Origin of the sequence: Chitinophaga polysaccharea, from assembly GCF_902150045.1 — a bacterium.
Taxonomy (GTDB): domain Bacteria; phylum Bacteroidota; class Bacteroidia; order Chitinophagales; family Chitinophagaceae; genus Chitinophaga; species Chitinophaga polysaccharea_A.
In genome coordinates this window covers 807401-863744 of sequence record NZ_CABFVU010000004.1, presented here as the reverse complement: position 1 = coordinate 863744, position 56344 = coordinate 807401, and the positions used below count along the sequence as shown (strand labels likewise).

The following is a 56344-nucleotide window of genomic DNA, read 5'->3' as shown; positions in this document are numbered from 1 at the left end:
CATTTTTAAACAGCTGACCGGCAGCATATATGCGTCCGGACACGCTGGTGGGAATAACAGCCCCGGCTGTAAATTCCCAGATCCGCACTGAATCTGCTACGGTATTTATAAGGTATTTATTTTCTACAGGGTGATTCCCTCCCCTTTCTACTGTAGAAGGATCATTCTTTGCCCAGCTGTTACCCGGGGCATAGGTTTTCAACACCCGGTTCAATGGGGATGCTTCATAATCAGTCCGGGAGTAGTAAACGCTTTCCCCTGCCGCTCCGGGCGCAAGAGTTGTATTCTGGTAAAAAGCTCTCTGTGCATTAAATGGATCAGTTTTAAACTTTCCATCTTTTACGTTTTGAGGAACATAGGGAAGATACTTAGTTTGCTCCCGTCCAAACTGGTCATATACAACAGGAGATACGATATCATTACCTCCAAAGCTCATCGCTTTGGCAACGGTTTGTAGTGGTCTTCCGAGGCCATCTACATAAGTGGTTGTTTGCCTGACTTCCGCTACCGTCCGGCTGGCTGAGGCTACATAAGCGGTATCGGTAGTTGGTAATGCCGGTTCCCAGGTGCGGACATAGTTGATTAACGGGTTAACGTAAGCGGAGGGCAATGCAATAGGTACTGCCGTAGGTCTCACGGAAGCATTTGGAGTCTGCGCGTTTGCAGTTAACATACCTAAAAATAAACCGCCGATAGCACCAGTCAATGTGAAGTAACGAGAAATTCTATATTGCTTTACAACAGGTATCGAGGATAAAATCATTGGTTAATAGCTTTTTGGTATTGATAGTCAAACTGTTTCAAGATTTTGCCATTCTGATCTTTAATCAACCTGAGTCTTCCTAAACCATCATATTCATAATATGTAGTCCTATTAGCTGGATTAGTTTCACTTGTAACACCAATGGATGGAATATAGGTATAAGTTGTGATTAGTGCATTTGGCAGACTGGTTCTTAGCTTATTTAATTCGTCTCTTAATTGTTGATCACTGACAGGATTATCAAGAACATTTTGCGTTACGTAATTCTTTACAGTGTTATAATCTGCACCGTCTACTCTGGCCACTGGGTACAATCCCTTATATCCCCACAGATAAGCTGTAGCCATCCCCCCGGATTGGGACATTCCCAATAAATTCCCTTTACTGTCATAGCCTTCAAAATTCATACGTTGTTCTGTTGTAAACCCAGCTGTCTGGGTTTCCGAAGACACTGGCATGAAAATGTTATTTCCCCAATCTTTATAGTTTGCCTTTAAAGATTTCAGAAAAACACTATTCTTATAATCAGACGTAGTTATGATAGTATTTACTAAATGCCGCTGCGTCATATTGGAGTAAGGGGGGAGGATTCCAAAGTCCACAGCATACTGTATTTTTTGTTTCAGTGTATCTTTCTTACTATTTACTATAGCTGTTTGTGTCAACTGATAGTGGAGTGGCGTTTTCTCATAGTAATATGCTTCACTTTCCTGAATACTATTACCTGCATCATCGAAAGTAATAACAGTTTTTGTTCTTGGCTTATTAAAGCCCGTATTATGAGTAAAATACGGAACCTTCACGTAAACAGAAGGTTGACATGACAGAAGGAGATATGGCCAGGCGAAATCAGTTGTTTTCGGGATAGCACCAAAGTTAAACTTTACGCAATGCACTCCTCCTGCGGCCCTGTTAAAATTGGGATAGTCATCGTAATTAATACTTTGAGGAGCATCATCGTAAAAATCCTCAGGTAATGCAGTATTATTTTGATAAAAATTGAGATACTGGAAGCTGACCAGATTTGTATTAATCTCCTGTACATAGTCTTCCTCTGAGATATCGTTTAAATGCGGAGACCAATCGTAGTAGCTTATTGAATCTTTTTTTACGAGTTTGTCTCCTTTATAATATTTTGTTTCAAGCAGTTTCCCCCTTGTCCATTCTTGGGGTTCTATAATTCCATGATAGTTATATTGGTAATATTGGCTAAAATAAGGCATAGCAAAAGAAAATTTATAACCAATTCGCTGACTATTAGCCGGAGTGGTATTATCAACTGTGTATTCATCTACATACTCATATCCGCAATAGGAACCAGAAGTCGTTTCCAGAGGCAGTACAGAATTAGAATAAAAATCTATTCCCCACTGCATTTGTGGTTGCATTCCTCCCGCACCACCTGTGGGTCGGGGATAATATTTAAAATTATATTGGAAGTATTGAGGAAAAGATACCACTCTGCCTGAGGTGAAATTAGGATTCGTTGGGTAGGCATATGGGTTTAAATAAGTATAACTTTTCTTCTTTGCCAATTTACCGTTATTATCATAATAATTAATATCTTTTATACGTAATCCTCCTACATTCACCATATTGGATCCGGTATTAACCTCCCTCCATTTTACTGTAAATGAGAGATTGTATGGCTGATTATCAGCTGGAGAGCCAGGCTGATTAGCATAAGATAATGTCACCGTAATTTTATAGCTCCCTGGTGCTAGTGATATAGGTTGTTTATCTTCTCCCTTGCGAACAACCTCTGATCCCTGATAGGAAGCAGTATTAAATTCCCGTACGGAAACATATCGTCCTGCCTCAAGTTTTTCCAGCAGGAAGTTCACATTATTAACATTAGGAGGCATATCTTTCTCCAAGTCAGAAATACCAAAATTGGTACTACACTCCCAACCGTATCCTATCGCTGGCTGCACATCATTCCCAATGGTAAAAGTTTTTGTAAAACAACGTCCTCCCATTCCATTGACATAATCAGGTGATGGATATGATGTACTCCTGCTATAGCTACTGATTCCAATAGCTGCAGATTTTTCTGCAATATTATTATTGTCATCCTGATAGGTTTCAACAGGCATATTCCAAATACCTGCTGTATTACCTTCATATACAAATTCACTTTTCCCTCCTTCCGGATAAGTTATACTCTTGATAGAAAAAACGCTGGCTTTTAGAGAATGTACACTTCTATCTCCACCAGCAAATACGTTCGGAGCAATATTCGGTATAAAGGAATACTGGGTAGTATTGGCTGCTCCATTATAAAAGCCCCAATGATCCTGAGAATAAGTAAACTTGGATGGCATATCCTGGGCAACATAATAATCAAACTTGTATTTTATTGGCTCGGTATTGTCAGTTCCGCTTATAGCAATGCTGTCAAGCCGCAATCGCTGAAAACGATATTCGGAAGGAAATATTCTCTCCTCATTGATATATCTGTCAAAGGCATTCGCGTAAAAGTAACTATAGTAAAAACGTATTTTCCTGATCAGTTTACCTTGCTGGTTTACCACACTTATTTCATTCAAAGCTTTGGAAGGTGCATCATTTCTACTTGTAGTTAGGAAATCGACTCTCCCTTCCGGATAAGTAATTGCACTTGGTCTCGCATCATAATACCGGACTCCAGCTAAATAAGCACTATTGGATAAGTTATCATAAAGGCCATCTTTCCCGCCATTCCCACTTGATACGTTGGATTGAAAAAGACTTACCTTAAGACCTGATAAACGATAATTGATATAGTTAAATTTCTCGTAAGTATAATTAATGCTGTCATTAAATATATTTCGGATGGTTTTTATATTCCATGCACTTTTAAAAGCACCGGCAGGGGTAACACTTAAAGGATCATCGGTAATAGTACCATCCTTTCCCAGGTCTACACTGGTGCCGTCTGGTAATTTCAGATTCCAATAATTGAATGGGTTGATGGCTCCATTAAGTGTATTATTGTTATCATACTGTGTAACAAGAATGTCTTCCTTTGGAAACAGAATGAATTTATTTTGCTTCTGGCTATACATAAAACGTCCACCCATTCCCAATACGTTATAGTAGAACTCATCAGGCATATAATCCTTCCTGTTATATTTAGCTGTAAGAATATTATCCAGTCTTACCTGAGCCTGGCTTTCCACGTCGACAGCCAAATTATTAAACTCATCTATAGTAAGTCCTCTATTATTAATTCCACCAGTGTAATAATAATTTTCATCCGCAGCTCCTTTGATTTTCCTGGAGATTTCTCCCCCATAGCTCAGGCTCCAACCAAGCCCTACCCATGTGGCCTCCTGATCCACTCTTATGCCACCAGCGTGGTAATCAAGCGTTATTGGAACAATGACCCCTTTAATCTTAATTTCATACAACGGGATACTGATATTAGGAACACCTGTATAATAAGAAACCGGTGTTTCAATAAACCGGTTAAAAGCGGCTACCTCAGGAGTTTTAAAAGTAACGGTGGGGAGGGTTTGAGCCTCAGCTCCAGTTAACAGAATAACTAAACAAAAAACTAGATAATTAATGCATTTCATGGTTTCAAATAACCTTTTGTACATCGATCAAAAATATATTTATTTCCTTTCATGGCTGTTTATAGAATAAAAGGTGGAAGTTTATTGGCTTGTTTGTATACTATGTTTTACACGATTACTTATCTCTTTCTTGTCCTTGTCCTTCAACCCCTCCAACTCCTTCCTCTGCTCCACACTCTCCTTTTTAAGCTCAATAATATACAGCGTCAGCTCTTCAATCTTCTGCAACAACTTCTTATTCATCTCCCCTACATCCAGCCCATCTTTTTCCACTTCCTTCTCCGAAGGAATTTCCGGCAGGTGCTTATTGATTTTAATAAAGCGCTCCACTTCCTGTAGTGACGGCAACTGATATGCAGGATGAAATACAAAATCCGCCCAGCCACTTTGCGTAACCTTCACTTTCTGGGCAAAAATATCTCCCTTTACGGCCAACTTTGCCTGGGGGATACTGGTACCTATCCCCACATTACCATCACCCCTGACGTATAATAGCGGTTTGGCACCACCGGTGGCGGCAGAACCATCCTGGTTGGCATTATTTAAAACGGCAAATGAGTACCCAGTTACCGGAGCATTCAACGTGCCTATAGCTACGCCATAGTTTTCCCCCCACAAATAAGCAGCCGCCGTGTTAGTATTCCCCGTTGAAACGGTATGTAACTTATATCCTGGCACTGTTCCAATTCCCATTTTGCCCATATTAGTGGTGTTTCCCTGTACATCTTCATATGATAACTGATAATACTTATTATTATCAAAATCACATTTCAAACCGTAAGTGCTGGTACTGGTTGCAAAGCCAACCGGTGCAGTGGTAGTCTGATCGAAAGGGGCTGTATTAATAGGGCTGGCAGGCAAATAGTCGACAGTCCGATAATAAATTCCTCCCCATAGATAATTGGATTTTACCCATAAAGCATCATTAAATACATAAAAAGTAGCTGCTGATGGATTACCGGAAATACAACGGATCTCTAATCCGTCAAATCTTCCGGTAGTGGTGTTCTCGTATTTGTCTATCCTGATACGGTAGGTACCCTGCATGTTATAGTAATTCGCATCTCCCTGGATGTCCAGTTCAATAGTGGTGGCGTACCGGTGTGCGTCACTATTAATTTTAGCTATTTTGTAATAATAAAAAGGGTACGGGGATACGCCCGCATTAGTGGCGCCTATAGAGAGCCAATCGCCCGGCCCGCCTGCACGGGCAGCAGATACATTCACGCTGATACTGGTAAAAAGGATAATGATTAACAAACGGTACAGGTTAATAAATAAACGCATATATAGTAATTTTTGTGACTAATTAAATCTCTAAAAATTATACCCCAGCCTCACCTTCACCGGGTCAGTTCTCGGCACATGCTGGTTATATAAAAAGTCGAACAACACCATCATGTTCCCTTTCAGCTTACTGTTGATCTTGTACTTCTTACTGATCCCGATCAACCCACTTTGGGTCCACTTCTGCCCTACTCCTTCAGGCACGCCGGCGTAGTCCGGCTGATAGTTCTGCTCATAGCCGCCGTTCAGGAAAAAGGTGCCTTTCAGCTTCCAGTCGATGAAAGAGCGGATGCCCATACCCTGGCTGGAGAAACGGATGTTATCAAAGCCGGTGCCCATGCCTAGTTTGTAAGAAAGACCAACACCGGCGCTTCCGTTTTTGTGGAACTTATAGGCGGCTTGTCCTGCAAGGTCGCCGGTAGAAGGAAAGAATTTATTACTACGCTGGAACTGGATGTTGCTGCCAAATTCAAGTCTCTGCAGGAAGCTTTTTGTTTTCATTTCCTTTGGCTTGAAGTCCGGCATTTCTCCGGCGTTGTCAAGATCAGGGAACTTGCTTTTCAATTCATCGAACTTACTGCGGGCTTCCGCCATTTGCTGGCTTACGGCGGCGCTGGCATTGGGGCCGCTGCCCAGGCGTTGCTGGATCAGCTGTTCTACCTGGTTACGCGTTTGCAAACCTTCCAGGTTTGGAGCCGATGCAGTGGCGCCTTGTATATTGAACAGGCTGGCGAGCTGGGAATGTTTCTGCATGAAGTCATTAAAAGCGGGGATCTTCTTAATCACTTCCATCGCCTTCTGTTCTGCTTTCTTTTTATCTTTAAAAACTTCTTTATACTCTTTCAGTTGCTGCGCATAATAATAAGCTTCCTTGTTCATTTTCTGCAGGTCTTTAGTAAAGCCGGTATACTGGCTTAGCTGTTCCTTCAGCAGTTGCTTACGCTCACGGATATACGCTTTGATCTGTTCTGCCTGGGCGAGTTTATCTTTCAGGTTATCAACAGATTTCAGGGAACCGTTCAACTTATCAGTAATGCCTTTGGATTGTTCCAGTAATCCTTTGGAATCTTTCAGAAAAGACAGTGAATTACTGAGACTATCAAGATAAGGACCGCCCTGGGTTAATGCGCCGGAGTATTTTCCAAGCTTGCCTTTCATGCGGGATTTCAGGCTGCCGAGGGAATCAATGGAATGCGCGAACAGGTTATTGGCTTTCAGGGAATCGATGCGCCCCAGCCGGCGTTTTAGCTTTTCCTCCTGCTTCATAAAGCGGGTCAGAGCTTTTTCACTGCGCGCCGTGATCTGCCGCTCCATTTTATCGGACTTTTGTTTTACCTGCGACAGGTACTTCCCGGGAATAGCGTTCGCTTTCTGCAACAGGCTGTCCTGGGCTTGTGCGGTATACAGGCAGACAAACAATAATAAGGTCAGTTGATAAATAGCTTTCATGGCAAATAAGGGGGTTATTTTGTAGCAATTTGCTGCTTCAGTACTTCCACTTCTTTAGAAAGAGCGGCCAGTTGTTTATTCATCTCTATAATATACAACATTTGCTCTTCAACTTTCTGTAAAAGTTGTTTGTTCATCTCTCCCACATCTACGCCTTCTTTTTCTACTTCGCTGGCAGATGGAATACCGGGGAGATGCTGATTTTTTGTAACAAACTGTTCTACTTCAGATAAATCAGGTAATTTGTAATTGGGGTGGAATACGAAATCCGGCCAGTTGGCGTAGGATTTCACCACTACTTTTGTGAAGATACCGCTGCCATTTACAGCCAGTTTGTAGCCTTTGGTATCTGTGGTGCCTATAGCCACGCTACCATTGGCTTTTACCAGCATAAGGTTTACGCCGGCGCTGTTAACCGACAAGACATTGGCAGTTGCAAGTCTTGCACCTGTTTTATTTCTGCTATCGAGTATAATCCCTCCGTAAGGAATATCTGAAGCGGGAAGTACGTCTTCTAACTCCGATATAAAATAAAGGCCAATTGAGCGGCCTGGCACATAACTTCGACCGGTGATATTAGGAATAAAGTTGCCCGCAGCGCCGGTAGCGTTCATAAAACTAAGTGCACCATCAGTTGCAGCAACGTCTGTTTGTGTAAATCTGGCAAATACAGTTCCGGGCATGCTTGTTACATGAAGTCTGGCTGCCGGTGACGTTTCTCCAATTCCCAAAAATCCATTATTTACAATCCTCATTGCTTCAAACTCGCCTCCGCTGCCTCGTACAAAAAATTTCATCGCTGACATCCTTCCAGAAGCAATAGTCCTTTCCACTTCCAGCTTTCCGAGGTCAGAGCCGGCCATATTAAACTTAACGGCGCCAACAACACCCAGTACATCCGATGTATGCGTCAACTTAATATTCGATAAACCAGCCGAAGATATCTCCAGCTTCTCAGTCGGTGCAGTAGTGCCAATACCGGCATTGCCAGTGGCTTCCAATTTATTCTGGGCATTAATGTTAAGGCTAATCCCTGTCAGGACGCAAAAGGCTACAAGAAAACAATGCTTCATAAGTAAAAGAAAATGAACGGGTTGAACACCACAGTTTATAATAAGGCTAACAAATATCTACACACAAAGAAAATGACTATTCACAAATTAATGGTTAACACGTTCGTTGTATTTAAATACTCATGCTTATCAAGTCTACATAAAAAAACCGTCCCCACCTGCGCGGGAACGGTTCTGTATCTCAAAACAAAAAACTACAGTGTTTTTACCCTGATATTCCTGAATCTTACAATAGACCCATGGCCAAGAAAACCGATATGACCGGTTTCCCTGTTCAGACCCGGATGGTTTTTATGATCCAGGGTTCCGTTTTTACGGGCATCGGCAATATCACCATCGAGGATAACAGTGCCATTAAGTATTACTTTGATATGGGTGCCGTTTACGATGGCCTCTTCTGTATTCCATTCACCAACTGGTTTCAGGAAACCGCGTTTAGCAGGAATCACACCATATACAGAGCCATGGTACTGGTATACATGCAGGTCTTTATAGATATCTGCCTCGTTATCCAGTATCTGTAATTCCATACCTTCATAAGCGGCATCGCCTTCCAGTGGTGCGCGGATACCCAGGCCGTTGTTGGCGCCTGGTGTTAATTGAAACTCGAAACGGAAGGAGAAGTTTTTGTATTCGTCTTTCGTATACAGGTTACCGTGACCACCATTGGTAGGATAGATCACCAGATTACCATTATCAATCACATAGTCTTTGGTATTGCCTGTCCATTCGTGCATGTTGGTGCCATCGAACAACATTTTGTAGCCGGCTTTCTTTTCCTCGTCGCTCAGCACATAAGGCTTCGGACGCGGAATTTCGCGGATGTAAAGATCACGGTATGCGACATAGGTGCCATGTGCCTGCAGCTCGATCTGTTCTTCCGGGAAGATGGGCAGTTTGCGGTCCCAGTAGTTTTCCAGGATGGTGTTATCGGTTACCAGCTCTCCATTGAGATATACTGTTACGCGATCCCCTTGCATAAGGATGCGGAAATGATTCCATTCGCCGATAGCATTGTCTGCCAGTTTCAGTGGTTTGCTTTCATGCTGCTGGTTGTTGTATAAACCACCGGAGCCTACCTGCGCGCCCACATCGGTGCGGGAGGTATCCCAGATCTGCACCTGGGGCGAACCACGGAGGTAAATACCGGCGTCGCCCTGTGAGGTGATCTTCCAGTCGACCAGCATTTCAAAGTCGCCATATTTCTTTTCGGTACAGAGGTTATCGCCACTGCCACCGAATACCAGCAGGCCGTCTTTCACCGACCAGCCTTTACGCATGTTATCATTTGCTTTATCCTGTGCCTTGCCGAGTGCTTTAGCGTCCATTTTACCACGCACCACCGGGTTTTCTACCAGTCCTTTCCACCCGGTAAGATCTTTACCGTTGAAGAGAGGAACGAATCCTTCACCGGCAGGCATTTCAGCCAGGTATTTACGGATCGACTGCCGCTGGTAATCGGCATCGGGTCCGTTCAGTACCTTAGCTGTTTTCTCCAGCAGGGAACGTACAATGGCGCCATTATAACTCTTATCCGCCAGGGCAATGTTCATCACGGCATTGGCTGCGGCCTGCTGTACAGCGGGGTTATCGAGATAATTGCCGGCAAACAGTAAAGCAGGTAATGTTTTACAACGCTCTATGCCTTCCAGCGCCTTTTGCTGTACCATTGCTGAAGGCGACAGCTCCATTATATTGCGGAACATCAGCAGCTGCTGATCTGCAGGCAAACCGGAGCGGCGGGTGAGCCCTGCATAGCCGGCCAGGGCTTCATCACGGTAAGCGGCATCGTCGCGGGCAATTTTTAAGAGTGCTGGTGCGGCAGCTGTATTTTTCCAGGAAGACAATGCCCTTACTGTTGCTTTTTTCGTAGCAGCATCACCGTTAGTAAAGGCAGTGGTCACCTGTAACAGGGCTTCCTTTTCTCCAATGCCCGCCAGTACAGGAAGATAGCGGGATTGATTAGCGGCGGGCGCCTGCTTCATTTGTGTAAGCACATCATTGCTGGTAGCGCCTGCGCTAATAAGCGCCGCCTGGATGCTGGCAATATCTGCCTCGCTGCCGGTGTTATTAAGTAAAGTAAACAGTTCAGGGAGATTTGCTTTTGTAGCCACGTCTTTCAGTGCGGCAATAGCTGCGCTTCGGGTAGTGGCATCCGTACTGGCGGTGAGTGGCAATACATCCATTACGCGGCTGTCTGCTTTACGTGCAGCCAATACCGTTAGTAAGGCCGTTTGCGCTGCGGCCGGCATTGTTGCCAGTGAAGCGCCTGCCTGTGCAGCCACTTCTTCGCCGGGCATAATGAGCAGTGCCTGCTTCACAGCTTCTACGGTAGCGGCATCGCCTGTTTTCATGGTTTGCAGCAGGGAAGGCAACGCAGCTGCACCACCTGTGCTGCCGGCAGCTTTAATGGCAGCCAGTTTCACGCCTTCATTCTTACTACCCAGTAACTTCAGGAGAGCAGGTAAAGCAGCGGCCACCTTGTTATCTCCCAACATACCAATTACAGCGGCTTTATTGGCATTATCAGCACCCGACAGTTTCTTCAGCCACAATGCGTTGCCGGCTAAGTTATACTGGCCTGCAAATTTCAGGGCAGCATCACGGTATTCCGCATTCTTATCATCAGCAGCAGCTAACAGCAGCGGCATACTCTTTTCCCCGCTAATAGCGGTAAGCAGTTTTAACGCGGCAGTACGGGTGTGGACCTGTGCATCTGTTTTTGTTTGCTTAAGCAGGTTCTCTACTATTTTTGTTGCGGCTGCCTTATCAGTGATATTGGCAGCATAGTACAGATAGGAAGCAGTAGCATCAGTTACATCATAAGAGTAACCGCTTTTGGCAGCAGCAGTGGCCAGTACCGGCGCAGAAGCCGGTGCGCCGATCTGTGCCAATGCATACAACGCTACTTTAGCGAGTTTTTTATCTGCATTAGCGGCTAATGGTGCAATAGCGGTAGCGGCAGCAGTATAACGGCTATCACCCAACGCTTCTGTGAGCGTAATGCGGTTGTTGCCGGAAGCTGTGCTGAGCGCCTGTAACAGGGCCTGCTGTGCAGCGGGCGTATTTATTTTTACCAGTGCGCGGGCAGCGGGGTCACAAAGACGATTATCTGTGAGGTACGACTGTAACGTGCTGGTAGCATTATCCTCCGCCAGTGTTTCCAGCTGGGTGATGAGGAAGAATTTATTTTCCGGTTCAGTTGTTTTTGCCAGTGCCTTGGAAAGCGCAGCAGAGGCCAGTTTACGGGCAGCCTCCTTACCGGGCTGAGTAACATAATAAGCGTAACCTGCCAATGCGTACTCCAGTTGGGTATTATTCCCTTTTCCGGGGGCTGCCAGCATACCGGCAATAGTAGTAAACCCTTCCTCTCCCAGTGCCGCAATAGATTCCATATTGGTGTTAAACTGCGTTTTATTGGGAGCAGGCATCAATGCCAGTACATCGGCTATTTTGGTATGGAACGCACGCTGGTCCGACGGCCCCTGTGCGGAAACCAGGCTACTCCAGCCAACCAGTAATGCAACGAGTAAGTATAATATCTTTTTCATAATTCGTTTACTTGATTGTTTAGATAGTCCACGGTCCGCGCATTGGCTGATAGATCAGCGCATTGGCGCCGGCATCATCTATAAACTCCTGTTTCACCGGGTCAAATTTGAGCGAGCGGTTCAGGCGCAGGGCGATCTTGCCCATGTTCACCAGGGTAGCGGAGCGATGCCCGTTTTCTTCGTTCAATGCAAACTTCCGGCGGTTCTTTACAGCATCCACGAAATCTGTTTGCTGAGGTGCAGGATCGGGGAATGCCGCCAGCTTTTTCTCCAGGTCCTGTATATCCGAACGGAAACCGGGATAGAGTTTTCCTTTGGGGCCCTCTATGTAAGCGGCCTTTTCATCTGCGCCATCACCATCAAGGATGATCTGGCAGCCATCTGCATAGGTGTAGGTAATTCTTCTCCAGGTACCTACTGCATCAGGGTGTTGTTGCGGTGCATCTACTTCCACGCTTACAGGACTGGTATCATCTTTCCCCAAAAAATACTGGATAGGATCCAGGTAATGCTGCCCCATATCTCCCAAACCTCCACCATCATAATCCCAGTAGCCACGGAAGGTCTGATGCACACGATGCGGGTTATACGGGCGATACGGCGCTGGCCCCAGCCACATATCATAATCCAGTTCTTTTGGTACCGGCATTGCTTCCAGGTTGGTTTTACCTACCCAGTAAAATTTCCAGTCGAACCCGGTATGCTTACTCACCGTTACTTTCAGCGGCCAGCCAAGCAGGCCGCTGTCTACCAGTTTCTTGATCGGTTTCACAGTGGTGCCCATTCCATAAAAACGGTCTTCAAAGCGGAACCAGGTATTCAGGCGGAAGATCCTTCCATGCTGCTGCACAGCTTCCACGAGGCGCTTGCCTTCACCAATGGTGGCTGTCATGGGCTTTTCACACCAGATGTCTTTCCCCGCGCGTGCGGCATCTGCTGCAATGATCCCATGCCAGTGCGGCGGAGTAGCCACATGCACAATATCCACTTCAGGTAAAGTGATCACCTCACGGTAATCCGCAAAAGTTTTTACGCCTTTGCTTTTATCACCCAGCTGGTCCATTGCCAGTTTCAGGTGACTGCTGTCTACATCGCAAAGGGCCACTACCCGTGTGCCTGCATAGCCAAAATGACCGCGGCCCATGCCACCGGTGCCTATAACGGCTTTGGTCAGCTGATCGCTGGGCGCCAGGTAACCGCGGCCCAGCACATGCCTGGGCACAATTGTAAATGCAGCAAGCGCTCCCAGGGAATTTTTGAGGAATGCCCGCCTTGAATCGCTGTTTTGTTTCGCCATAATTCAGTTTAATTGAATGCCTGGATTTGTTTTGATTGATAGTATTAGTTCACTGTATAATGCTTTTTTCACTGTTTTCTCATATCGTGGTTCACTGATTGGTAAGATATAATCTAAAGAGATGATATGCAAATACAGCAAAGGAAATTTTATAAACGGTAAGGTCAGTAGCCTGTGTTTTGTGTCATTTCCGGGTTGGATACTATTTCCTTTTCAGGTATTGGCCAAAGATAATCCCTGTCGGTATAGGAACGTTCCTGCACTTTTACCGCAACACCTGTTGCGGGATTGGTTGCGCCATATACAGGTCCGTTCATTACCTGCTTTACCAGTCCCCATCTCCTGATATCAAAATACCGCTGTCCTTCAAAGGCCAGCTCCGACTGCCTTTCGCGGCGTACCAGCTGCCGCAGCATGGCCGCGCTGTTGTAGCGTTGTTTATCTACCGCAGGCATGCCTGCCCGGGTACGCACCTCATCCAGGTATTGCATCACCAGCGGATCCTGCCAGTTTCCTAATTCAATAGCGGCTTCTGCATAGGACAACAACACTTCGCTGTAACGGATGTACATGAAATCGAGCGACCCACTCCTCGCCTGCCTGTCGCGCGGATCCAGGTACTTACGGATCCAGTAGCCGGTGGCGGTAGATTTCTGCACGCCTATTTTATCGGTGTTGCTGGTGGCATTGTCAAACGGGGCAAGGATATAATTAGCATCTAAAAACGATTGGCCGGGGTACAGGATAGAAGCAGTCAAACGGGGATCGCGGTTGTTGTTATAGTTGGGATTCTTCCGGTATATGGCTACAGAATCCGGTCCCAGTTCTGCCGGTGTTTTGCCCTGTCTTGTTTCAAAATTATCAACTACCTGCATCGTAGGCGATACATATGTTTCTCCGCCGATACCAGAGGGTGCAAAGGTAGTCCACGCGTTACCACATCCACCATCCTTGAAAAAGATACGTTCCTGGTTCAGCTCACCACTATAAGTGAATAATTCCGCATAGCTGTTCACACCGGCTTTTTCGCTGCGGTATAATTTATAAACGCCGGACCCGATGATCTTTGCGGCAGCATCCTTTGCCACATCGTAATGGTGAAAAAATAAAGCAAGTCGCACAATCAGCGCATTACAGGCGCCCGCAGAAATACGCCAGGTTTCATCACTGTCATATTCCCCTGGCAGGTTCTCCGCACATTCCTTTAATTCAGCCAGGATAAATTCATACACTTTTTCCTGCGGATCCCTTTTGACGTGATTCTCCAAAGGAGTAAGCGATTTTGTAACAATGGGAATATCGCCAAAAAACAACATGATCTCCATATGATAAAAAGCGCGCAATGCCCTTGCTTCATATTTCATACGGGTGCGCAGCTGATCGTCCATAAAACATTTATCCACGTTCTCAAGAAAGCGGCAGGCGCGGCGTACATCTATATAATCATCCCGCCAGATCCATTCTGCCACATCCCAGGTAGGGTTCTGCAACCCGCGGGTATAAATATCGTAGTTACCGCGGAAGTCGCCCCGGCACACCGCTTCATCGCTGAGCCCCGACCAGAACATGACGTTCCTTCCGCTGGATCCGGCTGGTACCCCTGCATAAATGGAAGCCAGCGCGTTATAGGCATGTGTTTCGGTTTTCCACCATTCTTCATCGGTTACCCCGGATGGATTATCGTGAACGAGGAATTTTTTGCAGCCTGGTGAGCACAAAAATACCAGGCCCAGTATCATTGTTATGCTGAATTTTATTTTCATTGTTAAAAGTTGAATGGTTATAGTTGAATGCTTACTCCTGCGGTATACATTTTCATAATGCCATAAGTCCATTGATTTCCCTGGCTTTCCGGGTCTACCAGTTTCATAGGTGTGAACACAAACGGATTCTGTGCATTTACATACACCCTGGCACCGTTAACGCCTATACGTTTTAAGGTGGTGCCGTTGAAATTATAACCCAGCTGGATATATTTCATGCGTACATAGGCACCGTTCTGTATCCAGAAATCGGATGATAGTTTGTTGATGTCCGGTGTGGTGGTTAAGCGCGGAAAGCGTGCATTGGTGCGTTGTGGCGTCCAGTAGTTATCAGCGTAATACTTTGTGGGGATACCGCCATCAGACGACATATCCAGCGGGTAAGCCAGCATACCGCTCAATACTGCATCATTTTTACTGACACCCTGGAGCAGCATTTCCAGTTCCCATTTTTTATAGGTGATCCTGAAGTTGGCGAAGAAATCAGCGCGGGGTGTGGGATTGCCAATCACTCCCTGGTCATTTCCATCAATGATATTATCCCCGTTCTGATCAAGATAGCGGATGTCTCCCGGTTTTGCGTTGGCCATAACAGGTACCAGTGGCGTACCGTCCGGTTTAAAATCAGCAGCCTGCAACAGCCCATTTGTTTTATATCCGTACAAACTGTTCAGCGCATATCCTTCTTTGTTAATACTTCTGCCACTGATATAAGGGCCGCCCAGCACCGTGAGGAAGGTGTTGTTGTTATAGGAAATACCCGGGCGTACGGAAATAGTAACATCTTTACCAATATTGCTGTTGTAATTCAGCGACAGCTCCACTCCTTTGTTCCGCAGCTTGCCTGCATTGATGGGAGTAGTTCCCATACCGCCTACATAAGATACCGGTGGTTGAAGGATAATGCCGTTAGTGGTTTTATTGTAGAAATCGAAGGTAAATTCCAGTTTACTTTGGAACAAAGCCAGGTCCAGCCCCAGATCCAGCATATCTACCGTTTCCCAGGTGATATCGGGGTTACCGAATATTGACTCTACGCCATCTGTGGCACTGATCATGTTCTGGTACAGGTAAAGATTTATATTCTCATTTCCCAGCCGGCCATAGGAAGCACGAAGCTTCATATTATTAATGACAGATACCGGCTTCATAAAGTTCTCTTTATGAATGTTCCATCCTAATGCTACGGAGGGGAAAGTTCCATACTTATGGCCCGGCCCGAAGCGTGATGAACCGTCTGTACGGATGGCTCCTTCCAGCAGGTATTTATCTTTATAGGAATAATTTACTTTCCCGTAAAATGACAACAGGGAATATACATCCCAATATCCGCTGTTATTTTCCTCCTGTGAATAACCGCCCATCAGGTAAAAATGATGGTCTTTCAGATCATAGGTATAATCTGCTGTTACGCCTGCATAGTAGTAGGTGGTTCTTGCCATACTGGCCGAACGTTGTACGGCCCACGTCTGCACCAGTTTGCCGGTATAGTAGTCAAAGAAATAATAGTTGTCGCGGGTAGTACGGGTTACATCACTGTTCAGCCGGAAGCTGAACTGACCGCGGAGATTCAAGCCAGGCAATACTTCCCATTTAGGTTGCAGGTTAATGCTCGACTGCCCGTATTCGTTGGCCGCCTTACCTCCATGTTCTGCATAAGCCACCGGGTTTACAATATCCACATAGCGCCCGTATATTACCGGCGCCCCATCTTTTGCAGGATATTTCGGAAGAATGGTAGGCGGTACCCGGAAGATATCTTCCAATATCCTGTTGCCATCATTACCATTGGGCCGGTTAGGATAGAAAGTATTCCGTTTGATGGCCAGCATATCCATATACACGAGGAATTTTTTGTTGATAGTGATAGAGGTATTGGCGCGGATATTATATTTATTGGAATGATTGAGCGGGATCATTCCCTGCTGGTTCTGGTAATTGGCGGTTAACGCAAAGCGGGCCAGGCTGTTACCTCCGCTCACTCCTACAGAGTGACTGGTAATGGGCGCTGCCCGGTTCAGGATCTCTTTCTGCCAATCGGTGTTTGGATATTTTATGGGGTCGTCTCCTGCTTCCGTGTGTTGAATATCTTCTTCCGAATAGAGCGGCGCGTTGCCTGCATTTACCTGCGCTTCATTAAACATGCGCATATATTGGGGGGCTTCCACCAGGGCCGGCATAGAGGAGGGCGATTGCACACCATAATATCCGTCGTAGGTAACGGCTATCCTTCCGGCCACGCCGCGCTTGGTGGTTACCAGTATTACGCCGTTGGCAGCACGGGCGCCATAAACTGCGGCCGCAGCAGCGTCTTTCAGGATAGTAACGCTTTCTACGGTAACAGGATCTATGTAATTCATGTCCATAGGCACGCCATCTACCATCACCAGGGGATCGGAGGCATTTACGGTGCTGATGCCACGGATCTTTATCACGGCCGCATCGCCGCCAGGCAGGCCGGAATTCTGCGTTACCTGCAAGCCGGTAACTCCTCCCTGCAGCGCCTGCGATAAAGCTGTAATGGGCTTACCATTGGTTTGCTGCGCGATATTTACCGAACTGATGGAACTGGCAATGTGTTTCCGTTGTTGTTCGGAAAGGCCTACCACCACTACTTCATCGAGTGCGGCTACATTTTCTTTCAGGGAAATGGTGAGCGCGTTATGACTGCGGATAATGGTGAACTCCTGGGGCAGGTAACCCATCTGGGTAAAAACGAGCACCGCATTCTTTTTAGCCCGGAAAGTGAAGTAGCCGTCGGCGTCTGTAGTGGTTCCAAGCGCGTTATTATCCTTTACGCGGATGGTTACTCCCGGCAACGCCTGCGGCGGTTCATGCGTATCGTATACCCTTCCCCGTATGAGATAGGTGCTGTCTTCCGCAAGGGCGGCGGTAGACAGGCGCTGATCGGGCTTCGTTTTTTCCTTGGGGATAATAGCCACCTGGTTCCGCATAATGCGGTAGCTAAGACCTGTATTTAGCAGGGCTTTGTCCAGCACCTCATTGATCTTTTTATCCTGTAGTTCAAGGGTGAGCGGTTGTTCCCTGTTTACCAGTTCATCTTTATAAAAAATACGCCAGCGGCTTTGTGACTGGATCTGGTTAAATAGCTGTGGCAGGGTACCCTGATGCAGTTTGATGTTGAGGTGCTCATCCTGCGATTTGCCCGTGGCAGACACTCCAAAAATAGCGGCGAACAGTAAAATTACAGTCAGTTTCATTGTTCTCACAAGTTTAGTGGCAAAAAGATTGCCCGGCGGTATACGCCATTGTGCATAGATTTTTTTCATAACTTCATTACAGTTTTTTTAGTTAAACAAAAAGACAAGCCCTACCCCGCTTCGCGGCGGGGCTGTGCAACCGGAAGATGTCCCACCATCTTCCGGTTTTTTTTGGTGATATGTATGGTATTTAGTTTTTCTCTTTCAGTATGATACGCTGCCCCTGGCGCTCATAGCGCAGCGAGTTGGTAGCACAGATCACATCAAGTACGTTTTCAAGATTTTCTTCCAGGTCAAGGTCACCGGAACAGGTTTCCAATCCGGGTTGTGCTGACGAAAGCTCCAGCTGTATATTATAGTAACGCGTTAATTTTTTCAGGATGTCTTTCAGTGGTACGCTGTAAAACAGGAGCCGCCCGTCTTTCCAGGCGGTATAGGTAGTGATGTTCACGGTGCTTACCTGCAGGTTCTCATTTTCCATGTTAACGGTAGCCATTTCACCCGGTTTCAGCTGCCGGGAATGCTTACCGAATATGCGTTGTGAGGCCAACTGCGTGCGCACGCTTCCTGAGGCCAGTACCAGGCTTTGCTGCTTGTCGTCAGGATAAGCGCTGATATTAAAAGAGGTGCCCAGTACTTCTGTTTCTATACCAGACGCATATACGAAAAAGGGTGATGCTGCATTGGGAGCCACCTCAAAAAAGGCTTCTCCTTCCAGGTACACTTCTCTCCTTTTATCGCGAAAAACAGCGGGGTATACCAGCCGGGATCCTGCATTCAACTGTACAATGGTGCCGTCTTCCAGCTGCAGGCGGGCGCGGCGGCCATAGGGCACCAGCAGGGTATTGTAGGGCGCTGCAGATGCCAGTGTGCTATCGGCATTAATGGTAACACCTTTACCTCCGTAAACGAGCGAGGCATTTTTCCCTTTCAGTGTTACGGCAGATTGCTGCCCCAGGATCAGGCGGGTATCCGTAACGCTGTCTATATGCTGCCCCCGGGCAAACTGTACCAGCGGATGCGCCGGTCTGGGCCAGAAGAGCCATGCCGCCACGGTGAGCAATACCACCGCAGCTGCAGCGATCTTAGGGAACAGGTACCTGTACACGGATGGTTTAGGGACCAACTCTGTGACAATGTTTTCCCAGAGGAGGGCTTTATCGGCCGCGTCCCAGGTTTCCGTGCCGGCGCCGGTGATCATACGTTGTACTGCCGCTGCCATTTCCTGCTGCAGGGGATCGTCGCTCTGTGCAGGCGGTTCATGGTCGTTACCAAGCAGGTCTTCCAGTTTCAGGTGTTTCTTATCAGGCATCTTTCGGCATCTTTGCTATATAGAGCAACAAACAAACAGGATATAGACTCCGGAGTGAAACTTTTTTTAAAATTTGTAGTGTTGCCTGGAAAGCCATGCCGTTAAGAGGAACATTAACGGCAGCAGCGGCGCTTTTTCCATATTGCTGCGCAATTGTCGGAACGCCCTGTAGGCAAGGGTTCGGCAGGTAGGTACGCTGATTTTCATGATACCTGCTACCTCTTCGTACGACAAGCTGCAGTTGAATTTCAGGAAGAGAACTTCTTTTTGTCGGGCAGGCAGTTCATTCAATTCACGGGCCAGCAGCCGCAGCATTTCCTGCTGTTGTTCAGCTGCGATCTGCAGCTGTTCTGCATCCGGTTCATAAACAATGGAAAAATACTCCTCCGGGCTGGCGGTATGGAGTACGGCGGCATTCTTTTTTACTACCTGGTGAATTTTCCTGCGGAATGAGCGAAGCAGGTAAAACCGGATGTTCACGTTCCGGGCCAGGTTATGCCTGTGGTGATAAAGACTGGTAAAGAGATCCTGGATACAGTCTTTTATAGTGCTGGTATCTTTCACATATCTCAGGCCATACCGGAAAAGCATATCCGCATATATATCATACAACTCCCTATAGGCTTGCTGATCCCCCAGGATGACATTGTTCCACAAAATACTATCCTCTGCAGTCAGGCGGTCTTTCAAACAGTAAATATTTAGAAGTGGTTGATGCCCCTAATATAAAGGAAAAAGCAGAAAGGTTAAAGTTAACAAACAAAAAGAAGCTACCGGGCAAATACCCGGGCGGTTATTTTCCGGGAGATAGATAGGTCCCGGTCATTACCCGCCTGGATTATTGCGCCGATAGCTTCCGCTAAATATGTTCCCTTTGTTTTATGCTTCCTGGAAAGCGTGCCACAGGCTGGCCGCGCCGATCAATGCAGCAGCTTCACCCAGGGTAGCCGTTACCACCGGGATGCTGATCTGTTGTTTTTCCAGTTCTTTTTTTAATAACGGGAGAAATAGATCCGCTGCGTTGGCGATATTGCCGCCAATTATTACTATTTCCGGTTGTTCTTCTTTAATAAAGGTAGAAAGGAAAGTGCCGAGGTTAACGGCAAATTCGCTGAACAGTTGAAGTATCCTATCGTCAACGCCTATACGCGTTATGAGCGCTTTTACATCGGCTACTGCTTCACCGCTTATTTCCTGGTAGCGTTTTACAAACCAGCGGGTGGAGAGATAGTCTTCTGCGATTCCGTCTTTAAAAGGAGTACGCCAGCGGTCGCCGTCGCTGGCCGTGCCATCGCGGTAAACAGCAGAGCCCAGGCCGGTGCCCAGTGTAAGCCCTATTACTTGGTGGTAGTTCCTGCCTGCGCCACTGAAAACTTCGCCCTGCAGGAAGCAGCCTGCATCATTGATAAAGCGGATCTGCTGCGGGGAAATGCCCAGGCGCTCTGCCAGCAATTCCTTTACGTTCAGGTTATATAAGGCATCGTATTTATGCTGTCCTTTCATAAGACTGATCCCCTGCTCATAGTCGAACGGCCCCGGCATCCCAATACCAATATGCAGTATATCTGCCGTAGTATGAGAGCACACTTCACTGATAACAGCCGCCCAGCCATTGATAATATCTGCTACTTCGCCCTGCGAGTTAATACGCGTGCGGTTCCATGTGCCATCTATGACAGATCTTGTATTCAGATCTACCAATGCTGCGGTAATGTGAGAGCCGCCGATATCTATTCCTAACGCCGTGGAATTTGTCATAAATTCAAAAAGATAGAATATTTGCTAAATCGTTTAAGCTAAACAAATATAAAATATTATTTGGTTGACTTGCTCAGAAAAATCGTTTTAGCTTCGTAAAAAAATGGTTAAACAGCTCCCAATATAGGGCGTTTTTCTAAAAATCAAAAAAAAGAACGGAATTTTAAATTTTTTGTCAAAAAAAGATACCCGGGATTATCTGAAACGATCTGCAAACATCCTCAGGAGTATTTACCGGTAATTTTCATGTTATCCATAGTTATCATCTCCCGGAAATTATTTTGGCAGATAAAAAATAATGATCAATTTTACATCGTAATTCATTCTTCAATGGAATCCGATAATTGCTCCGGCAACGACATCCTGATATCATATATCACCACGAACTTCAACACTTCGCCCCCACTTTCCTGAAACATACCCGCATGGATCAAACCCTGAACTGATGTGCTTTTCAGCAGTATGGCCATGCCGTTGAATTCATCTTTACACAAACACATACCTTAACAACCACCCAACAAATGGAAAACACATTTATCAGATGGGCTTTGCTCATCGGCCTGCCCCTGCTATGCCTTGTATTGTACAAAGTAATTCTTCGTATATGCTTCGGCGTTGTTATTGTACCGGAAGACCGCATAGGCCTGGTAACAAAAAAATTTGTGCTGCTTGGCAAACAGGAATTACCCGAAGGCCGCATCCTTGCCACCAACGGGGAAGCCGGTTTCCAGGCGCAAACACTGGCACCCGGCGTTTACTTCTGGAAATGGATCTGGCAGTACAGCGTTGCCTTCCAACCGTTTACCATCATCCCCACCGGTAAAATAGGACTGGTATTGGCGAAAGACGGTACCGAACTGGAAACAGGCGCCATCCTGGCACGTAAGGTGCCAAGCGATTCCTTCCAGGATGCAGTGGCATTCCTGCAGAACGGCGGCCGCAAAGGCCGGCAAACCGCTATCATCACACCCGGATCTTACCGTATCAATACCTTCCTGTTTGAAGTGGAAATCACCGACATGCTATCTATCCCGGATAACGCGGTGGGCATTGTTACCACTCTCGAAGGACAAGCCATTGAAACCGGTTCCATTGCAGGTAAAACCATCGAAAACCACAACAACTTCCAGGATGTGGACGCCTTCCTTGAAAAGGGCGGCTACAAAGGTTTACAGGAACAGGTGATCCTGGCTGGCTCCTACTTTATCAATCCCTGGTTTGCCAAACTGGAAATGGTGCGGATGACGGAGATCGCCATAGGTCATGTAGGCGTGGTGATCTCCTTCGTAGGTAATGATGGCGTAGATATCAGCGGGGCCGAATTCAAACATGGCAACATTGTAGCCAAAGGCACCAAAGGCGTTTGGGCCGAACCACTGGGCCCCGGTAAATATCCCATCAACCCCTATATCATGAAAGTGGAACTGGTACCTACCACCAACCTGGTACTGAACTGGGCCTCCGCCAGAAGTGAAGCCCACCAGCTGGATAAAAACCTCTCTACCATTACCGTGAGAAGCCGCGACGGTTTTACTTTCAATCTTGATGTGGCACAGATCATCCATATCCCTACCAATGAAGCGCCTAAAGTAATTGCCCGCTTCGGCAATATGAGCAACCTCGTTACCCAGGTGCTGGAACCTACCATTGGTAACTACTTCCGTAACTCCGCCCAGGGATCAGATGTGATCAGCTTCCTTACCAGCCGTAAAGAACGGCAAACCTCCGCGAAAGAGCATATCGGGCAGGTGCTGGATCAGTATAACGTGTTTGGTGTAGATACGCTTATTGGCGACATTGTACCACCGGAAACATTGATGAAAACACTGACCGACCGTAAAATTGCGGAAGAACAGAAAATCACCTATGATACAGAACGACTGGCCCAGGAAACCCGGCAGACACTGGAAAAAGAAACCGCGATCGCTGAAATGCAGAAGGAAATTGTAAAAGCCGACCAGGGAGTATGGATAGCTGAAAGACATGCAGACGCTTCTGTGAAAAAAGCGACGGGTGATGCCAACAGCGTGCGGTTACAGGCTAATGCAGAAAGCGACCGGGTGAAATTGCTGGCAAGCGGTGAAGCAGAAAAAGTAAGATTGCTGGCCAGGGCAGAAGCCGAGCGCACTGAATGGATCGCAAAAGCAGATGCCGAGAAAATTGCCCTCACCGGTAAAGCAGAAGCAGAAAAGATCCTGGCTATCGGCCAGTCGAGCGCCGAATCCTACAAACTGGCTGTGGAAGCCATGGGTGGCAGCAACTTTACCCAGCTGAAAGTAATGGAAGCCATCGGCGCCCAGCAGATCCGCATCATGCCGGATGTGCTCATCGGTGGCGGAGATGGCGCCAACAGCCCTATCAGCGGGCTGCTCGGGCTTAAGCTCCTGGAAGAGGTAGCAAAGAAAAACGACACAGGCAAACAGTCGGACTAATTTGCCAAAACATAAAAGGGCTGTATCATAACTAACTTAATGGGTGTGAGAATCGCATATACGAAAATTTTCTCCACCCGGTACCCGAGTAAAATCGGGTAAAAGTTATTTATGATACAGCCTCTTTTTCTTTATGCTTTGCGGTTGTCTATACTGTAGGGCCCTGCGCCAAAATAAGCCAGCAACAATGCCCCTCCCAGGATGGCCACATTTTTCATGAACATTGCCATTTGCATCTGTTGCTGCATAGGATCTTTTACCGCCCAGAAATTATGCATTGCAAGGCTTACCGGCACCAGAAAGATGACAATCAGCCATGCACCATACTTAACCTTGTATCCCAGCAGGATGCTCAACGCGCCCAGCAGGGCCAGCAGCCCGGCAAAAGGCACCAGGAAACCGGGCGCAGGCACGCCCGCAGCAGCGGCATAATCCGCTCCCGCGCCTGTAATATGGTTCAAACCGGACATGAGAAAAATGAGGGCAAATAAGATCCGGCCCAGCAGTGGAACAATTTTCATAGTTAACAGATTTTATTAATACAACAAACCTAATGCTAAATATGTTCCGGCAAAACAGGGTTACTCAAAGGATAGTGGTAACCTCCATGATAGCAGTGTAATGCGTATCTTTAGACCGTAAAGAAAAAATGAACGTATGCGAAAAGAAAATTCCTCCAATGCCATCAACGGAAAACAGCTGCGCGGCGACTGCGGCACAGCATATACCCTGTCGTTGATCGGCGGTCGCTGGAAGCCCAGCATACTGTGGCGCTTACTGGATGGCAAACTACGTTATAACGAACTGAAAAAGTCGATCACCGGGATTTCAGAAAGAGTGCTGGTGCTGCAGTTAAGAGAACTGGAAAATGACCACCTTGTTAAACGGATCGTATACCCGGAAGTGCCTCCGCGGGTAGAATATGAGCTTACCCCGCTGGGCTGGAGTATGGAAAGTATGCTGCAGCATATTTCTGACTGGGGCACTATGCACCGGGAAGATGCCATAACGCGCCAAAAGCCCAAAGACAGGACCGTAGCGGCTATGGCCGGTAAAGATTAATAAGAAAGTCCTGCATCCTCCAAAGCACCGGAAGCCAGGGCCGTCCAGTCGGCGTCATGTATGTCCTTTGCCAGGATGGTTGCCAGGCGGTTCTGTACCAGGTTGGCCAGCGGCATCGGCGTATACGACTTCCGCGCTGTTTGCAATACAAGATCCATATCTTTCAAACCCAATGCAGCACTGAAAGAGGGATTACCGGTAAACTTACGGTCCAGGATCATGGCGCCATAATTACGGAAAATGGGCCCTGAAAATAAGGTGGTGGTTAACATCTCGTAAGCCACCCTGGGGTCTACCCCGTTTTTCTCCGCCAATGCAAATGCCTCCGCCATGAGTTCCATTGCCCCCGCGATCATAAAGTTGCCCATGAGCTTCAGCACATTAGCGCTGCCTGCATCTTCTCCAAGATCAAACACATTGCGGGCAAACCCTGCCTGTAATAACGGCCGGATCTTTTCTTTGGCAGCAGCAGGCCCCGAAACCACGGCATTCCCTGCCTTTGCCGCCGCTGCATCCGGGCGCGCAAATACCGGCGCCGCAACAAATGTAACCCCATGCCGGCTATGACTTACCGATAGCTCCCTGGAAATATCCGGCGAAACTGTGCTCATTGATACATGAATACCACCGTTGCCCAGCGCGGCCAATAAGGCATCTGTAGCCACTGCCTCCAGCGCCTTATCATCTGCCACCAGGCTCATTACTATGCCGCCTTTCACCGCCGTTTCTTCCGGGCTGCCTACCAGGATAGCGCCCAGCTGCTCCAATGGTAATGCCTTTTCACGGGTACGGTTATAAATTCTTAAAGTATATCCTGCCTTCAGCAGGTTTTCCGCGATGGGATAGCCCAAATGGCCTGTGCCGATAAATCCGATGGTTTCCATAATATTTCAGTTAATTACTTGTTGATTCAAATCTATTGTTTCGCGAACGATTAATAAAACATTTTTCCGGATTGGTTTGTTGGTGAAGCCTGCTTTGTAGAAATATCCATTTCCCTCAGTAAATAAACCGCCCACCTTTCATCACTTCTGCATTATTTAACGTATTTTAATAGTACCGCTTTTATAAACGCCACCGCTATGAGAACAATCCATCAATGGCTGGACGAGTACGGCAGCAGCCACCGTAACCATACCAATAAACTGATCCACTGGATTTGTGTACCCGCTATTTTCTTCAGTATCGTTGGATTTTTATACGCGATCCCTTTGCCCATCGGCGGTGTGCGCGCTTATATTTCAGTGGCGCATGCAGCATTGCTGCTGCTGATTATTTACTACCTGCGCCTGTCTCCCTCCCTGGCCGGAGGCATGTTGCTGATCGGCGTGATATGCTTATGGCTATGGCGGCTTATAGCGGCCACCCCGCTGGTGATATGGCAGGTGGCGCTGGCTATTTTTGTGCTGGCCTGGATCGGGCAGTTTATCGGTCATAAAATTGAAGGGGCAAAGCCCTCCTTTTTTAAGGACCTGCAGTTCCTGCTCATAGGACCGGCATGGTTACTAAGCTTTATCTATAAAAAAGCGGGCATCCGTTTGTAAAAACGCTCAGGCAGCGGCGGCAAGGTACAGCCGCAATATATAGCTCATTTCGTAGATGATAAATGCTATCACGAGCGCCCCGTGAAAGGTCCTGTTACTGATCCTGATGGCCATCAGGCAGAGGATAATATGTACAACATTGCGGATGGGGTATTCTATCCCGAAATGATGATAGTAATCATGCCCTTTTATCAGTGTATCCACCACATCTGCAATAAATGAAAATGCCAGTACACCAAAGAACCACTTTCGTCTTGAATAAAAATAATCCTGGTATCCTTTATAATCTTTCAGGTCATCCGGGTATAATAAAGCGCAGAGCAGGAAAAAAGTAGTAATAAAGGAGATGATAAAGATGTATTCCGGGAAGGTCCATTTTTTTAACGCGTGCAATGGCATTTCCCACCACCAGAAATGTACCAGTATCACAAAGATATAGACTACCCATGAAAGATGTATCCAATAAGGCTTTTCCCGGTCGGGGTGCTGAATGAATTTGGCAGTGCCTTTGAGCAGATGTGCAATGCTGAGGCTCAGGATAAATCCTATTACCATTCTTACATGGCCGAATGTTTCCATAGCGGGGCGTTTCTATGAATTTAATTCATTACGCCTGAAAAAACAAAAGCCCCGATTAAGATCGGGGCTTATTTACCTAAACCTACAACTGTTACACTGTTATTGCAACAATATTTTATGTTGAAAACTATTTCCGTTAGTGCATAGCAGACGGATCAAGTTTCGCAGCTTTCTTAGCTCTTACCATGAGCACAAACGGCACACAGATCAGGAACAGCATACCCAGGTACAGGAACACATCCATATAGGATAATATGGCCGCCTGTTTGGTAACACTGTAATCCAGTAATTTGTAACCGGTGTTCAGCGCCTGGTGAGGATCCATTCCTTTAGCCCCGAAGGTGTGCTGTAAATTGTTTACGCGGTTGATCACATCCGGGTTATTGGTATCCAGTTTGGCTACCAGGTCGCTGCGGTGCAGCATGTTCTGGCGGGCCATAAACGTAGTGATCAAAGCCACACCAAACGATCCGCCCAGCTGGCGCATCATACCTGTAAAGGCTGCGCCCTGGCCAATCTGTTGTCCTTTCAAACCGGACAGCGACAACGTGGTGATAGGAATAAAGAGTAAACCCATACCAATACCACGAACAATCAGCATCCAGAAGAAAGCCTCCGAACCGGTATCTGCCGGTGTGATGATTTTATATCCCCAGAAACAGAAAACAAAGAACAGGAACATACCACTTGCCACCAGGTATTGCTGCGGGATGCCTTTTTCCAGCATCTTACCTATCAGCGGCATCATCACTGCGGTGGTTAATGCCGCAGGGATCATAAGCATACCAGACTGTGTGGCGGTCCATCCCAGGGAGCCTTGCGTATACAGCGGGATGATGAAGGTGGATCCATATAACCCGAAGCCCATGATAAACGACAGTACTGTACCAACCCGGAGGTTCCCGTTCTTGAGCACCCTCAGTTCCACAATGGGATTCTTATAGGTAAGCTCCCGCCATACAAAGAAGAACAGGGCCAGTACACTTGTTACCGTTAATGCAGTAATAGTGGAGTCGTTAAACCAGTCATCTTCCTGCCCGCGTTCCAGTACAAACTGCAAACAGCCTACCATCACCGCGAGGAGCCCTATACCCAGGAAATCTATCTCCGACATGGATCTTTTCTCCCCATACTTCGGGCTGCGCACAAACTGCAGGGTAAGCAGCGTGGCAATTACGCCGATAGGAATGTTGATGTAAAAGATATAAGGCCAGGAGTAGTTATCGGTGATATAACCACCTAACGGGGGGCCTAAAGTGGGACCGATAATTACACCCAATCCGTAAATGGCCTGGGCAATACCGCGTTTTTCAGGCGGGTAACTTTCGGTGATAATTGTTTGAGAGGTTACCAGCAATGCACCTCCACCCAAACCCTGTATGAAGCGGAATATGATCAGCTCCCACATCACGCTTGCGTTACCGCAAAGGAAGGAGGAAACGGTGAATATAATAATAGACGCCGCGAAATAGTTACGACGACCAAATTGCTGGGATAACCAGCTGGTCATCGGTACTATAATTACGTTACCGATAGCATAAGCGGTAATGACCCATCCGATTTCACTGAGTGTAGCACCCATGTTACCACGCATGTCATTCAACGCCACATTTACGATAGTGGTATCCACTATCTCCAGCAAAGCGCAAAATATAGCGGTGATAGTGATGATCACCCTGCGCGAGCCGTATTCTACCAATGATTCTTGTTGCATGCAGCACTTATATTTTGAATGAAAACAACGGTACCCCGAGTTAATAATTAATGATGAACATGACCTTTCTGTTGATGATCTGTTAAAGCTAATCGATTACGCCTGTCTGTTAATTATTGCATGGTTCCCACTAATTATTAACTCCGGGTACGTTGCTGTTCATTGATATGATTAGTTGAGATGCACGTCTACCAGCACGTTCATACCCGGGCGCAACTGTTTTACCAGTTCATCGTTAGGGTTATCGAACTCAATTTTTACCGGTAAGCGTTGCACCACTTTTACGAAGTTACCGGAAGCATTATCCGCAGGCAGCAGGGCAAATTTAGAACCTGTGGCCGGGGAGAAGGAAGTTACTTTCGCCTCCAGTCCTTTTTCAGGATAAGCATCAATATGTACGGTTACTTTCTGACCCAGTTTCATTTTATCCAGCTGTGTTTCCTTGAAGTTGGCCACTACCCATGGAGTAGTGCTCAGCACTACGCTGAACAGCGATTGTCCTGCTGTAACAAACTGGCCTGGTTGCACATAGATCTTTGACAGCACACCGTCTTCCGGAGCAACGATCACTGCGTAAGACAGGTTCAGTTTTGCATCTGCCACATCGGTTTCACGTTGTTTGATACCTGCGTTGGCAATGTTGATCTGCTTGGAGGTAGCCCCGCTCTGGGAGGCAACTACATGCGTCTGACGGCCGGCGGCAGCTTTTTGCTGGGCCAATACATCGAGCTGACGTTCAGCAGTTTGTTTGGCAGCTGATGCCTGTTCAAATTCCTGCTGGGTGATAGAGTGATCTTTGATCAGGTTGGCATAGCGCTCATAATCCTGGCTGGCTCTCCAGAGGTTTACCTTTGCGGCTTCGATCTGCGCATCAATAGTGCTGATCTGTGCCTGTGCGGTGCTGATACCTGCTTCTGCAGCTACAGTGGAAGCCTCGGCTGCGCCCAGGTTCGCCTGTGCAGCATAAAGGGCGTTTTCTGCGGCCTGCACTTTAAGGGCCAGGTCGCGATCGTCCAGGATTACCAATGTGTCGCCTTTCTTCACAAACTGGTTATCTTTCACTCTCACTTCTTTCACATAACCGGATACACGGGGTATAACAGGGCTTACATTGGCATCTATCTGCGCGTTATCAGTTTCTTCATGGTGTTGGGCATGAACGTATTTAGTGATACCAAATGCGCCGCCACCAAGTACCAGCACTGCCAGCACTATGACGAACCCTTTACTTTTCTTTTTAGGCGCGGTTGTTTCCTGCATGTTTATATTGTTAGTAGGTTTTGTTTGAGTTTGCGTTTCCACGGCTTTGATATTTATTGGTTTGTGGTATTATTTATTGTTGGATTCCAGTAAACCGGCTGACTGTAACAGTTTGTTATAAGCTACCAGTGCATCCGCTTTTGCATACGCGTAGTTGAGATGCGCCTGCAAATTCGCCACGTCGGCATCCAGCAGATCTGTGGTAGTAGCCAGGTTGTTATCGTGCTTATTCTTCGTGATACGGTAATTTTCCTCTGCCTGTTCTATCGCCTTGATATAAGTATCCATTTTCTTATGGCTCAGGATGTAGTTTTCGTAAGATTGATAAACATCGAGATGAATACCATCTACGAGCTTGGCCTCATTGGCCTGTACTTCCGCCAGTTGCGCCTTTGCGTAGTTTACTTTTGTACCTGTTTTCCAGAGGGAAGAAAGATTATACTTTAATCCTATACCGGCATTCACCGCATTGGTGATGGTTACCACGTTAGGAATATAAGCCGCCACATATCCGCCGGTTACGGCGAGTGACGGGAAATAATCTGCCTTTGCACCCTTTATACCGGCATTGGCTGCTTTCTCACGGGCGCCCAGTGAAGCCGCATCTTTACGGTTCTGGTAAGCCAGTTGCTCAAACTCTGCTACACCTCGACTGTCCACTTTATCTTCTACCTTAAAAGCGGTGCTGTCTACCTGGATCACTGTATTATCGGGCAGGCCCAGCATGATATCCATATTGAGATTGGCAATTTTAAGGTTATTTTCAGCGTCCATCAATGCCACCTGGTAATTGGATTGCTGCAGTTCGGCTTTTAAAAGATCATTACGCGCAAGGAGACCATTCTTTTCCTTATTCGAAAACTCCCTCACTCTCTCATCCGACTGCCGGATGTTTTCCTGCACCAGCGCTACTGCAGCTTTTGCTTTATAAAGATTGCTGTAGGCAGCGATGGTATTCTGGATCACATCTTCACGGTCTTTATCTACATCCAGGCGGGCGGCTTCTGCCAGGTAACGGGCAGATTCCTTACCACTCTGAAGCTTTCCACCGGCAAAGATCGGCAGTGATACACTGGCTATACCGTAAGCAGCCTGGTTCACTTTAGGGCTTTCGGATTTGGTTCCTCCATTGTTATCATCTCCCATTTTCAGTTTCAGGTCAATATTCGGTTGTGTAAGCCTGAGATAAGAACCTGAAACGCTTACGTCCGGCAATTGGCCCTCATTGGCTTCTTTCAGTGAGGCGGTGGCCTGTTCTACTTTTGCATGGCTCACCTTCAGTTGTTTGCTGTTTTGTATACTCAACGATATGGCTTCATTTAACGAAAGCGGTTTTACGCCCTGTTGTGCGGATGCTGTCTGAAAGAAAAAAGCCAGCAGGATTCCCGACGCAAGCACATATAATCGTGGGTATATGCTTTTAGAATTCATGTTTTAGGATTGCTTTAAACAATTTTTTTAAATGTGTACTTACTCTGTTTTTCACAAACTCCCTGTATTCATCCTCGCTCAGATCTTCCACACCGGAGCTGCTTCTTAATATATGCTGGGCAGGTATTACCTGGTGAATAGTCCCGAATAATGTGGTCATCAGCATTTCCACGTCCACATCTTTATAAAAGATGCCCGCTTCCTGGGCGCGTGTAACGATGGGGCGCATCAAACCGAGCATTTCTCCCTTTAGTTGCCAGATGAGATCCCTGATAGGGCTTTGCTGACTGTTCAGCTGTTCGCGGCTCATAATGCACTGGAAATACTGCTCTCCAAGCATTTTATTGACGAACCGGTCGATCAGGCTGTTTATTTTCTCCAGTGGCTCCATCGTATCGTTCTCCAATAATTCATTGATGAACTTCCTGGAAGCCTCCAGTCTGTATTTGAAAATAGTTTCCAGCAATTTGTCTTTCGAACCAAAATAATAGGAGATCATGGCGATGTTCACATCTGCTTCCTGTGCTATATCTCTCACCGACGTGCCATGAAAGCCCTGATCGGCAAATAGCCGCTCTGCAACCTTTAAAATCGAGAGCTGTTTTTCACTATATTCTTCCATGTTCCTTTTTATGAATTTGACAAGGCAAAATTAAACAAACGTTTAATTTAAACAAGCGTTTATTTAATCGTTTGTTTAAATTTAAATTTATAAATATTGTAGTTAATTGATTTTGAATAAATTTCTTTAAAATTTTAAGCTGTTTTTAATATTTCTTAATAATAGATTAAGCTAAGAGGTGAAAATCTTACCAGGTACGAGGTTTTTATAGCGGAATTTTTTAATTTAAGGAGATGTATAACGCTTCTTCTATCTCTCATATAAAAACAAATTTCATGCGTGCCGTTTCTTCTTTTCCAGGTGCTGTTTTACTGGCTGGCCTTGTTACCGGCACCCTGGATATCCTATCTGCATTTGTACACTTTTCAATTGCCAGTCATGGACAGCCGGTGGGCAGGATACTGGTGTACATCAGCAGCGGCGTGTTTGGCAAGGCGGCATTTAACGCAGGGCCGGCTATGATGTGGTGGGGGTTGTTGTTTCATTACCTGATCGCACTGGTATGGTCGTTCGTTTTCTTCCTTATTTACCCGAAGCTGCCGGGCCTCCGCCAGCATCCTGTGGCTACAGGAGTGGTTTACGGGCTGCTGGTATGGTGTGTTATGAACCTGGTGGTGCTGCCGTTAAGCCAGGTACCGCACGGACCGCTGCGCCTGGCGAATTCCATTATTAATATAGCTATCCTTATGGTAATGATCGGGATACCGCTTTCGCTGATGGCCCGTAAATTTTATACGAGGTAAAGGCAGGGATCATGAACAGCACAGTTATCGGCCAATAAAGCATCTTACAAAATAAAGAGGCTGTATCATAAATAACTTTTACCCGATTTTACTCGGGTACCGGGTGGAAAAAATTTTCGTATATGCGATTCTCACACCCATTAAGTTAGTTATGATACAGCCTCTCATCATTTATATTTTACACCCGGAAAATCCTTCTGTGCCTGCCGGAACTGTGTTTCCCATTCCTCCGGCCATCCGAAGGCAACAGTGGCCTGCGGTTTCAGGTTTACGCCCGCGGCGCCGCTCCAGAAATGAATAAATTCCCCCCAATTCATATCCCGCGTATAGGCGTTGCCGTTACGCGGAAAATTCGCGGCCAGCAAGGTGAAGAAATTGTTCAGCACTTTAGCGCCGCCATATTGATGATAGATAGGGTAAAACCAGTTTTTAAACCACTGTGTACCCGGCCGGGGAAAGTTGTCGGCTCCCTTCATCTGCATATCGAACCAGCGCTGCGCCTCTGCTTCCCAGCCAAGCGCGCGGTACACGTCGTACTGGTAGATCTCCATCCATTTGCTGTCTTTCCATATCGGGAACGCAGGCGAGCCATGCACCCCTTTGGCTGCCCCTTCCACAATATGCCCTACCTCATGCACTGCAGCATCCAGGTTCCAGCCGGTGGGGCTTACCCAGTCGCCAGCATGCCCCACGTCAATTACATTGCGGTGGTCATGGCTTGCATCAAAATAAGTAGATGGGTGCCCGCCAGCATACTTGCCGGTATGCAGCAGTACAAACAGGCGGTTATCCTTTCCAAAGGCGCCATAGGTTTGAGTGGTGTAGTTCCATACTTTGGTTAACAGTGTGTCCGGCCAGGTAATGGTTCCGGGCGTTTCTTTGTCGTAGTACACGGAAATGGAGGAATTGCTGAACACCCGGCGCATCTCCTGCCGGTGCTCAAACCAGTGCTCCTGCCAGGTGGGCGGCGGTATCAGCGCTGTATCTTCCACCAGCCTGTGGCCTGCGGTGGCTGCACCTCTCCTATCCAACCGCTGCGCCGGACCAGCGATACACTGAACAGCAAAAGCGGCTATGGCCATAAAACTGCCCCCGGCCGGCCATACATACCTTGAATATCTCTTCATACAGGGATTTTATAAAAAATGCTAAATCGATTTTCTAATATAAAAAAAGTAGTATCTTACTGGTGAAAATAGCCAACAGGAAACTAATCAATTTTAAAAAATCCCTAACGGATTGTAAACAGAATTTAAAAGCATCGGGAACAGGCGTTATCAACAATTGAAGAAGAAGAAAAGTCAACCAAAAGTAACAAAGCGGAGCATGAGGCATTCCATCAAGCTGTATATCCTGACAGCGGTTATCTGTATTATCGCATTGGCTATCGTACAGTTTTTCCTGATATATAATACCTATCAGTTGCTGGACAGTCGTTTTAACTACGTGGAAAAAGGAAGGATCGGCGAAGCCTACAACCTGGCTATTGCCAACGATAAACTGTTCCCCGGCGGACAACCGCTGCTGGACAGCATCATAGTGCCGCAATATCCCTACCTGGAACAACTTTATAATACCAACCGTCACAGCTTTGACACTGCCTCCCAGCACCTGGTGAACCGTATCATCCGGGAACTGGTAAAACATGAGAATACCGACAGCATGCTGAAAGCCATCAAAGCGAACGATGGGATCAAAGACTCCCTGCTGTTTGCTTTATGTATCCACCGGCTGGACATCAAGTTCAAAGACAGCCAGTACGTGAACGTTTATAACCGGTTTAAAAAATACCCGCTTATCCCGGCCAACAGGCAAAAGGAAATAGGCCTCTTTATTTGCGGTAACCTGCAGCAGCTGAATGAAAACAGCGCTGCCTCGTCGCTGGTAGCCAACTCCCCCATGCCCTACTCCTATTCCCTGTCGTTTTCTTTTTATGCCGATCCCTACAACCGCCGCACACTGGTGCTTCAGCAAATGAAATATACCATACTGCCCGGCTTACTTACCCTGCTGGCCGTGATTACGCTCTTTGCCATCACCCTGTTCAAATGGATCCGGCAAAAACATTTGTCGGATATGAAATCTGATTTCATTAACAACATTACCCACGAATTCAATACGCCTATCACGGCCATTATTGTCGCCAATAAAAATATTCAGAATGAAAAAACACTGGATAATAAACAAAGCGTTACTGCATTGTCTGAAATCATTAACCGGCAGGCAGAACGATTGAAGCTCCTGGTAGAAAAAGTGATCAATATTGCCGCCACGGAAAAACTGGCGCTTAAAATCACTACCACTGATCTGAATGAACTGATCAGCGGCATACTGGCGGTATACAGTCTAAATACCATGAAACAGGCTATCCGCTTCGATTTTCACAACAGCGGCAGCCCGCTCATGATAGAAGCTGATACTTTTCACTTCACTACCCTGTTGCAGAATATCCTGGACAACGCCGTGAAGTATAACGACCAGCCGGAGAAGATCATTACCATCACCACTTCCCGGGAAAAAGAATCTATTATATTAACTATACAGGACAATGGTATTGGCATGAACACTGCCACCCTCCGCCATATCTTTGAGAAATTTTACCGGCATCAGCCTAACCTGTCCAGGCCCACCAAGGGCCTGGGGTTGGGCCTTTACTATGTAAAACAATGCGTGGATGCACACGGCTGGACCATAAAAGTGAGCAGCGAACCCGGTGCAGGCAGCACTTTCGTAATTACCATACCTTCAAAAATATAACGCTATGAAACATCACATTCTGCTGGTAGAAGATGAAACAGATCTTGGTAACGTTGTGAAGCAATACCTGGAGCTGATGGATTTCTCTGTCGACTGGCAACAAAACGGCCGGGCGGCGCTGGAGGCTTTTACGGCTACTCCTTCTGCCTGGCATATTGTACTGATAGATATCAACCTTCCTGAAATGGATGGCTTTGAACTGGCGCAGGAACTGGTAAAAATACAACCCAATGTTCCGTTCCTTTTCCTTACGGCGCGCAGTGAAAAGAAAGACCGGCTGTATGGCCTGAAAATAGGGGCGGATGATTATATCGTAAAACCATTTGATGTGGATGAACTGGTGCTCCGCATTAAAAACATCCTGAAAAGGAACCAGACCGTTAACAGCATCTCCACCGGTAATGCCATTGAACTTGGCGGTATGCGTTTTCACAAAGATTCCCTGAAACTCACCGGCAACGGGAAAGAAACTATTCTTACACCACTGGAAAGCGACCTGCTGCTGCACTTCTATCACAACAGCAATAAAGTGATCCGCCGGGAAGATATCCTGCACCAGGTATGGGGAACAAATGATTATTTTGTAGGAAGAAGTTTAGATGTATTTGTATCCCGCTTCCGCAAATACTTCCAGGGGAATGAAAATATCAGTATCCGCAATATTTACGGGATCGGGTTCATGTTCAGCCTTACCTGAATAAAAAGGGCGGGCGCTACATCGCTTAAGGGCCCGCCCCTGCACATCTCGGATTATCTACAAGATGTTGTGCCTGTTTATCAACCGTCTCTTTATCAGTGTCATGTATGGGAAAAACAAATACAGGAGGGCCTTGCCGCTATAGGTGTTTTTCATAGTGATACATAGTTAACAGGGGTGATGAAAAAAAGTTCACCCGCCGATGACTGTCTTTCATAAAAAAAAAATGGATCGGATACAAAGTATATCCGATCCATTTTTTTATGATGCAATTACCTATTTCAGGGAGTTGATCCAGGTGGCAATCTTCACCGCATCTGCCTGTGGCACCTGCGGGAACGGAGGCATTGGCGTAGCATAGCCAGGCCAGTTTTCCGGCTGCGGATTTTTTATCAGCGCCAGTATTTTGGCAACAGAATAATTCCTTTTGGCTACATCGCGGAAACCAGGGCCAACCTGCTTTTTATCAGGATTATGGCAGGAAGAACAAGTGTATTTGTTCAGCAATGGCTTCACCTGCTCATAGGTCAGCGTTTTTGCAGGAGCTGTTTTTGCTGCTGTGGAAGCTGCTTTTGCCTCTGCTACTTTAGTGGCAGTGGTAGCTGGTTTGGCTGCAGAGTTTTTGGTGCTCAGTGCAGATACCGCCAGTTTGGCCCCATCCGGGATGTTATTCAGCGTATAGTATACATCAGGGTGTACCAGTGAATAGGAATTTTCCTGGGTACGGATACCGTTCAGCGACAACTTATGAATGTAGTACTGACGCAGCCCGTCGATCACCAGGCGCACCTTCATACCATCAGGAGATACCTGTACCCCTTTAATGGTAAGCTTCTCGGTATTAACGGTAGGGCTTCCGTACACGGGGTGGTATTTATAGATAAAGCTCTCCACGTTGTAGGAAGCGATGTCTTCTGCATACTTTTTATCTACCGGTAAGGTGAAGGTAATTTCAAAACCATCCGGCATCGCATTTACCGTTCTCATTTCAAACGGCACCTTGTTATTCCATACAAGGCGTTGCAGACCCTGGTTGGCATCGCCGGCGGAGCCCCATCCACGGTTGGTTTCACCTACAAAGAGGGAACCGTCCTTACCCCAGGCCAAACGTAATACGCCCGACTGGAAACCGCTTCTGAAATCCCAGGCGGCGCCCTGGTATTCTCCATTCACTTTCTCAAGGTATACCCTTACGATTTTACTTTGTCCCTGGTCGCCGATCAGCACCTGTTTGGCAAAGGGGCCAAAGGTTCCTTCGGGGATGGTGGTAAGCTGTGCATTGGAGATCCCTAAAACACCGTGTGGCAGCCAAACAGCCGGCACCTGTACTTCAGGAAAATATTTCTTCATATCAAACAGTGTCACAAACTTTTCGTTCTCTACGTTTTCAGGTTTGATAGCGCGGCCGTTGGCGTCCTTGCGGAAACGGGGATCTACTTTGGCGTAAAGTTCTTCTGTAGTGAGCTTCACTGGTGAATTAGGCAGGTTGGTCCAGCGTAAACCGGCCGGGTGTCCTACAAAGCTGCCTTTTTTCACATGGGTTAAACCACCGGATCCCATCCAGTCGCCCTGGTTCTCTGTATAAAACAGTTCACCATCAATGGTACCTAGTCCGCAGGGAGAGCGGAAACCGGTAGCCCATGGTTCCATTTTACCGTCTTCAGTGATGTGCATCATCCAGCCTCTCCAGGGCACACGGCTTTCACCGCGCCACCATTCTTCGTCGCCAAAGGCAACGTTGCCGGAAACAAAGAAGGAGCCATCTGTGCCCAGCACCGGGCCAAAGCTGTATTCGTGATAGTGACCAGACAGGGGCCATGCGAATACGGTTTCGAACAGGTCCATTTTGCCGTCCATATTGGTATCGGTCATTTTGGTAAGCTCACCGCGTTGTGCGCAGTAGAGAGAACCGTTTTTATAGGCCAGTCCCAGTACCTCATGCAGCCCGGAAGCCACTTTCCTGAAGTAGGGTGATTTGCTGGTGGGATTCTCTACTATAAATATATCGCCGCGGCGGGTAGCCACACCAAGGTCGCCGTTAGGCAGGGTGCATAGGCCCCCTACTTCCAGCAGGGTGCCTTCTGGTGAGCTGATGCGCGCGATGCGGAAAAAGTCCTCTTCCTTCGGGGACTCCTGTGCTTTTACAGGCGTGATGGCCGTTGTCATCAGGAACATACCTGCGGCTATTCCTGCTGTAATTCTTTTATAGTTCAGTTTCATAATAGTCATTAGTATTGCTGCTTAGAAGATAACCGCATAACCTGTTTTCGCCTGTACCGGCACTATCAGCTCCGCGCGGCCGTTCTGATTGCGGATAATGGGATTCGCTTTGGCATCATCCATCTTCACATAATAGGATTTATCGCCAATCACATACAAACCAGGGGATACCTGCTCTATACTATCTCCTACGGCTATACGCAGATACAGGTCGGAGGCAGGTTGCTGCACCGTAACGGTACGGTGAATGCCCTGGTTTTCCGGAAGCACGCTGATATCATCTGTTACAGCGGTACCATAGATATTATAACGGAAAGTAGGTTTACCGCTTTCATCGAGTGAATAACCGGTTGGACGGAAGCCGGTACCTGTAGTATCCGCGCTCCAGGCAGTTTCTTTGGTAGCCAGTTTACCAATAGCCAGTGCAGGCTGGTTGGTAAGCACCTGTACGGTACCCAGCGGGCGGGAAGATCCATCGCCGCGGTCATGCCACATAGGCGTGGTGTTCAGGAATTCGCCGCGCCACACCTGGAAAGGCAGACCGTTGTCCATATCGTAGGTGTAATGCACTTTGGTTGGGCTGCCTACAGACACAGCGTGTACCACGCGTTTGCCGCCACGAACATCCATGAAACTGCGCAAAACTGTGTTTTCGTTGGCCGTTACCAGGATAGGATCAGTGGGATCATCAGCGGGTACATTGGTATCGCTGATCACGAACTCGCGGATACCTGCTTCACTTACAGATAAAGTAATGGACGGTTTAGCCCAGTCGGTGTTTTTGACGTATAATACTTCCACAGGGTAGTTACCCGGCTGCAGGTCAATGCTGCCGCGGCCATCCCAGCCCCTTGGGAGGATCACCTGCTGGTTGTTCACCTTCAGCACACCGCCGCCGCCGGATGTATGCAGGTTGAAATGATATTTACCGGCTGCTTTAATGGCCAGAGTAGCGGTGTAGCGCACCAGGAACTCATTGTCCGGCAAACCTGCAATGTTGGAGGTAAGCAGCGGGGAGGTTCCGGTAACGGCAGGTTTCAGGGTAGCAAAGTTGGGTTCTTTATCGAAGCTGCCTTTGTACACGCTGTATTTTACATCTTCCAGGGTTGGTTTGGGAGCGCTGAAGTTATTGATCACGATGTTTCTGAAAGCCACGGTGCCGTGATCGCCCTGGATACGGAGCGGACCGGAAGGCACTTCATTATTTTGTACAGCGCCGCGGGTAGGTCCGGAAAGCACTACGTTTTCCTGGATGGTTACGCCATTCAGTTCCAGCTTCAGGATAACGGCATCGGCGATTTTATTGCCGCCGGCATCAAAGCGGGGGGCCTGGAAGGAAATTTTCATGTGCTGCCATAAACCGGGAGCGCGGCTTACATTCTGACGGGGAGCATGGCCATCATAGCCCTGCAGCCCTTCCGGCTTGCTGTCGTTCCAGCGTTCGTAGATCCCTCCGTTGTCGGATGCGCGGGGAGCTAAGGTACCCCAGCTGTCGAGCAACTGGATTTCATACCTTCCCTGCAGGTAAATGCCTGAATTAGAACCTTTAGACATCATATAATCCAGTTCAAGATCCAGGTCACCATGTTCCAGCGTACTGAAAAGGTCTTTACCATGTGCATTCTTTTCCGGCAGGTTTACCAGGATACCGGTACCTGCAGTTGTTTGCAGCAGGTTGTTCTGTTGCAGGTCTGCTTTAACCCCGCCGGCTATACGCCAATTGGCTGCAGGCTGCTGGAATGCAGATAAATCTGTTAATGGCAATTTGTTCTGTGCCATCATCTGTTGACAACTGCCAATACTTAAAATCAATACCAAAGTTCTCCGGTCGTACGCACGTAACTGTGTCAACTTTGGACGGAACCTGTTCCATCTAAGCATAGATCTGGATTTTTTTTAAAAAGTTTACATTGATTGCTAAATGCTTTTAGCGTTTCAGGTGATACATCAATTTTTTTGTACAGGTACTTCCCAATTGTTAATGAAATTTAAATTCTCAACTATCGCTAAACGTGGGACTGTGCTAAATTTGAATCACGGGTGCCAAAATAGAAATTAATTACAACAAAGTGGTGCACGGGGGAAAAAAAATTACACCAGCGGTAAAAAACTCCTTTGACGATGCGCGGATTTTGTCTGACTCAGGATTAAACTTATTTCACCTGATTAGGTTGATTTGATTTCTTTGGATTTAAAAAGATCCGGGGAGATTTAAGCGGATTGGCCTGCTTTTACGCTGAAAGTTTGAAAATAGTTTTAGGGAGATGAAGCGGATAACTACCACGGATTCTGTCTGACTCAGGATTAAACTTATTTCACCTGATTAGGGATCAAGTTGAAAAGTTGGGGGATGTCCATAAATTTTAAGCATAGAGTTTAGTTAATCTATAGAGGAAGAATTCTACATCCCGCACCCCTCGTAGTGCATTTCTAAAGGCCTTTACTTTTGCATTGAATGATTCTGCCGCCGCATTGGTGGCTCTGTTGTTGAAGAAGTTGAGGATACCCAGATAATGAGTTCTGATAGTCCTGGCAACGGTCTTGAAGGATAAAATCCCCGCTTCCTCCACGTCATTATACCACAAAGCCAGCTTCTTAAATGCTTCTTCTTTACACTTACAATGTCTGTAAACCTCACCGAGTCGCAGGGATAGCTGGTAGGATTTATGAATAAGGGGGTAATGACTAAATAAAAGTTCCGCTCTCTGCTGCTGCTCTCTGGTCCATAGTCTGGGATGCTTAAATAGCAAGTATCGGCTTCTGGCCAGCAGCTGTTTAGCTGTATCGCCGTTAGCGAGCCTGACTGGCTCATACTTCATTGCGGCTCGTTTTGCCTGCTCGTATTCCAGATTCTCCTGTTCCAGGGCTTCCCAGCGATGCTTTATTCTGATTTCCTGTACCGCATCAAAAGCCAGGTGTTGCACATGGAAGCGATCTATCACCCGATGGGCGTTAGGGAAACAGGCTTTAACAGCGCTATTAAGGCTACCAGACATATCGATGGTAACTTCCTGTACCATCCTACGCAGGCGCTTAGGGATTTTAAACAGTATTTCTTTCAGAAATTCAGACTGAGTGCCCTTGATCATAGCCACTATTGAGCCTTTGCGCCCTTTGGCCAGCTTATTAGTGACAATTGTATACAGTTCTCCACTGGAAAAGGCTGTCTCGTCTATACTTAAAGCGGCACCAATGTTTTGTTCAAAAAGCATCCATTCAGTAGCATGTTCTTTCTGCTCCCAACTGGAAAAATCACTTAAATGATGTTTGTATTGTTGCCCGAGTTGTTTACCGTCAACATTGTAAAGATGGCCAAGTTGAACGGGGCTGATGGGGTGATTATCTAAGTAGTCCTTTTAAAAAATAACCGAATTCCAATGTCATTCGCGTTCCTTTTTTCACTATTTCCCAATCTCTTGTTACTGTTTCTCCGGTGGCTACAACCTCCCACCGACGCCGCTTTACATATAAAGTAACCTTCTTTCTGCGGATAGGAAAATCCTGAACAGCAACGGGAGGAAGAAAGTCTTTGGCGTGAAGTTTTTTATGCTGATGCTCAGCTGGAACAATATTCTTTTCTTCTAAATAAATACTTATTTCAGTCTCACTTTGACAAGCATCAGCTATCTCGAAATAATATAAAATCCCTTCTGGTAGCAGAGCCTCGATCAGAAGGCTAAAATTCTTATCCATGGCTATTAATCTTAATTGGGCGCAAAAAAACTATTTTTTATCCTATCCCCCAACTTTTCAACTTGATCCATGATTAGGTTGATTTGATTTCTTTGGATTTAAAAAGATTCAAGGAGACTTAAGCGGATTGGCCTGCTTTTACGCTGAAAGTTTGAAAATAGTTTTAGGGAGATGAAGCGGATAACTACCACGGATTCTGTCTGACTCAGGATTAAACTTATTTCACCTGATTAAACTGATTTGATCTTGTAATGATCATTAAAGATAAAGATTCAGGCGAAAGTATCCGCTTAAATCTCCTTGAATCTTTTTAAATCCAAAGAAATCAAATCAACCTAATCAGGTATAATAAGTTTAATCCTGAGTCAGACAGAATGCGCGACAAAATCCGCCGCCGAATGCGCTCTACAACACCAACCCGAAACCCGCCAGCTTCGTAAGCGTGCTTTCATAGTCGGTATGACAAACGCCGTTAATACCCAGCCCCGCTGCTACGTCGATGAACATGGAGCGATCCTCTACATATACTACTTCGGCAGGCTTTACCTGTGCAATGTCCAGTGCAATTTTATAAATGTCCGCATCCGGTTTACGGAAATGCACAAAGCAGGAGGAAATATAAAAGTCAACGAACCTGCTGATATTAAAATGATGGATACGGTGCTCATTCAGCTCCCGGCCTTCGTTATTTACGATCGCAATTTTCAGCTTGTATTTTTCTTTCAGCTTCGGGATCAGTTCCAGCATCTCCGGGTATGGCGCCGATTGAGCATACATAAAATCACGGAAATCCTGCCGGCTGAATGATCGCTCTTTATAAAATACCACCCGGGTAAGGTATTCATCCAGGGTAAGTTTACCTTCTTCATAGGTATCAAAAGTGAGATGATGCCGTTCTTCTGTTTCCAGGGCGTCCAGGTCAAAGGTCTGGATAGCCAGCTTGCGCGCGGCCCTGTCCCATCCGTTGGTTAATAATACACCGCCTATGTCCAGGAATAGTGTTGTGATCTTTGTATGATTATCCATTTGTAATTTTTTTACCCTGCTAATGTACGCGGATTTTGTATGACTCAATGATTACGCTGATTATACTGATTTTCCTGATTTTTTTAAAATAATTTGGGGGAGATATAAGAGAGTAATACCCGCTTATATCTCCCCCAAATCATTTAAAAATCCAAAGTGATCAAATCAAACAAATCAGTATAATCAGCGTAATCATTGAGTCATACAAAATCCGCTTATTTCTTCTTTTTGGTTTTCTGCTCCGTTATATAACCGTCAAAGCTGATGGGCGACCGGTCGCTGCTCGTTACCTGGAGGGAAGCATATCCCTCGCTTGACACACTTAAATTAAACGATTGCACCGATCTGTGATCTTTGGGTTTAATGGTGATATTCCAGCCATCCTTTTTACCCGGTGTAATGTTGTAATCAAAGGATTTGGTTTTGAAATCCAGTGGCGATTTTGTAGCACCGTAATCCACAGAAGTATAAGCCCGGCCAAAATATGGCAGGTAACTTATCACGGAATCCGCTCCCACAATTACATTGTATTCCGATGTAAGGTTACGCATGCGGCCACTCATAGGCAGCGCGTTCTGCGCTACGAAAACGTAATTCTGCGAGTCTATCAGTGATTTGATCCTGGCTGTTTTGTCTGCTTTCTTCTGCGCTTTTGTTTCCTGCGCAAAAAGACTGGTAGAAATAACGGCGCCCAGTAAAAGAAGCATCGCTGTTTTTAATACAAAGAATCTTTTCATATGGTAAGTTTTTACGTAAGAGGGAATGCCAATATCGTACCATAACAGCCGGGGCCACGTTTTGTTCACTGTCAGAACAACACAAATTGCTGTTAAAATACTACTTTTAAGGATCGATGATAAACCCGGAAACATGCCTAACCCATATATCTCGTTACTGAAAACAGCCTGGAAATATGCCCGGAAAGAGCGTAAGAAATACCTGCTCGTCTATTTCCTGTTCCTGATGGCCAATGTCGTTTTTTCCCTGAACCCCGTATTGTTCGGTTGGTTCATAGGGAGCATACAGCGCGATAGCCCTAACCTGCCCCGTTATACCATGATCTTTGCCAGTACTTATTTCGGGCTTAAACTCCTGGAATGGTGCTTTCATGGCCCGGCCCGTATCATGGAACGGCAGCTGGCCTTTAACCTGAGCCGGAACTTCCTCCAGGAACGATACCACCAGGCCCTGCACCTTCCCGTGAAATGGCACCAGGATAACCACAGCGGCTCAGTGATTAACCGCATACGGAAAGCATATGAGGCCCTGAAAGAATTCTTTGAACGGGGCTTTATGTATCTCCACGCCATCTGTAAATTGCTCTTCTCTATGATCGCCATGCTGTATTTCTCCCCCCTGTACGGGAGTATAGGTATTGCGCTGGGCGTGCTTTGCATATGGATCGTACTGCGGTTCGACCGCCCCTTTATCCGCACCCTCAATGAAATTAATGAAGGCGAGCATGTGGTGTCGGCAACGCTGTTCGACAGTCTCTCCAATATTATGACAGTGATCACCCTGCGCCTGGAGAAAAGCATGGAAAACGGCCTGCTGGCAAAGATACAGCGCATCCTGAAGCCCTTCAGGAAAAATACCGTGATCAACGAATGGAAATGGTTTGTGGCCGAAATGATGATCTCATTGATATACTGCGTAATAGCGGTGGGTTACGTTTTCCAGCATTGGGTACCCGGCGAAATCTTTTACGTGGCCGGGCTGGTAACCCTCCTTGGTTATGTAAACCAGTTCACCAGCGTATTCCAGGACGTTGCCTGGCAGTACACAGATGTGGTACAATATAATACGGCAGTGGATACCGCGGGGAATATCAGTGAAGCCTATACGCAGCATCACCGCCCGGATGTAGCGCCGGAACTGCCGGCCAACTGGAACCGGATCAGCATCAGCGCGCTGAGCTTCTCCCACACCGCCACGTATGAAGATAATGCCGGTCCACAGCGCCTGCACGACCTCCATCTCCTGATCGAAAAAGGGAAAAAGATCGCTCTTATTGGGGAAAGCGGCAGCGGAAAAAGTACGCTGCTGGCCATTTTACGCGGCCTGTATGAGCCGGAGCCCGGAGTAACGATACAGGTAAACGGAGAGGCGTTACCGTTAGCTACCGTTAATGAAAGCGTTACCCTGTTCCCCCAGGAGCCCGAGATCTTTGAAAACACCATAGCATACAATATTACACTAGGCCTGCCCTTTCAGCCGGAAGAGATCATGGCAGTATGCAGCAGCGCCCATTTTTCAGAAGTGGTGGAAATGCTGCCCCAGGGGCTCGCATCCGATATCCGGGAAAAAGGCGTGAACCTCTCCGGCGGACAAAAACAACGTCTCGCACTGGCCCGCGGCATCCTCGCGGCACGCAACAGCCAGGTGATCCTCCTGGATGAACCCACCAGCAGCGTAGATCCTAAAACAGAAGCTATGATCTACGAAAAAATGTTCCAGGCGTTTTCCGATAAAGCCATCATCTCCGCCATGCACAGGCTGCACCTGCTGCCGCAATTTGATTATATCTACGTACTGGACCAGGGCCGCATTGTGTCTGAAGGCACCTTCCATTACCTGCGCAGCAACAGCGCTGCTTTCCAGGAGCTCTGGAAACACCAGGAAAACAAATAGCGTTTTTTGGTAATGTTTTATTATCATTGCAACTGCGTTTTCATCCTATGGAATGGTTCTCTCCCACCAGTTACTATCACCCTATGAAAACTCTATGCAAAAAATTTCGCTGTATGACCTGAAACGCAAACTGAGAAACAGTCAGGAGCCAGATGAAATTATCACCCTGCTCGGCTATAACCTATGATGAAGACGGATTTGCCGCTATCCATTATGTGCCCTTCGCCAAAACGCCGCACCTGTATAAGGATATGATCACCTGTATGGCCGATATCGGGGTAAGAACAAAGTTTGCCACCAGTATGGAACCGGTATTTGAATGCGTGATCAGGGTGAGTGAGCATCACACTTTTGAGGAGTTTATCTATGAAGCGCTGAATGCCTTCCTGGAAAACAGGCACCGTATGTACGACGATATTTTTGAAAAGTACTATTACCGGCTGCACCTGATAGCAGAACATATTTCCAATATCCGCGCCAGCGCCGGCGATGCTGCATAGCAGCCCTTTAATACCGGTACATCCCGTTAAGGCAAATCATGGTTTGTACATGTGAAAATATTTTCATATTTTAGAACAACTGATATTTTCTATACCTAAATTAACCAGAATGCTCACAACACTTGCTGTACTGGCCGCCCTCTTCTTTCTGGCCCACGTTTATCTCCTCTTTACCTCATTCGGGAAAAAAGGATTTCAAAAACAAAAATACCTTTGGTCGCATATCACCCTGTGGATTACGGGTGGGCTTGCCTGCCTCATTGCCCTCCTCTTCGCAGGGAAAGGCCTTTCCGCTGTGATCGATGTGTTTAATACCCCTGGTAAAGCGGCCCTGCTGCTCCTTATTGCCCTGGCTTTATCAGGCGCTGCACACAGCATCGTGAAACTGCTGGTACTGCCCAGATACCAGGAAGCCGCCTGAATAACGGGATATATTATACGAAAATCCCCTGGCGGTTACCAGGGGATTTTTGATGCGCGTTTCACATAAAATGTTAAAGGTGGAAAATTTTCTTTTGCCATCAACAATATTGATTATATTTATACCCTGTTGATCCTGGTTTCTTATAACCGCCGGCGCTGGCTGGCTACCGCAACACCTGCAATACTCCGCAGGTTCTGACAGATGATCACCATCAAAAGAAAAAATTGCGCGTTGAAATCATCTTCATAAATAATTATTTTATTAGCACGAAAAGAGAGACACATTTTTATGAATAAGAAAGATATCTGGAGATATAAATCTTTGGAGCAGTTGGAGAATAAGAGTTGGGGGACGGCCACAGATAAGGATTCGGGAATAGTTCAGAAATGTCTTGCCTTAGTTAAAGTACCAGTAGTAAAATTAGCCGCAAGCGAATTGCGCATTTTAATCGGACAATCATTTAATCCTTCTTACCTGGTTCCTTTAGCATTGGAGATATTACAAAATGATGTACTGGTAACTGCCGGTATGTATCCCGGCGACCTGCTGAAAGCCGTGCTCGACGTTCCTGCTGCTTTCTGGGAAGAACATCCCGACCTTCACAAAAACCTGCTTGACCTCATGCAGGAACGAAGCGAAGAGATTGAAACAGAAATAGACCTGCCTGAATTCTGGCGTAATAACCTGGTCATGTAAGCATTGTTATTCCTGCGGCAACTTATCTTTTCCCGCTTAAAATAACAACATCACCGGAAAACCTGTCACATCTCCTTCAGTATATACTACACTACTCCACGTGTTTATCAGTAAGGATCTTACCGGAGCTGCTGCAGTTTATACTGCGTAACAGGAATGTTTTGCCAGTACGGCAAAAAAGTATCGCTATTCGTCAAAATTGAATAACGACAACTGCCCCGATGGAGGTAACTTCTCCTGGCTCAACGGCGCATCATTAAAATTAGACAGGGTAATACCTAAGAGGCGGATCCGCTTATCTTCCGGATAAGTAGCTGCCAGCAACTGCTTTGCCGTATCTACAATAATATCATAATCGCCTACAGGAAACGGGAAGGAATGATTCCTGGTGATCTGCTTAAAATCACTATACTTTATTTTCAGGGTAACAGTACGGCCTTTCAGCTGGTAGCGCTGCAACCGGTCGTATACCGTTTTCCCGATCTTTTCCAGTTCCGCTTCCATATCAGCTACCACGGTTAAATCATATGGGAAAGTATCTTCCGCACCCAGCGATTTCGTTTCCCTGTGCGGCTGCACTTCCCGCTCATCTATCCCCCTCACAATCCGGTAATAGAAACTACCTACTTTGCCAAAATGGGTTTTCAGATCCTGCTCCGATAACTTCTTCAGATCAGCCCCTGTAAAAAGCCCCATCCTTTTCATTTTATCGGCAGTTACCTTTCCCACACCATGGAATTTTTCTACCGGCAGCGTTTCCATAAAAGACTCAATAGACGATGGCCCGATAAACGTAAGCCCGTCCGGTTTATTGAGGTCCGATGCAATTTTTGCCACAAACTTGTTTACAGATACACCTGCTGAAGCCGTGAGCTGCAACTCATTCCTGATGGCCTGCTTGATCTGCCCCGCAATTTCAATGGCGGAACCAATATTCAGCTTATCCTGGGTTACATCCAGGTAGGCCTCATCAAGCGATAATGGCTCTATCAGATCCGTATAACGGGAAAATATTTCGCGGATACGCCGGGACGCTTCCTTGTACGCATCAAAACGGGGCCTGATAAAAATAAGCTCCGGGCATAACTGCAAGGCTCTTTTGGAAGGCATGGCGGAACGCACGCCAAACTTACGCGCTTCATAACTGGCAGTGGCTACTACCCCACCCCGGCCCTCCGGCGAGCCGCCCACAGCAATAGCCTTGCCGCGGTAAACCGGGTTATCGCGCTGTTCTACAGATGCGTAAAACGCATCCATATCAATATGAATAATTTTTCGTTGTATACTGTTTGGTCTGTTCTCCATTTCAACACGCCGGAAGCCCATGTAAAGATATTCAGTATTTGGCGATCCAACCCACAAAAAAGATATTTTTACAGCACATACCGTTACCTTCATACACTAAACTTTCTAACAGTGGCCGACTACGATCAGGAAATTTCACACGAGCACAAAAAATTTGAAAATATTACCTGGGAAGGCAAAACACTCTCCGGCAGGGAGTTCTACGACTGCCATTTCTATAAATGCAGCCTGAAGGAATGCATCATTATAGAATGTACTTTTGAGAAATGTACTTTCGAAGAATGCGATCTTTCGCTGATACAATTCAAACAAACTGCTTTCAGCCGCGTGACATTGCAATATACCAAAGCCATTGGCATTGCCTGGCACAATGCCCGTAGCCCGCTCACAGTAGAGTTCCACCACAGCCGTATCAGCTACTGCAGCTTCTCCGGTCAGAACCTGAAAAAAGGAGTTTTTCTCCATTGCCAGGCAGATGAAGCCGATTTCTCCGGCTGTAACCTCTCACAGGCCGACTTCCGCGGCACCGATCTGGCAGGAGCGCGCTTCTCGGAAACAGATCTTACCCAGGCCAACTTCACCGGCGCCCAGCGATATGCCATTGATGTACAAAGCAATAAAATAAGAAAAGCGAAATTCAGTTTGCCCGACGCCCTGGCGTTGCTCGATGGATTGGGCGTGGAGATAGTAGAATAACGCGACGAAATTCACATGGATTTTCTTACTTTGGAAAGAAAAGCAGCTGCGCTATGATCAGGAAGAAAGAAGGCTTTCAGGGCCAGCGGATGATCGTTATTCCACGTAATATCCTCAACAGGAAATGCGCCCGGGAACCGGCGCTTACGCCGCTGTATATCACGGATATAGGGTATTATCCCAAAGCATTGTTCCATCACAGGAAAAGGGCGCAGGGCGCAGAACAGCATATTCTGATCTATTGCCTGGAGGGTAAGGGCAGCATCACACTGAAAAAAGAAGTGCATACTATCCAGGCGGGCGACTGCTTCCTGCTGCCGAGGAAATGCGCGCATGAATACAGCGCAGATGAAAATGATCCATGGACCATCTACTGGGCCCATTTCCTGGGAACCAGTGCAGATGGCATTGTTCAAACAGCTATCAGGGAATGGAAAGGGAATAAGGTATACCTCCCCCACTCGCCCGACAGGCTGCACCAGTTCGAGCGCATCTACGAGCAGCTGCAAAGAGGCTACAGGGAAGAAAACCTGGTATGGTCCAATATGAACTTCTGGTCGTTCCTCTCCTCCTGTGTTTACCCCGACCTTACCCAGCAGGGGAAAGCTTTCCGCCAGAATGATGCCATCGATCAGTGCATCGATTATATGAATAACCACCTCGACCAGATGCTTACCCTGCAGCAGATGGCACAGGCGGTAAATCTCTCCCAGTCACATTTCTCTTACCTTTTTAAAAATAATACCGGGTTCTCTCCCATCGAATACTTTAACCAGCTGAAAGTTCAGAAGGCTTGCCAGTACCTGCTCTTCACACAACTGCGTATCAAGGAAATAGCCGCCCAACTTGGTATGGAGGATCCTTATTACTTCTCCCGGATGTTTAGCAGGGTGATGGGTGTATCACCCAATCAATACAGGGAAAAGATATCGTAACCGTAAGATAATCCATCATAATCAGCATATCATCTAGCCCCCGTTTCATGCCGCCGGCTTATTTTTACGGACGTCAATGAAAAAACAATGGACCATTTTTCCACGTTGAGGATTACAGTGAGCCTCACCCTGGCAGCAGGAGCAGGTTTGCTCTTTGCCGCCTGCAGTTCTGACAGGAAAGTAGACTTCAGCACCGAGGTAAAACCAGTGCTAAACAAGCATTGTATCAGCTGCCATGGTGGGGTGAAGCAAAGCGGCGGATTCAGTGTACTGTTCAGGGAAGAAGCCCTGGGCGTAACCAAGTCCGGCAAGCCCGCCATTATTCCCGGTCACCCGGAAAAAAGCGAATTCATACGCCGCCTTACCTGCAAAGATCCTAAAGAACGGATGCCGCAGAAAGGCGAGCCGCTTACCCACGCAGAAATAGATATACTCACCCGCTGGGTGAAACAGGGCGCAGAATGGGGAGAGCACTGGGCGTATGTATCTCCCAAAAATATCCCGGTACCTGATATCGATGTTCCCAACGGGAATGAAATAGACCACTTCATTCAGGCAAAATTAAAAGAAGAAGGACTGAAACCTTCCCCGGAAGCAGATAAAATGACCCTGCTACGCCGCGTAAGCCTGGACCTTACCGGCCTGCCACCCACTCCTGAAATGGCCAGGCAGTTTGCCGCCAGCAACGATCCCAAAGCATATGAAAAAATAGTGGACAGCCTCCTGCAATCGCCCCACTACGGCGAACGCTGGGCCGCCATGTGGCTGGACCTGGCCCGCTATTCCGATACCAAAGGATACGAAAGGGACGACAGCCGGCGGATATGGCGCTACCGGGATTGGGTGATCGACGCATTTAATAACGATATGCCGTACGATACCTTTACCATTGAACAACTCGCAGGAGATCTGCTGCCTGATCCTACCCGCGACCAGCTTATTGCCACGGCGTTTAACCGCAATACCATGACCAACGACGAAGGCGGTACACAGGACGAAGAGTTCCGCACCGCTGCCGTAATGGACCGCGTAAGCACCACTATGGATGTGTTCCAGGGCGTTACCATCGCCTGTGTGCAATGCCACAGCCATCCTTACGATCCCTTCCGCTTTGAGGATTATTATAAGCTGATGGCCTTCCTTAATAATACCCGCGATGAAGATACCCATATGGAACATCCCAAACTTCGTTTGTACGACAGCGTTAGTACTGCCGAAGTGAGGCAGGTAAGCGATTGGGTAGCGCAAAACGGTAACACCCAACAGGCAAAAGAGGTACAGGAATTCCTGAAAGTACTGGAACCAAAAGTACATGCGCACGTGGCGGATAATTATATCAACGGCGCCCTGCTGGATACAAAATATATGGGCATCAGGAATAACGGCAGCTGCCGCCTCCCCCAACAGAACATGGAAGGTAAAACACAGCTGCTCATGAACTACTGGACCGGCAGTAAAGGCGGTTCCGTAGAGTTCCGGCTCGATAGCCTGAACGGCCGCACTATCATCAAACATAACCTGGCGCCCACCAACGGCCGCCTCGCCATCAGCATGCCGTTGCCACCCGTTACCGGCACACATGATGTATATCTTATTTTCCGCAACCCTTCTCTCAGCCCTGCAGATGCAGTATGCAGCGTGGAGTGGTTTGCGTACCTGGGCGATATTCCCGGTAAAGGAAAACCCGGCTATGATAAGATCAACAACACCTGGTTATCTCTCATCAATCAAAATCCTGATGATGTACCGGTAATGATTGAAAACCCGCCGGTAATGGCCCGCACCACCAACATTTTTGAACGGGGCAACTGGATGGTAAAAGGCAAAGCAGTAACACCGGATGTACCGCATTCACTGAACCCCTTCCCGGCGAAAGCGCCGCGCAACCGCCTCGGTTTGGCCATGTGGCTCACCGATACCAAAAACCCGCTCACTGCCCGCGTAATGGTGAACCGTTTATGGGAACAGGTGTTTGGCACCGGTATCGTGGAAACTCTGGAAGATTTCGGTACACAGGGCTTCACACCATCGCATCCTGAACTGCTCGATTATCTCGCTTACCAGTTTATGCATAAATACAGGTGGCATGTAAAACCACTACTACGCGAAATTGTATTGTCCGCCGCCTATAAACAAACTTCTTCCAGCACCCCCAAACTGCAGGAAAAAGATCCCGCTAACCGCCTGCTGGCCAGGGGCCCGCATTTCAGGCTTACAGCAGAAGAAGTAAGAGACCAGGCCCTCACCGTGAGCGGCCTGCTGAACCGCCAGCTGCACGGCCCCAGTATTATGCCCTACCAGCCCGATAATATCTGGCAAACCGTGTGGAGCGGCGCTACCTGGAAAACCGCCGACGACGGCAACCAGTACCGCCGTGCGGTATATGTTTACCAGAAACGTACCAGCCCATATCCATCTATGCTTTCGTTCGACGGCAGCAGCCGCGAGGTATGCCTGCAGCGGCGTATCCGCACCAACACGCCACTCCAGGCACTGGTTACGCTCAACGATCCGGTATACGTGGAAACGGCCGCCTCGCTGGCAAAGCATATGCTGAAAAACGGCGGCAACGATGCAGCGGCGTGTATCCGTTGGGGTTATCAGACGGCGATGTATAAACCACTGCCCGATAATAAGCTGAAAGTGCTACAAAAACTGTATACACAGGCGCTGGCAGAATATAAACAAAAACCTGCCGAAGCGGATAAACTGTTGCAGCATAAAGAAAACACACCACAAAAAGCGGAACTGGCGGCACTCACCGTGGTAGCCAACGCTATTATGAACCTGGATGAATTCCTGACTAAATCCTAATGCGGTATGACTAAGCATGCACGACTGATAAAGGAAGCAAATGATCAAACGCTGCGGTATTTCACCCGCCGCCACTTTCTGATGGATTGTGTGAAAGGCCTTGGAGCTGCCGCGTTCAGCTCTTTTCTCGCCAGCTGCGGCAGCAGCGGCAAAACCCTGGTAGACCTGGCCGGAAACCCCATGGCGCCACGGGTGCCACAGTTTCCCGCAAGAGCTAAAAGCGTGATCTACCTGCACATGGCAGGCGCCCCTTCACAGCTGGAACTGTTCGACTATAAACCGGCCCTACAGAAATTACATAACCAGCTATGCCCTCCATCCCTGCTGGAAGGGAAAAAGTTTGCCTTCATCCGCGGCGTTCCAAAAATGCTGGGCCCACAGGCTGTTTTCGCACAACATGGCGAATCCCGCGCATGGATATCCGATCACCTGCCGCACTTCGCTACTATGGCAGATGATGTGAGCTTCCTGAAAGCAGTACAAACAGACCAGTTCAACCACGGCCCCGCACAGCTGCTCATGCAAACCGGCAGCGCAAGGCTGGGACGCCCCAGCATCGGCTCCTGGGTTACCTACGGCCTCGGCTCTGAAAATGATAACCTGCCAGGCTTCGTAGTGCTTACCTCCGGCGGGAAAACACCCGATGCAGGTAAAAGCGTATGGGGCAGCGGCTTCCTCCCCTCCGTATACCAGGGTGTACAATGCCGGACCAAAGGAGAGCCGGTGCTTTATCTCACCGATCCTGATGGTATGAGCCGCGATCTCCGCAAAGAATCTATCAACGCCATCAACGAGATCAACAAACAGGAATACGCCACCTTCGGCGACCCGGAAACATTATCACGTATCTCCCAGTACGAACTGGCTTACAAAATGCAGATCTCTGTGCCGGAGGTGATGAATATCAGCAACGAACCTGATTATATCCACGAAATGTACGGCACGCAGCCAGGTAGGGAATCCTTTGCCAATAACTGCCTGCTGGCACGCAAACTGGTGGAAAAAGGCGTACGCTTTGTACAGCTGTACGACTGGGGATGGGATAGCCACGGCACCGACGAAAACCTGGCGATCGACTACGGCTTCAGGAACAAATGCCGGGAAATTGACCGCCCTGTTACCGCTTTGCTGAAAGACCTGAAACAACGCGGTCTGCTCGATGAAACCCTGGTGATCTGGGGCGGCGAATTTGGCAGAACCCCTATGCAGGAAAACAGGGATGGGAAAGACATGCCTTTCCTGGGCCGCGACCACCACGTGGAAGCCTTCACCATGTGGATGGCAGGCGCCGGTATCAAAAAAGGATTTTCCTACGGTGAAACCGACGAAATAGGCTATGCCGCCGTAAAAGGTAAAGTAGCCATCAATGATATTCATGCCACCATATTGCAACAGATGGGCTTTGACCACGAAAAGCTCACCTACCAGTTCCAGGGCCGCCCGTTCCGGCTCACAGATACCGGCGGAAAAGTAATTACACCCATACTAAGCTAAACCTACATGAACAGTAACAGGAGAAACTTTATCAAACGATCAGCCATACTTGGTTCCGCATTATGTATCCCTGCACTGCCGGCATTTGCCGCCGCTACGCCTGTAACCGCAAAAGAAGGATACCGCCTTATTGTACTGGCCACCAACTGGGGTTATACCGGCAGCATCAACGATTTCTGCGCACAGGCAAAAAAAGCCGGGTACGACGGCATCGAAATATGGTGGCCCAATGAAACCGCCGCGCAACAGGAACTGTTTGCCGCGCTGGAACAACACGGGCTTGAAGTGGGATATTTGTGCGCGGGCTACGACAGCGACTATACGAAACATGCGCAGCAGTTTGAAACCATGCTGAAAGCAGCTACCGGTCATAATAAGATCAAACCGTTGTATATTAACTGCCATTCCGGGAGAGACTATTTCTCTTTTGAGCAGAACAGCGCTTTAATAGATATGACTTACCGGGTCTCCAAACAGTCGGGCATACCGGTGTACCACGAAACACACCGTTCACGCATGCTGTTTGCCGCGCATATTGCCGGTAAGTTCATCGACGCAAAACCAGACCTGCGCCTTACCCTTGATATTTCGCACTGGTGCAATGTACATGAATCGCTGCTGCAGGACCAGCAGGCCACGGTTGCCAAAGCCCTGGGCCGGGCCGGGCATATACACGCCCGCATCGGGCACCCGGAAGGACCGCAGGTGAATGATCCCCGCGCGCCCGAATGGGCCAATGCCGTGAAAGCGCACTTTGGTTGGTGGGATCAGGTAGTACAGCGCCATCAGGCTGCCGGAAAACCACTCACTTTCCTCACTGAATTTGGCCCGGCCGATTACCTGCCTACGCTGCCGTACACCCGGCAACCGGTAGCCGACCAATGGGATATCAACGTATTTATGATGAACCAGCTAAAACAACGTTACAGTAAACCATGAGATTATTGATCAGTAGCGGCAGCTGGAGTATGTTTATCGGACGTTCGCATCCTTTACTGGTACACCTGCCTATCGGCATTTTAATTATTGCATTTATACTCACCCTGCTGGCACGCAGGGAAAAATGGCGGCATGTACAAAGCGCCCTGCCCGCAGTATTGCTGGCGGCAGCACTGTCTGCCATACTCAGCTGTATCACCGGCTACCTCCTTTCACTGGATGGAAGCTATGAAGAAAAGCTGCTGCAAACGCATAAATATCTCGGTATAGGCGTGGCCGTTATCAGCACCGGCCTGTACCTGCTGGAAAAATACAAACACCGCTTTCCCCGCCTGCAACTGCCCGCCGCCCTGCTCATGATATTGCTCCTAAGCGCTGCAGGGCATTATGGTGGTAGTCTTACCCACGGCGATGACTACCTCACCCAGGCCATGCCTGCGCCTTTACAGCGGATGACAGGCATGAATAAAGCAATAGCTAACGCAGCAGCCTATACGAATATTGGTGATGCCCGCTTGTATGAAGACCTGGTGCAGCCTGTACTGGCCAACCGCTGCTATGGCTGCCATAACGAACAAAAACTGAAAGGCGGCCTCCGGCTGGAGTCCATTGCCCTTATCCGTAAGGGCGGGGAGCATGGCCCTGTGCTGAAGGATAGTTTGCCGGAGGAAAGTGAGTTATTCAAGCGGTTATTATTACCTGAAGAAGACGAGCACCGTATGCCCCCAAAAGGCAAGCCTTCCGTGACGCCGCAGGAACTGGAACTGCTGCACTGGTGGATTGCCGAAGGCGCCCCTGCCGGCAAAACCGTGAAAGAGCTGGGAAAAACGCCGCGTATCCTTGCCGTGCTGGAAGGGATGCAACCGGCTACCCCGCTGGACAAACAGGAATTTGTACCTGAGGAAAGTACCAGCGCTCCCAGCGCCCAGAAAATGGCGGCCCTGGAAGCAAAAGGCGTAAAGGTAATGCCGGTAGGCACAGGAAGTAATTACCTCACCGTAGATGCCATTAATGCCGCAGGTTTCAGCGACCACGATATGGAGTTGCTAACGGCCCTGAAGGAACAACTGATCTGGGTGGATCTTTCCGGCACCGC

44 protein-coding genes (1 of these 44 only partly in view) are annotated in these 56344 nt (G+C 47.4%); 16 read left to right on the top strand and 28 right to left on the bottom strand.

Annotation, left to right across the window (positions count from 1 at the left end; genetic code table 11):
* The 13 genes from FN124_RS28095 to FN124_RS31040 form a co-directional block, all read right to left on the bottom strand.
* Window positions 1–673 (bottom strand): DUF6443 domain-containing protein (locus FN124_RS28095; protein ID WP_221887935.1); only part of this gene is annotated, 673 nt, incomplete at its 3' end.
* A gap of 86 nt (window positions 674–759) precedes the next feature.
* Window positions 760–4323: an RHS repeat domain-containing protein gene (locus FN124_RS28090; RefSeq protein WP_185937420.1), complete on the bottom strand. Its 3564-nt coding sequence runs from the start codon at window positions 4321–4323 to the stop codon at window positions 760–762.
* A gap of 81 nt (window positions 4324–4404) precedes the next feature.
* A complete protein-coding gene (locus FN124_RS28085) occupies window positions 4405–5610 on the bottom strand; it encodes a hypothetical protein (RefSeq protein ID WP_142688095.1) in 1206 nt (401 codons plus the stop codon).
* 30 nt (window positions 5611–5640) lie between these two features.
* Window positions 5641–7059, bottom strand: a complete 1419-nt coding sequence (locus tag FN124_RS28080) for a hypothetical protein (RefSeq protein WP_142688094.1) — start codon at window positions 7057–7059, stop codon at window positions 5641–5643.
* A gap of 14 nt (window positions 7060–7073) precedes the next feature.
* Window positions 7074–8132, bottom strand: a complete 1059-nt coding sequence (locus FN124_RS28075) for a hypothetical protein (RefSeq protein WP_142688093.1) — start codon at window positions 8130–8132, stop codon at window positions 7074–7076.
* Window positions 8133–8326: 194 nt separating this feature from the next.
* Window positions 8327–11683: a DUF1080 domain-containing protein gene (locus FN124_RS28070; RefSeq protein WP_221887934.1), complete on the bottom strand. Its 3357-nt coding sequence runs from the start codon at window positions 11681–11683 to the stop codon at window positions 8327–8329.
* A 19-nt stretch (window positions 11684–11702) separates the two neighbouring features.
* The gene (locus FN124_RS28065) at window positions 11703–12980 is read right to left on the bottom strand and encodes a Gfo/Idh/MocA family oxidoreductase (RefSeq protein WP_142688091.1); all 1278 of its coding nucleotides are present in this window, start codon (window positions 12978–12980) and stop codon (window positions 11703–11705) included.
* Between the two features lie 164 nt (window positions 12981–13144).
* Window positions 13145–14743: a RagB/SusD family nutrient uptake outer membrane protein gene (locus FN124_RS28060; RefSeq protein WP_142688090.1), complete on the bottom strand. Its 1599-nt coding sequence runs from the start codon at window positions 14741–14743 to the stop codon at window positions 13145–13147.
* A 17-nt stretch (window positions 14744–14760) separates the two neighbouring features.
* A complete protein-coding gene (locus FN124_RS28055) occupies window positions 14761–18033 on the bottom strand; it encodes a TonB-dependent receptor (RefSeq protein ID WP_142688089.1) in 3273 nt (1090 codons plus the stop codon).
* Window positions 18034–18154: 121 nt separating this feature from the next.
* Complete coding sequence (locus tag FN124_RS28050) at window positions 18155–19276, bottom strand: FecR domain-containing protein (protein ID WP_142688088.1); 1122 nt, start codon at window positions 19274–19276, stop codon at window positions 18155–18157.
* A gap of 66 nt (window positions 19277–19342) precedes the next feature.
* A complete protein-coding gene (locus FN124_RS28045; RefSeq protein ID WP_142688087.1) occupies window positions 19343–19966 on the bottom strand; it encodes an RNA polymerase sigma factor in 624 nt (207 codons plus the stop codon).
* A gap of 189 nt (window positions 19967–20155) precedes the next feature.
* Window positions 20156–21034 carry an ROK family protein gene (locus FN124_RS28040; RefSeq protein ID WP_142688086.1) on the bottom strand — a complete coding sequence of 293 codons (879 nt, stop codon included), beginning with the start codon at window positions 21032–21034 and terminating at the stop codon, window positions 20156–20158.
* A 320-nt stretch (window positions 21035–21354) separates the two neighbouring features.
* Window positions 21355–21528, bottom strand: coding sequence for a hypothetical protein (locus tag FN124_RS31040; protein ID WP_185937419.1), 174 nt, complete (start codon window positions 21526–21528; stop codon window positions 21355–21357).
* Between the two features lie 27 nt (window positions 21529–21555).
* Here FN124_RS31040 and FN124_RS28035 point away from each other — a divergent pair, with 27 nt between their 5' ends.
* The gene (locus FN124_RS28035) at window positions 21556–23466 is read left to right on the top strand and encodes an SPFH domain-containing protein (protein WP_142688085.1); all 1911 of its coding nucleotides are present in this window, start codon (window positions 21556–21558) and stop codon (window positions 23464–23466) included.
* Between the two features lie 131 nt (window positions 23467–23597).
* Here the strand turns inward: FN124_RS28035 and FN124_RS28030 are convergent, their stop codons facing one another.
* Window positions 23598–23987 carry a DoxX family membrane protein gene (locus FN124_RS28030; RefSeq protein WP_142688084.1) on the bottom strand — a complete coding sequence of 130 codons (390 nt, stop codon included), beginning with the start codon at window positions 23985–23987 and terminating at the stop codon, window positions 23598–23600.
* 136 nt (window positions 23988–24123) lie between these two features.
* Here FN124_RS28030 and FN124_RS28025 point away from each other — a divergent pair, with 136 nt between their 5' ends.
* Window positions 24124–24528: a winged helix-turn-helix transcriptional regulator gene (locus FN124_RS28025; protein ID WP_142688083.1), complete on the top strand. Its 405-nt coding sequence runs from the start codon at window positions 24124–24126 to the stop codon at window positions 24526–24528.
* On the opposite strand, the gene FN124_RS28020 is transcribed toward FN124_RS28025, so the two are convergent.
* A complete protein-coding gene (locus FN124_RS28020; RefSeq protein ID WP_221887933.1) occupies window positions 24525–25412 on the bottom strand; it encodes an NAD(P)-dependent oxidoreductase in 888 nt (295 codons plus the stop codon). The genes FN124_RS28025 and FN124_RS28020 overlap by 4 nt on opposite strands.
* A 198-nt stretch (window positions 25413–25610) precedes the next feature.
* Here FN124_RS28020 and FN124_RS28015 point away from each other — a divergent pair, with 198 nt between their 5' ends.
* On the top strand, window positions 25611–26072 hold the full coding sequence (locus tag FN124_RS28015) for an Mpo1 family 2-hydroxy fatty acid dioxygenase (RefSeq protein ID WP_142688081.1): 462 nt from the start codon (window positions 25611–25613) through the stop codon (window positions 26070–26072).
* 6 nt (window positions 26073–26078) lie between these two features.
* On the opposite strand, the gene FN124_RS28010 is transcribed toward FN124_RS28015, so the two are convergent.
* The 5 genes from FN124_RS28010 to FN124_RS27990 all read right to left on the bottom strand — a co-directional run bounded on the left by FN124_RS28010 (window position 26079) and on the right by FN124_RS27990 (window position 31678).
* Complete coding sequence (locus FN124_RS28010) at window positions 26079–26651, bottom strand: hypothetical protein (RefSeq protein WP_142688080.1); 573 nt, start codon at window positions 26649–26651, stop codon at window positions 26079–26081.
* A gap of 136 nt (window positions 26652–26787) precedes the next feature.
* A complete protein-coding gene (locus FN124_RS28005) occupies window positions 26788–28365 on the bottom strand; it encodes a DHA2 family efflux MFS transporter permease subunit (RefSeq protein ID WP_142688079.1) in 1578 nt (525 codons plus the stop codon).
* Window positions 28366–28536: 171 nt separating this feature from the next.
* Window positions 28537–29625, bottom strand: coding sequence for an HlyD family secretion protein (locus FN124_RS28000; protein WP_142688078.1), 1089 nt, complete (start codon window positions 29623–29625; stop codon window positions 28537–28539).
* 69 nt (window positions 29626–29694) lie between these two features.
* Window positions 29695–31056: a TolC family protein gene (locus FN124_RS27995; protein WP_142688077.1), complete on the bottom strand. Its 1362-nt coding sequence runs from the start codon at window positions 31054–31056 to the stop codon at window positions 29695–29697.
* Complete coding sequence (locus FN124_RS27990; RefSeq protein WP_142688076.1) at window positions 31046–31678, bottom strand: TetR/AcrR family transcriptional regulator; 633 nt, start codon at window positions 31676–31678, stop codon at window positions 31046–31048. The genes FN124_RS27995 and FN124_RS27990 overlap by 11 nt, the downstream gene beginning before the upstream one ends.
* Window positions 31679–31953: 275 nt before the next feature.
* Between FN124_RS27990 and FN124_RS27985 the strand changes: the two genes are divergently transcribed.
* Window positions 31954–32421, top strand: a complete 468-nt coding sequence (locus FN124_RS27985) for a hypothetical protein (RefSeq protein ID WP_142688075.1) — start codon at window positions 31954–31956, stop codon at window positions 32419–32421.
* 167 nt (window positions 32422–32588) lie between these two features.
* On the opposite strand, the gene FN124_RS27980 is transcribed toward FN124_RS27985, so the two are convergent.
* Window positions 32589–33548: a hypothetical protein gene (locus tag FN124_RS27980; RefSeq protein ID WP_142688074.1), complete on the bottom strand. Its 960-nt coding sequence runs from the start codon at window positions 33546–33548 to the stop codon at window positions 32589–32591.
* A gap of 199 nt (window positions 33549–33747) precedes the next feature.
* Between FN124_RS27980 and FN124_RS27975 the strand changes: the two genes are divergently transcribed.
* Together FN124_RS27975 and FN124_RS27970 are read left to right on the top strand one after the other, a co-directional pair.
* Window positions 33748–35178 carry a sensor histidine kinase gene (locus tag FN124_RS27975; RefSeq protein WP_142688073.1) on the top strand — a complete coding sequence of 477 codons (1431 nt, stop codon included), beginning with the start codon at window positions 33748–33750 and terminating at the stop codon, window positions 35176–35178.
* Window positions 35179–35182: 4 nt separating this feature from the next.
* Complete coding sequence (locus FN124_RS27970) at window positions 35183–35875, top strand: response regulator transcription factor (protein ID WP_142688072.1); 693 nt, start codon at window positions 35183–35185, stop codon at window positions 35873–35875.
* A gap of 276 nt (window positions 35876–36151) precedes the next feature.
* On the opposite strand, the gene FN124_RS27965 is transcribed toward FN124_RS27970, so the two are convergent.
* The 6 genes from FN124_RS27965 to FN124_RS27940 form a co-directional block, all read right to left on the bottom strand.
* Window positions 36152–38095: a hypothetical protein gene (locus tag FN124_RS27965; protein ID WP_209858847.1), complete on the bottom strand. Its 1944-nt coding sequence runs from the start codon at window positions 38093–38095 to the stop codon at window positions 36152–36154.
* A gap of 21 nt (window positions 38096–38116) precedes the next feature.
* Window positions 38117–39976, bottom strand: coding sequence for a 3-keto-alpha-glucoside-1,2-lyase-like domain-containing protein (locus FN124_RS27960; protein ID WP_142688071.1), 1860 nt, complete (start codon window positions 39974–39976; stop codon window positions 38117–38119).
* Window positions 39977–40458: 482 nt separating this feature from the next.
* Window positions 40459–41427: an ISAon1 family transposase gene (locus FN124_RS27955; RefSeq protein ID WP_142683595.1), complete on the bottom strand. Its 969-nt coding sequence runs from the start codon at window positions 41425–41427 to the stop codon at window positions 40459–40461.
* Between the two features lie 7 nt (window positions 41428–41434).
* Window positions 41435–41788 (bottom strand): ISAon1 family transposase N-terminal region protein, encoded by a 354-nt coding sequence (locus FN124_RS27950; RefSeq protein ID WP_142685728.1) that lies wholly within the window; start codon window positions 41786–41788, stop codon window positions 41435–41437.
* Window positions 41789–42193: 405 nt separating this feature from the next.
* Complete coding sequence (locus tag FN124_RS27945; RefSeq protein WP_142688070.1) at window positions 42194–42814, bottom strand: HAD family hydrolase; 621 nt, start codon at window positions 42812–42814, stop codon at window positions 42194–42196.
* A 215-nt stretch (window positions 42815–43029) separates the two neighbouring features.
* The gene (locus FN124_RS27940; protein WP_185937418.1) at window positions 43030–43551 is read right to left on the bottom strand and encodes a DUF4251 domain-containing protein; all 522 of its coding nucleotides are present in this window, start codon (window positions 43549–43551) and stop codon (window positions 43030–43032) included.
* A 133-nt stretch (window positions 43552–43684) separates the two neighbouring features.
* On the opposite strand from FN124_RS27940, the gene FN124_RS27935 reads away from it, so the two are divergent.
* From FN124_RS27935 to FN124_RS31035, 4 genes are all read left to right on the top strand, one after another.
* Window positions 43685–45445: an ABC transporter ATP-binding protein gene (locus FN124_RS27935; protein ID WP_142688068.1), complete on the top strand. Its 1761-nt coding sequence runs from the start codon at window positions 43685–43687 to the stop codon at window positions 45443–45445.
* A 152-nt stretch (window positions 45446–45597) separates the two neighbouring features.
* The gene (locus FN124_RS27930; protein ID WP_142688067.1) at window positions 45598–45945 is read left to right on the top strand and encodes a hypothetical protein; all 348 of its coding nucleotides are present in this window, start codon (window positions 45598–45600) and stop codon (window positions 45943–45945) included.
* Between the two features lie 109 nt (window positions 45946–46054).
* Window positions 46055–46366 carry a hypothetical protein gene (locus tag FN124_RS27925; RefSeq protein ID WP_142688066.1) on the top strand — a complete coding sequence of 104 codons (312 nt, stop codon included), beginning with the start codon at window positions 46055–46057 and terminating at the stop codon, window positions 46364–46366.
* A gap of 291 nt (window positions 46367–46657) precedes the next feature.
* The gene (locus tag FN124_RS31035) at window positions 46658–47065 is read left to right on the top strand and encodes a contact-dependent growth inhibition system immunity protein (RefSeq protein WP_185937417.1); all 408 of its coding nucleotides are present in this window, start codon (window positions 46658–46660) and stop codon (window positions 47063–47065) included.
* Window positions 47066–47251: 186 nt separating this feature from the next.
* On the opposite strand, the gene dinB is transcribed toward FN124_RS31035, so the two are convergent.
* The gene (gene dinB, locus FN124_RS27915; RefSeq protein ID WP_142688064.1) at window positions 47252–48370 is read right to left on the bottom strand and encodes a DNA polymerase IV; all 1119 of its coding nucleotides are present in this window, start codon (window positions 48368–48370) and stop codon (window positions 47252–47254) included.
* 111 nt (window positions 48371–48481) lie between these two features.
* Between dinB and FN124_RS27910 the strand changes: the two genes are divergently transcribed.
* From FN124_RS27910 to FN124_RS27885, 6 genes are all read left to right on the top strand, one after another.
* Window positions 48482–49066: a pentapeptide repeat-containing protein gene (locus FN124_RS27910; protein ID WP_185937416.1), complete on the top strand. Its 585-nt coding sequence runs from the start codon at window positions 48482–48484 to the stop codon at window positions 49064–49066.
* A 53-nt stretch (window positions 49067–49119) separates the two neighbouring features.
* Complete coding sequence (locus FN124_RS27905) at window positions 49120–50001, top strand: AraC family transcriptional regulator (protein ID WP_142688062.1); 882 nt, start codon at window positions 49120–49122, stop codon at window positions 49999–50001.
* Window positions 50002–50088: 87 nt separating this feature from the next.
* Window positions 50089–52815, top strand: coding sequence for a DUF1553 domain-containing protein (locus FN124_RS27900; RefSeq protein WP_142688061.1), 2727 nt, complete (start codon window positions 50089–50091; stop codon window positions 52813–52815).
* 6 nt (window positions 52816–52821) lie between these two features.
* Complete coding sequence (locus tag FN124_RS27895) at window positions 52822–54309, top strand: DUF1501 domain-containing protein (protein WP_142688060.1); 1488 nt, start codon at window positions 52822–52824, stop codon at window positions 54307–54309.
* A 6-nt stretch (window positions 54310–54315) separates the two neighbouring features.
* Entirely contained in the window at window positions 54316–55248 is a 933-nt protein-coding gene (locus tag FN124_RS27890; protein ID WP_142688059.1) for a sugar phosphate isomerase/epimerase family protein, read from the top strand.
* On the top strand, window positions 55245–56344 hold the 5' portion of the coding sequence (locus FN124_RS27885; RefSeq protein WP_142688058.1) for a c-type cytochrome domain-containing protein. 340 nt of this gene lie beyond the right edge of the window; 1100 of the gene's 1440 nt are visible here — the first part of the coding sequence; its start codon is at window positions 55245–55247; the stop codon falls past the right edge of the window. Before FN124_RS27890 ends, FN124_RS27885 begins: the two co-directional genes overlap by 4 nt.

What these genes read in the sequence shown, in the direction of transcription:
- FN124_RS27905 (WP_142688062.1), top strand. Translation starts at nt 49,120, where the DNA reads ATGATCAGGAAGAAAGAAGGCTTTCAGGGCCAGCGGATGATCGTTATT.
- FN124_RS28075 (WP_142688093.1), bottom strand. Translation starts at nt 8,132, where the DNA reads ATGAAGCATTGTTTTCTTGTAGCCTTTTGCGTCCTGACAGGGATTAGC.
- FN124_RS27985 (WP_142688075.1), top strand. Translation starts at nt 31,954, where the DNA reads ATGCGTGCCGTTTCTTCTTTTCCAGGTGCTGTTTTACTGGCTGGCCTT.
- FN124_RS27900 (WP_142688061.1), top strand. Translation starts at nt 50,089, where the DNA reads ATGGACCATTTTTCCACGTTGAGGATTACAGTGAGCCTCACCCTGGCA.
- FN124_RS27935 (WP_142688068.1), top strand. Translation starts at nt 43,685, where the DNA reads ATGCCTAACCCATATATCTCGTTACTGAAAACAGCCTGGAAATATGCC.
- FN124_RS27950 (WP_142685728.1), bottom strand. Translation starts at nt 41,788, where the DNA reads ATGGATAAGAATTTTAGCCTTCTGATCGAGGCTCTGCTACCAGAAGGG.
- FN124_RS28090 (WP_185937420.1), bottom strand. Translation starts at nt 4,323, where the DNA reads ATGAAATGCATTAATTATCTAGTTTTTTGTTTAGTTATTCTGTTAACT.
- FN124_RS27960 (WP_142688071.1), bottom strand. Translation starts at nt 39,976, where the DNA reads ATGCTTAGATGGAACAGGTTCCGTCCAAAGTTGACACAGTTACGTGCG.
- FN124_RS27895 (WP_142688060.1), top strand. Translation starts at nt 52,822, where the DNA reads ATGACTAAGCATGCACGACTGATAAAGGAAGCAAATGATCAAACGCTG.
- FN124_RS28020 (WP_221887933.1), bottom strand. Translation starts at nt 25,412, where the DNA reads ATGGAAACCATCGGATTTATCGGCACAGGCCATTTGGGCTATCCCATC.
- FN124_RS28065 (WP_142688091.1), bottom strand. Translation starts at nt 12,980, where the DNA reads ATGGCGAAACAAAACAGCGATTCAAGGCGGGCATTCCTCAAAAATTCC.
- FN124_RS27970 (WP_142688072.1), top strand. Translation starts at nt 35,183, where the DNA reads ATGAAACATCACATTCTGCTGGTAGAAGATGAAACAGATCTTGGTAAC.
- FN124_RS27965 (WP_209858847.1), bottom strand. Translation starts at nt 38,095, where the DNA reads ATGAAACTGAACTATAAAAGAATTACAGCAGGAATAGCCGCAGGTATG.
- FN124_RS28005 (WP_142688079.1), bottom strand. Translation starts at nt 28,365, where the DNA reads ATGCAACAAGAATCATTGGTAGAATACGGCTCGCGCAGGGTGATCATC.
- FN124_RS28025 (WP_142688083.1), top strand. Translation starts at nt 24,124, where the DNA reads ATGCGAAAAGAAAATTCCTCCAATGCCATCAACGGAAAACAGCTGCGC.
- FN124_RS27890 (WP_142688059.1), top strand. Translation starts at nt 54,316, where the DNA reads ATGAACAGTAACAGGAGAAACTTTATCAAACGATCAGCCATACTTGGT.
- FN124_RS27930 (WP_142688067.1), top strand. Translation starts at nt 45,598, where the DNA reads ATGAAATTATCACCCTGCTCGGCTATAACCTATGATGAAGACGGATTT.
- FN124_RS27925 (WP_142688066.1), top strand. Translation starts at nt 46,055, where the DNA reads ATGCTCACAACACTTGCTGTACTGGCCGCCCTCTTCTTTCTGGCCCAC.
- FN124_RS27940 (WP_185937418.1), bottom strand. Translation starts at nt 43,551, where the DNA reads ATGAAAAGATTCTTTGTATTAAAAACAGCGATGCTTCTTTTACTGGGC.
- FN124_RS27980 (WP_142688074.1), bottom strand. Translation starts at nt 33,548, where the DNA reads ATGAAGAGATATTCAAGGTATGTATGGCCGGCCGGGGGCAGTTTTATG.
- FN124_RS28085 (WP_142688095.1), bottom strand. Translation starts at nt 5,610, where the DNA reads ATGCGTTTATTTATTAACCTGTACCGTTTGTTAATCATTATCCTTTTT.
- dinB (WP_142688064.1), bottom strand. Translation starts at nt 48,370, where the DNA reads ATGGAGAACAGACCAAACAGTATACAACGAAAAATTATTCATATTGAT.
- FN124_RS28000 (WP_142688078.1), bottom strand. Translation starts at nt 29,625, where the DNA reads ATGCAGGAAACAACCGCGCCTAAAAAGAAAAGTAAAGGGTTCGTCATA.
- FN124_RS28055 (WP_142688089.1), bottom strand. Translation starts at nt 18,033, where the DNA reads ATGAAAAAAATCTATGCACAATGGCGTATACCGCCGGGCAATCTTTTT.
- FN124_RS28035 (WP_142688085.1), top strand. Translation starts at nt 21,556, where the DNA reads ATGGAAAACACATTTATCAGATGGGCTTTGCTCATCGGCCTGCCCCTG.
- FN124_RS28050 (WP_142688088.1), bottom strand. Translation starts at nt 19,276, where the DNA reads ATGCCTGATAAGAAACACCTGAAACTGGAAGACCTGCTTGGTAACGAC.
- FN124_RS27945 (WP_142688070.1), bottom strand. Translation starts at nt 42,814, where the DNA reads ATGGATAATCATACAAAGATCACAACACTATTCCTGGACATAGGCGGT.
- FN124_RS28060 (WP_142688090.1), bottom strand. Translation starts at nt 14,743, where the DNA reads ATGAAAATAAAATTCAGCATAACAATGATACTGGGCCTGGTATTTTTG.
- FN124_RS27995 (WP_142688077.1), bottom strand. Translation starts at nt 31,056, where the DNA reads ATGAATTCTAAAAGCATATACCCACGATTATATGTGCTTGCGTCGGGA.
- FN124_RS28080 (WP_142688094.1), bottom strand. Translation starts at nt 7,059, where the DNA reads ATGAAAGCTATTTATCAACTGACCTTATTATTGTTTGTCTGCCTGTAT.
- FN124_RS28030 (WP_142688084.1), bottom strand. Translation starts at nt 23,987, where the DNA reads ATGAAAATTGTTCCACTGCTGGGCCGGATCTTATTTGCCCTCATTTTT.
- FN124_RS27990 (WP_142688076.1), bottom strand. Translation starts at nt 31,678, where the DNA reads ATGGAAGAATATAGTGAAAAACAGCTCTCGATTTTAAAGGTTGCAGAG.
- FN124_RS31035 (WP_185937417.1), top strand. Translation starts at nt 46,658, where the DNA reads ATGAATAAGAAAGATATCTGGAGATATAAATCTTTGGAGCAGTTGGAG.
- FN124_RS27975 (WP_142688073.1), top strand. Translation starts at nt 33,748, where the DNA reads ATGAGGCATTCCATCAAGCTGTATATCCTGACAGCGGTTATCTGTATT.
- FN124_RS28040 (WP_142688086.1), bottom strand. Translation starts at nt 21,034, where the DNA reads ATGACAAATTCCACGGCGTTAGGAATAGATATCGGCGGCTCTCACATT.
- FN124_RS28070 (WP_221887934.1), bottom strand. Translation starts at nt 11,683, where the DNA reads ATGAAAAAGATATTATACTTACTCGTTGCATTACTGGTTGGCTGGAGT.
- FN124_RS28010 (WP_142688080.1), bottom strand. Translation starts at nt 26,651, where the DNA reads ATGGAAACATTCGGCCATGTAAGAATGGTAATAGGATTTATCCTGAGC.
- FN124_RS28015 (WP_142688081.1), top strand. Translation starts at nt 25,611, where the DNA reads ATGAGAACAATCCATCAATGGCTGGACGAGTACGGCAGCAGCCACCGT.